The organism is Nocardia sp. SYP-A9097 (genome assembly GCF_009649815.1).
In the GTDB taxonomy this organism is placed as follows: domain Bacteria; phylum Actinomycetota; class Actinomycetes; order Mycobacteriales; family Mycobacteriaceae; genus Nocardia.
The window spans coordinates 173,015-229,543 of record NZ_WJIC01000005.1 but is presented as its reverse complement, the minus strand read 5'-3'; the positions used below and the strand labels follow the sequence as shown (position 1 = coordinate 229,543).

Genomic DNA, 56,529 nt, shown 5'->3' with positions numbered 1-56,529 from the left:
TCGACGCGGCGCAGGATGTCCTCCCCCAGTTTGCGCACGTCATCCGGCCAGCCCTTGCACGCGTATTCGGTGAGGTGCTCCTCCGCGGCCTCTCGCAGCTCGATATCGAGGCTGCCCAGCAGGCGTTCCATGGCCTGCATGATCCGAGTGACATGGTCGGCCGAAATCGCACCCGTACGTTGCGCTTCGGCGACGATGGGCAGCTCCGGCTCCAACACCTGCCCCGGCATGCGACGGACCGCGAGCTTCTCGGCGACCCTGACCCTCCTGCACGCATCAGCGCGGGACAACCGCAACGACTGTTCCAGGTAGAGCGCCGGGGACTTCATATCCGCCTTGCCATGCAAATCGCGACGCCGAGTTTCGTCGACGAATCCGATTTTCGCGGCATCCAATTGCCGCACAACCTTTTCGGTTTCCCGCATCACATCCGCGAACTCATCATCCGACAGCGGAATGGGCGACGCCCCGAGCAGGGCATCCGCCGCAGCCCGCAGCGCCTGAACGGCGACTACGATTGCGGCTTCTCCCCCGGATTCCATAGCTTTATTCTACCGAGATAATCCTATCCCCGCCAGATGAATTCCCTTGTGACACAAAGCTATTCAGACTCTTGTTCTTTTCATCTTCGTCTTTTTCTTGTCTTCTTTTCTTCTTGTCCGGGCGTCTTTATCTTTTTGTTCTTTTATTCTCTTGACCTTTTCCCCCACTCCCGCCCGAAAACCCCTACCGTGGAGACATGCGAACCTCGGTACACCTACTGCTCTTCGCCAGCGCCATAGCGATAGCAGTCGGCACCTTCGGCCCCCTCCTGGACCACCTGAAACCCCAGCACATCAGCTTCGACAACCTCAGGAACGGCTTCCCGGACGGCCAATCCCTCGACCAATTGGGCCATCAATCCGTCACCCTGTGGGTGTCGCTGGCCATCGGCTTCCTGGCCGTAGCCGCCGCCATTCTGCTTGCCGCCCTGGTCGGCTCACGCACGCTGGGCACGCTCGGCGTCCTGGTAGGTCTCGCCGGTCTCGGCGTACTCACCTGGCGACTCGACCAGAACTTCGACGACCAACTCCGCCACGACTACAGCGACCTGCTCAACGGCAGCTGGGGCCTATACCTGGTGGGCGGCGGCCTTATCGTCGCACTGCTGTGCGTCCTGGCACCGCGCGAGCGCAAACGAGTCGGTGTATGAGCCGGGCGGCAGTCCGCGCCGTCCGATTGTCCACGTCCAACCCGGGATTGAGCTCGGCGACATCCACCGCCACCAGCTTCCCGCCGGCCGCCACCCGATCACACACCCGCTGAATGGTCTCCAGCGGAACGCCATACGCGGCAGGCGCACTCACCCCCGGCGCGACCGCTGCCGGGAGCACATCGAGGTCGATGGTCAGATAGAGCATGTCGACCGCATCCAGGAGGTCCGCGACGAACGCGTCGACCATCGCGTAATCGGTTGGGCCGCAGCGATCGTCGAGTAGATAGTGCACGTCCAGACGATCCGCGGTATCGAACAACGCGCGGGTATTGCTCGGCTGACTGATACCGAGCACGTCATACCGAACCGAGGTGCCCGCCGCCCGCTCGGCTTCGAGGATCTGCCGGAAGGGCGTACCGGAACTCGGCACCGCCTCATCCCGCAGATCGAAATGTGCGTCCAGATTGAGGATTCCGAGACGCGGGCGAGCCTGTCGCGCCTGTGCGGCCGCCACACCGAGGTAGGTGCCGTACGCGACCTCATGCCCGCCACCGAGAACCACGGGCAGTCGTCCCGAATCAATGGCCACGGCAACGGCATTCCCCAGCCGCTCCTGTCCGCCCTCCAAATTCGAATCGGTCACCGCGACGGTTCCGGCGTCCTCCAGCAGGACGGGCTCCGACAGCGCCATCGATGCCAAGGCGGCCCGCAGGGCAGCCGGACCCGCCGCCGCACCCTGCCGGCCCTTGTTGCGTCGCACGCCCTCGTCACTGGCGAAACCTATGAGCACACCACGACTCTCGGAGGCTTCGGGGTCATACGGCCGAACAGCCTGATGCCACCGCAGATGTTCGGGCGCATCGCCGTCGTTGCGCCCGGTCCAAGGTGCGGGCGGGATATCGACCCGAATCTCGGCGCTCATACGGCGACTCCCGGGGTGACCAGCACGCCGTCCTTGAACACTTCACGCACCAGGGCGACACCCGGCCGGTAGGCCAGGTGCAGGTACGAAGGTGCGTCCAGGGCAATGGCATCGGCCCGCGCCCCCACACCCAGCCAGCCGATGTCATTGCGCCGCAATGCCTTCGCACCACCCAGGGTCGCCGACCACACGGCTTCCGCCGGCGTCATATGCATTTCGCGGACAGCGAGTGCGATACAGAACGGCAGGCTGGTGGTGTAGCAGGTACCGGGATTGCAATCCGCGCCCAATGCCACCGTGACCCCGGCATCCAACAGCGCCCGCGCATCCGGATAGGCGTTCCGCGTGCAGAAATCCGCACCCGGCAGCAGTGTCGCCACCGTGGAACCGCTTGCCAGCGCGTCGATATCGCCGGAGTTCACATACGTGACGTGATCCACCGATGCCGCGCCCATCTCCACGGCCAGCCGCACGCCCGGCCCCTGCCCGAGCTGATTGCCGTGCACGCGCGGGATGAGCCCATGCGCCACACCGGCTTTCAGCACCGCTCGCGACTGCTCCTCGTCGAATGCCCCGCGTTCACAGAACACGTCGATCCATTTGGCGTGCGGCGCACAGGCTGCGATCATCTCGTCACACACCATGGCCACATAGTCGTCCGCGCGCCCGGCGTACTCGGGCGGCGGCACATGCGCCGCCAAGAGCGTGACCTCATCGGTGAACCGTCCCGCGACCTGCGCACTGCGCAGCTCATCGCGGGTGCTCTGCCCATACCCGGTCTTGCACTCCACCGTAGTGCTGCCGGAGCGCAGTGCCTCGGCGAGCAGTCGCCGCACATTGGCTTCGAGCTGCCCCTCATCGGCGGCTCGGGTGGCCTCGATAGTCGTGCGGATTCCGCCTGCGGTGTAAGGGGTTCCGGTCATACGTGCCGCGAATTCCTCGGCCCGCTCTCCGGCGAACACCAGGTGCGAGTGGCTCTCCACGAATCCGGGCAGTAGTGCCCGGCCGCCGAGGTCGGCTCCGCGGTCGGCGGCGGGCGCATCCGCGCTGTCGCCGACCCACGCCACCCGCCCGTCGGCGAAGGCGATGCCGGCGTTCCGGCGCACTCCGAGCTGTCCCTCGCCGAGCTGCGGATCATTGGTGACGAGGGTTCCGATATTCGTGATGACCAGGCTGGTCACGATCGAATTCCTTTCAGGCTCGGGCCATTTCGGTGTCCGGCGGGTAGATCATGTGTTCCGGCGGATTCGCGGTGCGCTTGGCGATCGGGTAGTACAGCCCGGCCGTCACCACAATGCCGACGATCCACGAGATATCCGCGCCGCCGAGCATGTCGGTAATCGGTCCGGTGTAGAGCTTGGTCGCCAGGAAGGGAATCTGCACCAGTACACCGGTGAAGTAGCACGCCAGGGCGGGCACATTCCACGCGCCATACCGTCCATTGGCGTCGTAGAGCGCGGGAATGTCGATGCGCTCCTTGGAGATCAGGTAGTAGTCGATCAGATTGATCGCACTCCACGGCGTGAAAACCATGAGCAACGCGAGCACGAAATTCTTGAAATTGGCCAGGAAGTCCGCGCTGGCGGCAATGGCGATCAGCGTGGCGACGGTGGTGAAGCCGATAATGTAGAGGCTGCGCGCCAAGGTCGAAATGCGCGAGCGCCCTTCGAAAGCCGTCACCGTGGTGAGGATCGACATGAAACCACCGTACGCATTGAGCACATTCACAGTCAGCTTTCCGGTGACGATCACCAGATAGATGAGCACCGCGACCGCCGCCGGACCGGCGAGATCACCGATGAATCCGACCTGATCCTTCATGAACGATTTGCTCGCCACCGCCGCGATGAGCGCACCGAAGGTCATGGACCACTGCGAGCCGATCACGGTGCCGGCGAAGGTGGACCAGAAGGTCGCCCGGTCACTGGTGGAACGCGGCAGGTAGCGCGAGTAATCGGCCACATACGGTCCGAAGGTCAGCTGCCAGCTCGCACCGAGCGCGACCGCCAGCAGGAAGGTAGCGGTCTCGAAACCCTTGACCCCGAGTTGCGCGGTCACATCGTATTCGGCGAACAAACGGATTGCCAGATAACTGAATCCGATAATGCCGACCACGGTCGCGATCCGGCCCACAATATGAATGAGCTTGTACCCGGTGACCGCGATCAATGCGGTGAGCGCCCCGAAAATGACCATGCCCAATTCGGGATTGTCTATATGCAGCACCTTGGCCACAGCTTGTCCGGCCAGCACCGTACCGGTCGCCGCGAATCCCAGATACATGAGAATCGCGAGCAACAGCGGCAGTACCGCACCGCGCACACCGAATTGCGCACGACTGGAAATCATCTGCGGCAGACCCAGTTTCGGGCCCTGCGCGGAGTGCAGCGCCATGACCGCGCCACCGGCCACATTGCCGATGAGCAGGCCGATAATGGCCCACAGCGCGTCGGCTCCGAAAATAACCGCCAGCGCGCCGTCGACAATCGCGGTGATCTGCATATTCGCACCGAACCACAGCGTGAACTGGCTGCGCGGGCTACCGTGCCGTTCCGAATCCGGAATGACATCGATGGTGTGGCGTTCGGGGGTGAGTACTACCTCGGCGGGACCGTCGTGCGTCATGGTCTCGGCCTTCCTGCTTGTAGACCGCGGTGGATCGGTTACTGATTCTCGGACATGGGAATACGGACTCCGCGGGTGGAAGCCGTCTCGATGGCGTGCTCGTATCCGGCATCGGCGTGCCGAATGACACCCATGCCCGGATCGTTGGTCAGCACCGCCTCGATCTTGCGGGCCGCGAGTTCGGTGCCGTCGGCGATGACGACCTGGCCGGCATGGATGGACCGGCCCATACCGACACCGCCGCCGTGGTGCAGCGATACCCAGGACGCACCGGAGGCGGTATTGAGCAGGGCGTTCAGCAGCGGCCAGTCGGCAATCGCGTCGGAGCCGTCGCGCATGGATTCGGTCTCGCGGTACGGCGAGGCCACCGAACCGGAGTCCAGGTGATCGCGGCCGATGGCGACGGGCGCGGAAAGTTCACCGCTGGCGACCATTTCATTGAATTTGAGTCCGGCCAGGTGCCGTTCGCCGTAGCCGAGCCAGCAGATGCGTGCGGGCAGACCCTCGAAGGCGACCTTCTCCCCCGCCAAGGTGATCCAGCGCTTCAAATGCTCGTTGTCCGGGAACAATTCGAGGATCGCCTTGTCGGTGGCGGCGATATCGGCCGGATCACCGGACAGCGCGGCCCAGCGGAACGGGCCCAGGCCCTCCTCGAAGAGCGGGCGAATGTACGCCGGTACGAAGCCGGGGAAGTCGAAGGCGCGGTCGTAGCCGCCCTTGCGGGCCTCATCGCGAATGGAGTTGCCGTAGTCGAAGACCTCGACGCCGCGATCCAGGAACCCGACCATGGCCTTCACATGCGCGGCCATGGACAGCTGGGCCTGCTCGGTGAACCACACCGGGTCCTTCTCGGACATGGTCTTCATATCGCCGAAGTCGACGCCGAGGGGCAGGTAGGCGAGGGGATCGTGCGCGGAGGTCTGGTCGGTGACGATATCGATGGGCACTTCGCGCTCGAGCAGCGCCGGAAACACCTCGGCCGCATTGCCTTCCACGCCGATGGACAGCGGACGCTTCGCATCGCGGGCCGCGATCGCCAACTCCAGAGCGTGATCGAGGTTGTCGGCCTTCACATCCAGGTACTTGTGCTTGATCCGCCGATCGATACGCGTGACATCGCAGTCGACGCAGATGGCCACACCCTCGTTCATGGTGACCGCCAGTGGCTGCGCACCACCCATTCCGCCGAGACCCGCTGTGAGAGTGATGGTTCCGGCAAGAGTCCCGCCGAATCGCTTGCGCGCCACCGCACCGAAGGTCTCATAGGTGCCCTGCAGAATGCCCTGGGTACCGATGTAGATCCACGATCCGGCGGTCATCTGCCCGTACATGGTGAGCCCGAGCTCCTCCAGGCGGCGGAATTCCTCCCAGTTCGCCCAGTCGCCAACGAGATTGGAGTTGGCGATGAGGACGCGGGGAGCCCACTCGTTGGTGCGGAAGACGCCGACCGGCTTACCGGACTGCACCAGCATGGTCTCGTCGTTCTTCAATGTCTTCAGGGTCGCGACCATGGCGTCGAAGGCGGCCCAGGAGCGCGCGGCCCGACCGGTGCCGCCGTAGACGACCAAGGCGTCCGGATGCTCGGCGACCTCGGGATCGAGATTGTTCATGAGCATGCGCAGCGCGCCCTCCTGCTGCCAGCCGAGCGTGGTCAGCTCGGGGCCGCGCGGGGCGCGCACCGGTCGGGCCTCGTGCCCGGGTGAAGTGATGTCCATGGGTACCTCCGTGACTCCGTTCGCGCTCAGCAGTGAATGTGTGCTGGATCGCATTCTGCAACAGTTGTATAGTCCTGTCTATACAACTGTCAAAATGAGCCCATCCGGGCCGGTAGGCTGCAGGCTCGGAACGATGGACTCGGTAGGGAGTACGGCGGGGATGGCAACGGTCGCGGGATCGAACAGCTCGGGCGAGACCTCTCTCGCGGCACTGTTCGCCGAGGCGGGGGGCGATTCGGTACCCGCGTACGAACGGGTCAAGCAGTTGGTCATCGCGCAGGTGCGTTCAGGGCGCTGGACCGAAGGCGATCAACTGCCGTCCGAGCATCAGTTCGTGGCCGCGCTCGGACTCTCCCGCATGACCATCAATCGGGCGTTGCGCGAGCTCACCGCCGAGGGTCTGATCGTGCGCATGATGGGCGTGGGCACCTTCGTGGCCGCCACCAAGGGCTCGTCGCCGCTGTTCGAGGTGCGCAATATCGCCGATGAGATCCAGCAGCGCGGGCACCGGCATCGCACCGAGGTGATTCTGGTGCGCGACGAGAAGATCGACGGCACCCAGCCGTTCCTACGCGATTCCATCGGCACCAAGGCTTTTCATTCGGTGCTGGTGCATTTCGAGGACGACACCCCGATCCAGGTCGAGGACCGGTATGTGAATCCCGCCGAGGCCCCGGGCTATTTGGAGCAGGACTTCGTAACCACCACGCCCAATGACTATTTGAGCCGGGTCGCGCCGCTGGTGCGGGGCGAGCACATGGTGGAGGCGGTGCTCGGCAGCACCGACGAGTGCCGCCTGCTCGGGATCGACCGCGGGGAACCGTGCCTGCTCATTCGCCGCCGCACCTGGTCCGAGCACGGCCTGGTCAGCGTGGCCCGGCTGGTGCATCCGGGCTCACGCAATCGCCTCGAAGGTGTCTTCGGGCGCTGAAAGCCCTACTGCCCGCTGGTGATTCGTGCCGATTCACCGGCGCGTTCGAAGCGCATGGCCGGGTCGACGATCTTGCCGTAGCGCAGCATGGGCAGGTCGCGCAGATAGTTCTGACGCAGTCGCCACGGTGCGCGATCGCCCTGTTTGGGGAGCCGGTCCAGGGCGCGCAGCACATAGCCGGGCTGGAAGTCCAGGAAGGGCGCGGTGCCCACGGAGGGATCGCGGACGGGTGTGGCCTTGGCGTAGCCGTTCGAATCCATATGCCGCAGTAGGCGAACCACGTACTCGCACACCAGGTCTGCCTTGAGCGTCCAAGAGGCATTGGTATAGCCGATGATGAACGCGAAGTTCGGCACCTCCGAGAGCATCATGGCCTTGTACGCCATGGCATTCGGGAGTTCGACCTTCTCACCGTCCACGGTCAGTTCCAGTCCACCGAAGGCAATCAGGTTCAATCCCGTTGCGGTGATGATGATGTCGGCGTCGAGCTCGCCCCCGGACTCCAATTTCAGACCGGATTCGGTGAAGGTCTCGATCCGATCCGTGACCATCTCCAGTTTGTCCTGGCGGATGGCGCGGAACAGATCACCGTTGGGCACCAGGCACAGCCGCTGATCCCAGGGCTTGTAGCTGGGATTGAAATGCGTCTGAATATCGTAACCCGCAGGCAGCCAACGCTTCTGGAGCTCGAATATCCATGCGCGCATCCGCTTGGGGTAGCGCTGCGAGATCTGATACATGGCGGTGCTCAGCCCGACATTCTTGGCGCGGGCCAGCGCATAGGCGGCCTTGGTGGGCAGAATGCGCCGCGCCCGGTCCGCGAAGGCATCGCGGGCGGGCATGGAAATAATGTAGGAGGGTGAGCGCTGCAACATGACCACGTGCGCGCCCTGATCCGCCAGCGCCGGACCGAGAGTTACCGCGGTCGCGCCCGAACCGATGATGACGACCCGCTTGCCCGCCACATCCAGTTGTTCGGGCCATTGCTGCGGATGCACGATCGGCCCCGAGAAGCGATCCGTCCCAGCGAATTCCGGCGTGTATCCCTCGTCGTACCGGTAGTAGCCCGAGCAGCTGAACAGGAAGTTGGCGGTAATGCTCACCGTCTCACCGTCGTGTTCGGCGGTCACCGTCCAGCGCTCGTCCGCGGTCGACCACTCCGCACGTAGCACCCGATGCCGATACCGAATGTGCTTGTCGATCCCCGCCTCCGCGGCGGTATCGCGGACATATTCCAGAATCGAACCCCCGTCGGCAAGGGCCTTGTCCCCCAGCCACGGCCGGAAGCGGTAGCCGAGGGTGAACATATCGGAGTCGGAGCGAATCCCCGGGTAGCGGAACAGATCCCAGGTGCCGCCGATACCATCGCGCATCTCCAGGATCGCGTACGTGCGCCATGGGAACGCGGTCTGCAGATGATGGGCGGCCCCGATACCGGACAGACCCGCGCCGACAATGAGCACATCGACGTGCTCGGGCGTGCTGCTCATCGACACTCCTCCCATTCACGAGATATATGCCCCAGCGTATCCAGCGCGGCACCCGCGCAGGGCCGAAGCGGGCTACGAACGCGAGAAGAATTCGCCGATGATTCCGGCGACGAGTTCGGGCGCCTGCTTGTCTATACCGAAGTGATCGAGACCCGGGACGGTGTGGCGTTCGCAGTGCGGCAGGGTTTTCGCCAATTGGGTGTGGTCGGGGTCGGTGCGGTGCTGACGGTCCTTGTCGCCGTCCATGAGCAGCACCTGCGCGGTGATGCCGGCGTAATTGGGGTAGGTGTCGTCGAGGCGGATGATCTCGCGGTGTTCGCGCAGGTTCTCGGCGAGCTGACTGACGACCATGTCGCGTTCGGGAGCGTCCATGAACATGGGCATCATGCGGCGGAACATCCAGCGCGGCACCTTCTGCATGCCCTCCGGCCCCATGGCGCGAACGAATTCGATGAAGGCGTCGAAGGGTTTTCCCTGGTCGAGGTATTTCTCATAGGGTCGCATCCAGTCCGAGGGCACCGAACCGGCAATCGACACACCCGGTTCATACAGCGCCAGCTTGCGGATATCCGGGTTGGTGCGTGCCGCCTCCAGCGCGATCAGACCGCCGTAGCTGTGCCCCACGATCAACGCGGCCCCGGTTTTGCGCTGGAGCGCGCGAATATCCGCGCAGTCCTCGGTGATCCGATACTCCGACCCCTGTGGACCGCTCGCACCGCGCCCGCGCCGCTCCATGGTGTGCACGGTGAAGTCCTTGCCCAGCGCCGCGGCGAAGCGCGCGAAGCCGCTCGCCACCGACAGCGCTCCGGGTACGACGAGCACCGGCGGGCCCTGTCCCACAGTCAGATACGCGATCCGCGTGCCATCCGCGGACAGGACGGAATCCGCGGAGTGTTCGAACTCGGCATCAGCTGTAGCCATAACCCCTCCGGGTCATCATGTTAACTGATTCCCTTAATTATCCTAAGCGATGTTATAGTTTCTGGGTGGAATTTCTTCGCCTGTCGAAGGCTGCTCAGCGCTTGGGCGTTCACCCGGTGACGCTGCGGTTGTGGGCGGATTCGGGGAAGATTCCGGTGACATGGGTCGGGCGGGAGCGTCGATTCTCCTCGGTCGATGTGGAGGCGATGAAGGTATCCAGCGTGGGTGGGGATCGGATTCGGTTGGAGGGCTTGTACGTTCGCGTGTCCGGCTCGACCGGCCAGGAGTCGTCATTGCAGGCGCAGGAGGCCGAGCTACGTGCCACCGCCACCGGTGAGGCCGTGAAAGTGTTCCGGGATCGAGGCTCGGGGTTGCGGGAGGACCGGCCCGGTTTGAACCGGTTGTTGCAGGCCGTGACGGAGGGATCGGTGACGGTGATTCGGGTGACCCATGAGGATCGGTTGGCGCGGTTCGGTGTGGGCTGGCTCGAGCGGCTGTTCGCGGTGCACGGGGTGGGGTTGGAGGTGCTGCATCCGAAACGGTCCGGGGGACGACAGGAACTGCTGGAGGACTTCATCTCCTTGGTGACGACATTCGCGGGCCGGTTGTATGGGATGAGGTCGCAGGAGGCCCGCCGCCGTCTTCTGATGGAGTCCGGACAGTGCCCGTCGGTCGGGGGCGATGCGTGAGCAGCAAACCTGTTCTCGCCGAAGGGGAAACCACCCGCACGGCCACTGCGCGGGTACCGATCCGCCTCGGTGTGGACGATACGACCGGCGAGATCATCGACCGCGCGGTGTTGACCGACCGGATCGGCTGGTGCGTGGATCTGGTGTCCGACATGGCCATACGACTTGTGGTCGAGCATTGGAATGCAGACGACCTTGGTCTACTGGGGTCTGGGCAGGACTCGGCGGGCGACAAGCTGCCGTCAAACGCTTGGATGGCATTGCGGCGGCTCGGGTGGACGGTGAATCCGGCGGTGAAGGTCAACGACCGGATCGTGCGGATGGCACAGGAACAGGCCGGACGCACGCTTCGGTCGGCGTGCTGGCGAGCCGCGCTCACCTCGGCGATCCTGTCCAGCTGGCCGGACGATCCCCACCATCGCACCGGTGCGGAGTGGGACGCGGTCCGCGCTGCCGCACCGGGCGGGAAGTATCTGCCGTCCAACGTGGTCAAGGGCCGGACCCGGCAGATCGCCCGGTTCGCAGCAGGGCACGGGCGGCGGCCAGTAGATGTGTTCGAGCTCGAACCCGCACCCCGGACGGCGCGGATGCTGTTGCTGTCGGCGGTGGACCAGCAACAGGCCAGCATCGAACGATCGGCGATCGAGCCGGACAAGGCCGGGCTACGGCTGCAACTGCCGTTGCGCCCAGACCCCCGCACCTATAAAGACTGGGCGTGGGTGGCGTTACCGATCATCCTGCCCGCCACGGTCCCGGCGCACGCGATCCTGCACCTGCCCACTCTCCGGCTGGTGAACGGGACGGTCCGGGCGGACCTGTCGTTTACCCAGACCGTGCCGATCGCGCATCGCAGCGGCCACACCGTGGCATTGGGTGTGGACTGGGGGCTGAACACGCTGCTGTCCGCCGGAGCGGTCCGGCTCGACGACAAAGGTGTGATCACAGCGCTCGGGGCTGGTGGGCAGTACCGGGCCGCCGGAATCCTGGCCAAACAACACCGCCTCCGCCGTCTGGGGGAGACCTTGCACACCAAACACGACCACTACACCCGGTTGATCGCGGGGCGCGCCGACCATCCCCTCGCCGTCAAACAAGCGACGCTGGCCGCTGAGATCGGCCATGTCGCCAACCGGCGATCGAACCTCAACGGCGCCCTGGCGGCCTCGGCCGCTCGATGGACGGTGGATCAGGCCATCGCCACCAGCGCAACCGTCATCTATCTCGAGGATCTCCGGTCGCTCGAAGCCACCGGGATGGGGCGAACCCTCAACACCCTTCTGTCGCAACAGGTTCGGGGCGCGATCGGTAACCATATCCGGCACCTCGCCGCCGAGGTCGGGATCGCGGTCGTCACCGTCCCGGCCCGCGGCACCTCCAAACACTGCCCCCTTTGCCTGACCCCGCTGCGGCACAGCAAAGCCCCGGACCGGCCCACCGTGGCAGGGTGGAAGTGGGCGCTGTGTCCCAACCCCGACTGCCGATGGCAGGGTGACCGTGACCAAGGAGCCTGGCGGCGGATCGCCGCCCGCGGTCTGGCACATCAGAGCAAAACCGTCACCGACCGCGCCACCGGTGCCATGACCATCCGCGCCATCGACGCCGCCATGGAAGCCACCGCGATCCTCACCACCCCAACCACAGCGGTGGACCGTTCCAAAACCGGACCCACCGTGTCCCGATCCTCATGCCCCGCGCCCAGGCGACGCGGGGCACCCTCTCCCGCCCGACCCCACGGTCGGACGGGCCAGCGTCCGGAGGGACACGCCCCCACGGGCCGGACGCTGCCCCGTGCAGCACACCGGAACCAGGACGTGAGCACGATCAGCACCCCCACCGACCGGCACACGCCACGCGGAGCCGCACTGGGCGCGGGATTCCACCTGCACACCCATGCGACCCCGCCACGATGGGAACCGATCCCACCAATCCCACACCCACGGGATCACACAGGATCACTCAACTGATCAGAGACGCTACGCGCGCAAACCGCTCGCTCGTAGTACTCGACGGCCGATCGCCGCGCGAATCGAATCCTCGGTGCCCAGCACGCGGACATGTTTGCGGGCGCGAGTAATGGCCGTGTACAGCAACTCTCGGGTGAGCAGGGTGGATTCGGGGCCGGGCAGCACCGTGGTCACGGTGTCGTACTGGCTGCCCTGACTGCGGTGAATCGTCATAGCGTACACAGTGGTGACACCCGGGAATTGGGTTGGGTGCACCAGATACGGTTCGGTACCGCGCTGCAGAGCCGCGCGCAGGGTGCCGTCAGGCATGCGGACGATCACACCGGTATCGCCGTTGTAGATGCGCGCCTCGTGATCATTGGCGGTGACCAGCAGCGGCTGACCCGGATACCAGTGTCCCGGACCGGGATCGGTGCTGATGCCCGCCGCGGCGACCCAGCCCGCCGCCATCCGATCCCAGCGTTCGACACCGTACGGACCTTGGCGGTGCGCGCAGAGCAGGCGATGCGATTCGAGCGCGGTGAGCGCGGCGATGGCATTACCGGCCACGGCGGCGTCGGTAGCGGAGTGCGCCGCGCGCAGAACGTCCGCGCGCACCTCGCCGATATCGTCGGGGCCGTGCAGGGACAGTTCCGTTCCGCCCGCGCGCAGCAGTTCCAGGGCGGTATCGGCGTCACCCGCGCGTACCGCGACCGCGAGTTCGGCAATGCGCCCACCGAAGCGGCGGCCCCGGGTGAGGCGAACAATGCCGCCGCGCAGGCGTTCTCGCTCGCGGGCGGAGAGTGCGTCGGGATGTGCCGCGCTATCGCGCAATTCACCGCCGAGTATCTTGTCCAGGGCCGGATTCGCCTGTCCGGCAATCGGTCCCGCCACCAGATCGGCGAGTACCGCGCCCGCGTCGACCGAGGCCAGCTGATCCGGGTCACCGACCAGCACCAGGCGCGCGTCCGGACGTACGGCCGGGAGCAGACGGCTCATCATGGTCAGCGACACCATGGAGGTCTCGTCCACCACGATGACGTCATAGGGCAGCCGGTTGAATTCGTGATGCTTGAACCGGCTCGCGCCACCGCGCTGCCAGCCGAGCAGCCGGTGCAGTGTGGCGGCGGTGAGCTCGGGCAGGCCGATGTCCCCGGCCTGTTCACGCACCGATTCCTGCAGGCGCGCAGCGGCTTTGCCGGTGGGCGCGGCGAGCGCAATGCGCAGGGCGGGCGCACCCGGAATGGCTTGCTGATGCGCTACCAGCAGCGCCAGTACGCGGGCGATGGTGTGCGTCTTACCGGTACCTGGTCCACCAGCGACGACGGTGGTCCACTGGGTGGCGGCCAGCGCCACCGCGAGGCGCTGCCGATCCGGTGGCTCCCCCGGCCCGCCCTCGCCGGGAAAAAGCCGATCCAGTTCTCGCCGAACAAGTTCCGCGTCCACCATGGGCTGGGTGGTGGATCGCTCGGTGAGCGCCTGCCGGATGGTCTCCTCCTGCCGGTAGTACCGGTCCAGGTAGAGCAGCGGGCCGGCTGCGGACCCCGGCGGATCGATCAACCGCAGTGGGCGCAGCGGCCCGGCCGGGCTCCCGCACACCAGCGGGCTCTTGCGCAGCGCGGCGATCACCTCGTCCACCTCCGGCCACGGCAGGGTCGAGGGATCGATCGAAGACTCTTCCGTCCCTTCGGCATCCACGCCGATCTCATCCATGCGCCGCACCTCCAGGCACACCGAACCGGACCGCACCGCGCGCACCGCGAGGGCCGTGGCGAAGAGCACCAGGGGCGAGTTCTCCTGCCCCAGCCGCCCGAGCCGCAGCGCCACATGCACATCCGCTGCCGAGAGCACGCCCGCCACATTGAAGATCTGCAGCGGCCCGGTACCGCGCTGCGCCAATTGGATCGAGGTCATCGGGCGGCCTCCACGTCGATCGGTTCTCCCGCGAGCAGCAGGGACAGGTCCGTCACCAGGGCGGGCGGTGGCATCCAGTCGAATACGCCGCAGCCGTCCGGTGTTTCGGGCCCGATCATGCCGCGGACGAACAGGTAGCGGATACCGCCGAGGTGCTGGGCGGGATCGTAATTCGGCAGCCGCCAGCGCAGATAGCGGTGCAGGGCAACCGAATACAGGATTGCCTGCAACGGATAGTGCGAGCGCATCATCTCGGCGGCCATGCGTTCGTGCGTGTAGTGCGCGACGGTGAGATCGCCGGTGCCGAGGCGGTTGGTCTTGTAGTCGACCACCACGAATCGTGGTCCGCCGGTACGTAATACGGCGTCGATACTGCCGGTGAGATAGCCGCGCAGCGGAGTGTCGTCCAGGTGTGCGAGCTGGTCGGCGTATGGCAGGAAGACATCATCGGCCGGCAGGTGACGGCGCAGCAGTCCGGCGATCCGTGGCACCGTCACCCGGGTGGCGGTGGGGGTGTCACCACCTGCCAGGGGCATATCGAAGTCGAGTTCGCTGAGCCGGTCGCGGGCGGAAATATCCGCGAGAGCACCGAATCCGATCGGCGTGCGCATCACCGCCATGAGCGCGATGGCGAGCACCTCCGGATCGGCGTCGAACATCTGCTCGGCGACAGCATGCGTACAGCGTGCGCGCATCTCGGCGGCCAGATCCGGGGCGTCGGTATCGACGTACTCCAGGATCTCGTGCACCAGGGTGCCGAACTCCGCGCCGTAGGGCAGCGTATTCATGAGTGACGGTGCGGCCGTGGCGAATACATCCACCTCGTCGACCAGCGCACTGGGCGTCGCGGGCTCATCGACCACGCCACCCCCGTCAGGCTGATCACCGGCAGGCATGGCGTCGTGCGCCCCGGCGGTGAGCGCCGAGTACGAGGTGCGCCGCCAATCCTGATCCAGGTGCCGATCGAAGCGTGCCACCGCGAGCACCTCGGCGGCCATGGCGGTGTGGTCACGCGGCAACCGGGCACGCCGGATCTCATGCACCGGCTCGACCGCGATGACACCGGGCTCTGCCGTCGAGGCCCACTCCGAAATACGGTTCAGCACAACCGAATCGGCCGGCACCGGGACCTTGTCGGCCACCGCCGGACTGCCGGGTTCGCGACCCAGGATCATGCGGTGCAGGGGTGCGGTCTGGGTATCGAAGGCCGGCGCCCACCAGGCCACCACCTGCGCGCCCGCACGGGTCAGCGCCACATACAGCAGGCGCAGTTCCTCCGCCGCCTCCTCGGCCTCCGCGCGCGGCTTGCGGGTGTTGTAGCCGGAGGCTTCGGGACCACCCACATCCAGGACGCGACGGCCCTGTTCATCATGGAAGAGCAGGGTCGGCGGATTGCGCATCTTGGCGGCATCCCACGCGAAAGGCAGGTAGACGACCGGGAATTCGAGACCCTTACTGGCGTGCACGGTGGCGATCTGCACGGCCGCGGCATCGCGGTCCAGGCGACGGCTGCGATCGGCCACACTCCCCGAGGCCGGGTCACGGACGCGATCGGCGAGCCAGCGGGTGAGGGCGCTCAGGCCCAAACCCTCACGCAGCGCGGCATCATCGAGGAGCTGGGCGATCTGACGCAGATCGGTGAGCTGGCGTTCACCGCCCTCGAGCGCGAGCAGGCGCGGCGCGAGTTTCGTTTCGGCGCTCATCTTCTCGAAGACGGCGGCGAATCCGGCGCGCGCGAAAAGCCGGGCCGAGTCGCGCAGTTCCGCGCTCAGCCGCCCCACCAGATCCGCACCGCCGGAATCGATTTCCGCGGCGGCGAGGCCGAGCAGTGCCGTCCCGGCCGCCAAGCGCACCCGATCGGCGCGGTGCGGCTGCTCCAGAGCGTGCAGCACCCACAGCCACTGGGTGGCCGAGGGCGTGCCGAAAACACTCGCACCACCCGCGAGCACCGAGGCCACGCCCGCGAGTTCCAGTTCCTTGCGCACCATGTCGAGTTGCGCGCGATTGCGCACCAGCACCGCGATATCGCCTGGGCTGAGCGGTCTTTCACCACCCGCGTCGATGGTCGTACCCGATTCCAGCAGTCGCACGATATCGGCCGCCACATCGGTGGCGACGCGCTCGCGCTGCCGTCCGACCGTCGGATAGCCGGAGCGGTTCAGCGGTCCGGCGCCGGTGCGCGGTAAACACCTGAGCCGGAACGGAATCACCGCCTCGGGCGCACCCGAGAGCCGGGAGAACGGCCGGGTGGCCGCCACCGTGTGCACGGTGATCTCCTTGTGCCCCAAGGCCGCTCCGCCATGAATATGCTCCAGCGCGGCCAGCAGCCCGGCATCACTGCGCCGGTTGGTGGTGAGCTCACGACGGGAATCCGCGTGCGCGACCGCATCCAGATAGCTGAGCACCTCCGCGCCGCGGAAAGCGTAGATCGCCTGTTTCGGGTCCCCGACCAGCACGAGTGTGGTGTGCCCGTGGAACGCCCGCCGAAGAATGTCCCACTGCAGTGGATCGGTGTCCTGGAACTCATCCACCAGCGCCACCCGGAACCGGGACCGAATCCGCTGGCAGGCGCGCGGCCCGTGCTCGGCATCGGCCAGCACATCGTGCAGCAGCACCAGCAGATCGTCGAAGTCCCGCAGTCCCGAAAGCTGTTTGCGCCGAGCGGTTTCCGCGCGCGCTGCCGCGGCGAAGGCGACCCGTTCCCCCGCCGGATCATCCTCGGATTCGGCCTCGGGCACCAGCATCGCCGCACTGTCCCCCACCGCGGCCGCGGCCAGGCGCTGCGCATCGGCCGGGCTGAACGGTGGGATCTCGCGCGCGTACCGGCTCAGATACAGATCGTCGGCGACCGTGGAGACCACATCATCGACGTTCTCCACCAACCGCACAGCCGGGTCCTGCTCCCCCGCCAGCCCCAGCTCGTCCAGCATGCGCTGACAGAAGCTGTGCGTGGTGGCGATGGTGCCCGCGTCGAAGTCCGACAGCGCGGCCAGCAGCCGCTCCCGCCGCGCCGCCACCTCCCCCGGATTCGCCTGTGCCAGATGCCGAATCAGCTCATCCCCGGTGGTCTGCGCCCGCTCGGGATCCGCCAGCGCCGCCGCCACCGAGACGAACCGATCCCGCGTCCGCTCCCGCAACTCCTGCGTCGCCGCCCGGCTGAACGTCACCAGCAGCAGCTCGGAGATATCCACCCCGGCCTCGGCCACGAACCGCACCGCCAACCCGACAATGGCATAGGTCTTGCCGGTCCCGGCACTGGCCTCCAGCACCGTCGTCCCCACCGGCAACGGCCCGGTCAGCGCGAAACCGCTTCCCGAGTCGCCTTGGCCGCCAGCGATATTCGGCTCCGGGGCAGCGGTTCCGCCCGGCCGTTCCTCGGCAGCCCACAGTCCCTCGGTATCCGGCAGTGCGGACCCGGTCGGCCCCTTTTCTCGCGCGTCCGGCCCGGTACCGGCGACGGCCGCCGAATCGGCCTCGCCGGGGCGACTTCCGGAGTTCTCCTGGCCCAGGCCGAACAGGTCGCCACCGTCGTCGCCCACCGGACCAGGATGCGATTCGCCGCCCGCGCCGTCGCTGCGGCGGTGGGCGCGGCCGGCCGGGCGGAGGGTGAGGTCCGGGTCGGTGAGCGAGAACAGGTCGTCGGTCATCCGCGCCTTTCGCATTCGGGGCCGGACCGGTGGGTCGGGTGCGGGGTGATCATGGCTGGCCTTGATTCTCGTTGCTGAGCAAGGGATTCCACAGGCGGCGCGCCAGTTCACCGAAGCGGGTGGGTTCGGCTTCCATGACGGTCGGTGTGGTGGTGCGAGTTTCGGTGAGCTGATGGAAGCGCGGGGCGGGGCCGAGCACATAGCGCAGGTAGCGGTCGGTGTGTTCGCCGTACCGGCCGGGACCGTCCTTACCGCCGTCGAATTCGTGCTCCGCGGCCAGCAGCGCGTCCTCGGCGGAGGATCCCTGACAGCGGCGCTCGGCATAGGCCGCGGACGCGGCGGGGGTAATGGGAAGCGCCTCGGCCAGGCCCTCATCGCGCAGATTCGCCAGATCGCGCAGCAGCAGTGTCGCCGCGTGCGCATTCGGGGCGGTCAGGGTGGATTGCCATGCGGGCCTGGACATTTTGCCGCGCCCGATGGTGATCGCCCGCCAGCTCTGATGATTACCGGTGGCCGCGAGCGCCAGCAGCCGAACCCACGCGGCGATCCGGTGTTTCGGCGCCAGCCGGGAGAATGTGGTGCGCAGCAGCGCATCGTCGTGCACATCGGGAACGGTCCCGGTGAGACGGCGCCCATCACCCAGATCGACCGCGATATCAACTGTGCGGGACGGGATCTCATGCAGCGGCTGTGCCACCCGGACCAGCCTGTCGACGGTGGTCTCCACCTCGTCGAGGACCGCCGCGCCGAGTGCGAACGGCGGCAGCGAACCCCGTCGCCATTCGGCCGCGCGCAAGGCATTGGGGTCGACGCCGGTGAGACGCGCGTTCAGCATGCGCTCGCCCATACCCCATTTGGTGAGTCCGTCCAGCTCGATCGGCAGCCGGTCGGCGATCTCCTCCTCGCTCTCGGGAACGCGAATCCCCAAGCGCTGCCACAGGAATGCGCGAATCGGATGTTCAGCGAAGGCCACCAGATCGGCCAGCTCCACATCCCCGCGTTCGGTACCGGGCAGTGCGGCGGCCAGGAACGGCGGGCGCGGCGCGGGCGCACGCTGAGCCGCCAGCGCGCCCTCCAGGGCGACACTGTCGAAGCTGAACGGCTTCTCGGCATTGAAATTGCGACGATCGAAGGGCTGCAACGGATGTCGCTTCACAACCTGGTCCATGGCCGCACCGCCGACATGCGCCCGCACCGTATCCAGGAGTTCGGCCAGCGGAATCGCGGGTGGCCGATGCGCACCGGTCACCGGATCGGATCCGGTGTGCAGCAGCACAAGTCGCTCCCCGGCCGCCATGATCGCGTCCAGGAGCAGCTGCCGGTCCTCACTGCGCGGATCGCGATCGCCCGGGCAGCGGTGCCGGGCCAGCACATCGTCACCGTCGACGCCGCCGGTGCGCGGGAAGACCTCGTCATCGAGTCCGAGCAACACGACCACCCGATGCGGCACCGACCGCATCGGCACCATGGTGCAGACGGTCAGCTCGCCGGTGCGGAAGTTGGCGCGCGAGGGCCGTCCCGCCAGCCGCGCGGCCAACAGCGCGGCAATATCGGTGAGCCGCAAGGGAATCTGCCCGGCGTGCTCGGTGGCGGCCGCGAGTTCGCGCCGCGCCTGCACCCCCTGCCAGCCCTGGGTGATCGGCACATCGGTGAGCAGATCCAGCGCCCGACCGAGCACCGCAGCCCATTCGGAGGCGGGCCGCGCCGAGCCCGCCGGTTCCGCCAGGGTCGGCCCGCGCAGATCCCGCAGGCAGACCGCCAGCCGGTCCACATACTCCGCGAACCGCCCGGCCAGATCGATGTCATTGCTGTCCACATCGTCCAGCGGCAGTACCAGATCCAGCCAGTCCTCGGTGGATTCGCCCGCCGCCACCCCGAGCAGTACGCGATCCACGGCGGCGTTCAATGTGTTCTGCGCGAAATCGCCCAGTCCGAACGCCTGTCGCTGCCGCTGCCCGATTCCCCAGCGCGCCCCGGTCTCGGCGGCCCAGTCGCGCAGCCGCTCGATATCGTCCTCGTCGAAGCCGCAGCGCAGCCGAACCGGTTCCGCCGCGGCCAGATCCAGCACCTCGGTAACCGTGACGCGGCCGTCGGCGAGCTCGAGCAGGATGGCGATCACATCCAGCAGCGGGTTCACCGCGCGCTGCGCCCGGTCCGCCAACCGCACCCGCAACCCATGGGCCGGATGCCCCGGTGCGGCCCCGTCCAGGGACCACTGCCCGAACGCGGCCCGCACCAGCGGCGCGTAGCTCTCCACATCCGGGCAGAGCACGATCACCTCGCGCGGCTCCAGAGTCGGGTCCGCGACGAACAATCCGAGCAGCGCGTCCCGCAGCACCTCGACCTGCCGGGCCGGACCGTGGCAGGAGTGCACCATGACGCTGCTGTCGGCGAGTGCGGGATCGGGCAGGAGCGACCATCGGTCCTGCCGGATGGCGGCCTGCAATTCGGTGAGCAGGGTGCGCGCCCCGCCCGACTCGGGCCGCAGGTGATAGGTGTCGATATGGTCGTAGCCCGACAACCGCTCCTGCAACTCACGCACATCCCGGCCGAGCGCGGCGAGCAGCGGATGCCTTACGCGCACACCGGAATTCGGTATCACCTCGGCATCGGCCAGCTTGGTCCACAGCGCCGGGCTGGGATGCACCAGCCACAGGTGCACCTGCCGCCCTGCCGAGAGCGCCGACAGCACCTCCAACTGATCGGTGGTCAGCCGCGTCACCCCGAAGAGCGAAATCCGTTCCGGCAGCGACACCACACCGGGTTCGGCCCGCAAGCGCGCGCACGCGTCCGAAAGCCGTTCGGCCGGACTGGGTTCCCCCACCGCGGCCCGCAACTGCCGCCACAGCCGCGGCTGCCACACCAGATCCTCCGGGAGCGCGTGCCCGGCCCCATCGGTATCGGTACCGGCCGCCCAGTCCGTGATCATGCCGGGGCGCTGCATGGCGTATCCGGCGAACAGCTCGGCGATCCGCGCCGCGGTCGCATACCTCCGGCCCACCTTGTGCCCGCCCGCATCACCATTGCCGAGGTGCCGTGCCAGTACCGCACTCCAGGGCTCGGTCAGGGCCGCATCGAGTACGGGCAGCAGCGTCCACACCACGCGCTCGCCCGCCCACGGATCTTCCTCGGGCACCCAGCCGGTAGCCTCCGCCAAAATCCGGGCGACCAGTCCGGCCGGATCGGCGAAGTCGATATTCGCGGCGACCCCGTCCGCGTGCGCGGCACTGCCGAGCACCGTGCCCAGCCGCTGCTGCAGCCAGCGCTCGATGCCCTTGGCGGGGACCGCGATCACTTCCGGGGTGAACGGATCGCCGAGCGGATCCGCGAGCAGCTCGGCAAGCGCGTCCACGAGCGTGTCCGCACGCTCGGCACGATGAATGTGCACGACCTGTGTTTATACAGTCAGCGAACGACATGCAATCACCCGGCACTCCAGCGCGCCGGTGACACCCGCCACATGCCGAAGATTAGCTAGGGCGCGTCACCTCGAATTTCGAGTGTGGTATGCGACAGTGCATTTCGGGTGAGGTCGGCAGTTCGGCAAGGAAAGGCTGGTTGCGTCATGTCTGCGTCGGTGATTCCCATGATCCCCAGGCGCGGGTTCACTGTCCGGCGCGTCGGCGAGCGCTGGGAGCTGGTGAATTCCCGTTCCTACGGACGCGGCGTAGTACTGGCGTCCTGGCCCCGGGATCAGCACACCGAAGCCTTCGAGCACTGCTACCGCCTCAACGGCCGATCTGCCGCGCCCGGGCGAAATTCGAAACACGCTGCGACAGCGGCGTTTCCATAACCCACCAGGCAAATCCGCGCAAGACGTGCGCATCGGGCATTGTGATGTCTATTGTGTTCCACCGTGCGTTCTCCCATGGCCCGGCGCTCCCGCGTGGCCGCCTCCGCTTGCGTTATTGCCGCCGCTGCCGTGATTCCCACCGCGACGGTATTCATCCCAACCGCCGGGGCTCGCCCGGTACTCATGCAGGGCTGCCTGCCCGGCTTCGACTGCGATCTGAGCAATCGGATCGCCGCGGTCGACAGCTACCTGGCGTCCCGTCCGGGCGTCACCGGATATGTGGTCCGCGACCGCGTCTCCGGCGGCATCTACCGAAATGCCAACTCGGACAACATGTTCTGGACCGCCTCCACCATCAAACTGGCGATCGCCGAGGATCTGCTGAACCGCGCGCGCATCGGCGCCATCACCCTGGACCCGGGCGACCGCGGCCTGATGGAGTCCATGCTGGCAACCTCCAACGACAATGCCGCCGACATCCTGTGGAACAAATTCGCGGGCATCGACCGGATGGCGTTCAACAACGCCTTCCGCGCCAACGGCATGGCCGGACTGATCCCGCTGCAGCCCACCACCTCGCTGGAGCAGATCAAGCTCTTCCCCGACTGGGGCTTCCAGCAGTGCACGCCCAATGACCTCGATCGACTGATGGACAACGTGCTCACCCGCATGCACCCGGACGATCGCGCCTACCTGGTGGACCGCATGCGCCGGGTCGACACCAATCAGCACTGGGGCGTCTGGGGCGCGGGCGCGGCCATGCAACCCGGCCTGAAGAACGGCTGGTCCGACGAGCAGGGCGGCTGGGTGGTCAATTCCGTCGGCTTCGCCGGCCCCGGCGAGCGGTACACCCTGGCCATCATGACCGAACAGGGTCCGGACGGTAGCTACACCGACGGCTCGGCGACCACCACACGGGTCGCCCAACTGCTGTTCGCGGGTCGCTGAGCTGAACCATCGACCATCCCACTACCCTTGACGTGAGAAGTGACGTAGTTTCACCGTCTGGCTAGGAGCAGGGACTAGATGAACGCCGATAATTCCGTCGCACAGCGCCACCGCGTGGTGGTGATCGGGTCCGGGTTCGGCGGCCTCTTCGCTTGCAAGCACCTGCGGAAAGCCGACGTCGACATCACGCTCATCTCCAAGACCTCCACCCACCTGTTCCAGCCGCTGCTGTACCAGGTGGCCACCGGCATCCTGTCCGTCGGCGAAATCGCCCCCGCCACCCGCATCGTGCTGCGTAAACAGCAGAACGTGCGGGTGATCATGGGCGAGGTCGACGATATCGACGTCGAGGGCGGCACCGTCACCTCACGACTGCTGAACCAGGACACCATCACCCCGTTCGACAGCCTCATCGTCGCCGCCGGTGCGCAGCAGTCCTACTTCGGCAACGACCACTTCGCCACCTATGCCCCGGGTATGAAGACCATCGATGACGCGCTCGAACTGCGGGCGCGCATCCTGGGCTCCTTCGAGGAGGCCGAACTCGCCACCGATCAGGAGACCCGCGAACGGTTCATGACCTTCGTGGTCGTCGGCGCGGGACCCACGGGCGTCGAATTGGCCGGGCAGATCGCCGAACTCGCGGACCGGACCCTGGACGGCACCTTCCGCAATATCGACACCCGCGACGCGCGCGTCATCCTGGTCGAGGGCGCGGGCGCGGTGCTCGCACCCATGGGTCCCAAGCTCGGCGGCAAGGCGCATCAGCGGCTGGAGAAGATGGGCGTCGAGATCCAGCTCAATGCCATCGTCACCAATGTGGACGCGCGCGGGGTCACCATCAAGGACGGCGACGGCACCCGGCGCATCGAATCCGCCTGCAAGGTGTGGTCGGCCGGCGTGCAGGCCAGCGGACTCGGCAAGATCCTGTCCGAGCACTCCAAGGGCACCGAGGTGGACCGGGCCGGGCGCGTCATCGTCGAACCCGATCTGACCATCAAGGGCTACCCGAACGTCTTCGTGGTCGGCGACCTCATGTCGGTACCGGGCGTACCCGGACAGGCACAGGGCGCGATCCAGGGCGGCACCTACGCGGCCAAGGCCATCAAGGCCGAGGTCGAGGGCAAGCAGCAGCCGCAGGAGCGCAAGCCCTTCAAGTACTTCGACAAGGGCTCCATGGCCACCGTGTCGCGCTTCAGCGCGGTGTGCCAGATCGGCAAGCTGGAGTTCAGCGGTTTCATCGCGTGGCTGGCCTGGCTCGCCCTGCACCTGTACTATCTGGTCGGTTTCCGCAGCCGGTTCGTCACCGTGCTGCAGTGGTTCACCTCCTTCCTGGGCCGCCATCGCGGGCAGATGGCCGCCACCGAGCAGTGGGTGTTCGCCCGCCTCGCGCTGGAGGCCCTGGACAATCCCGAGGACGCGCGCGAACTCGCGAAACAGATCGGCGGCGAATCCGCTTCGGAGAACGGCAAATCCGTAGCGAACGCCAAAGCCGCCGAAGCCTCGTAACGACACGCAGAACTGCGGCGATGGCGGCGCGGCACGCGGATCAGCCCTGAGTGGGACCAATCCGGCACACCAGCCGGATCCGAATGTTCGACATCTGTCGATATTCGTTGAGAAAGGTCATTCATGGGCAAACGCCAACCAGCTGATCATATTTCGCCACGCCGCCTCCGCATCGGCTCCCTCGCCCTCGCTGGAGCGCTGCCGCTGATCGCCGCCCTGGCACACACCGGAACCGCTGTGGCGGAACCGGTGACCACCGAGGACAACCAGTCCACGGTGGTGGAGAATCAGCCCGGGCACGACGCACAACCCGGTCTCGTACTCGACTCCTCCTTCGGGCAGCTCTCGGTTCCGGTGCCGCCGTTGGTCTCCGAGGGGCTGCGATCCGAAACCGCGCCCACCGCAGCCGGATCGGGCTCCTCCGCCGAGGCCGCACCGGTCATCGACACCGCCGAACCCGCCGCCGAGAGCGTGGAACCGGTTGCCGCCGAACCCGTTCCGGTGGTGCGGGTCGGACGCAACTCCTCCATCGGGGTGCGCGATATCCCGCGCGGTCCCATCGCCGAGGTGAATGTGCAACAGCTGCGCATGCCGAATCCGGCGGTCGCCGCCGATGTCGCTCCCATCGCGGCGCCGGAGGGCATGCTGCGTTTCGGTGATACCCAGATCGGTATTCCGGGATTCCTCTCGCCCGAACAGGCGGCTCAGGTCAATGGGTTCGCGGCGGGCGTCGAGGCGAATCTCGCGCGCACCCTCGACTCGGCCGGGTTCGAGCCCAGCCGTTCGGATCGTATCGCCGCCAGCACCGTCGGCGACGCCGCCGTGGGTGCGGTGGTGGGTGTCGGCGTAGCCGCACCCCTCGAGGTTGTCGGCGGGGTCATGGGCGGAGTGATCGGGGCGGTGGTGGGTACGCCGTTCGCACCGGCCGGTTGGGTCGTCGGCCCGACCCTCGGCGCGACCGCGGCGGTCACCCTGATCGCGGTACCCGCGGCCACCATCGGCGCCGGCCTCGGTGCGGCGGTGGGCGCGGCGAACGGCGTGCTCGCACCCGCGACGGGTCCGGCCACCACTGTCGACGAGCCCGTTGTCGCGGCCGATGATGCCGCGGCAGCTATCGCCGAGTGATAGGCGACGTATCGAGGACGGAATCCATCAACTGGGATTCCGGCCCCGTTCTCGTCCGAACCCGAGCGGTTGGGAAACTTTCAGCAATCCGAACAAATCACCCGACTCCGGGTTTCGACCAATCCGGTTGACCGAGGGGTCCGAATGCTGTGCGTCGATGTTCCCCGGACGAAAGGTCGTGATGGCCGCAGGCAAGCACAGAGCCCTCAACCCGCATCGAAGCAAGGTCGGCAACGTGGTGGCAGCGGGTGCGGTTCCGCTAGTCATGGCGATCGTCGGAACCGGAGCGGCCAATGCCACACCGGTGCAATCTGATTCGGTCGCGCAGCTCGACGGCGCGGCACCTCAGTGGCCCGCCGCCGATGCGCCCAATGTCATGCCTTATGAGGGCCTGCAAATCCCCGGTGACACCAAGAGCTCCCTCCAGTGGTCGCGTCAGGCCCAGGACAAGAGCTATCTGGCACCCGTCGGCACACTGCACGCGCCGATTCCGGTGCCCGCGGTACCGCCGATCGCCCCGCCCGCCGGAAAGTTCCGGATCGGCGATGTGGTGGTCGACGCGCCGACCTGGATCGATAGCGAACAGGCGATCCAGATCAATGACAACTCCGCTACGGTCGAGGCGAACCTCGCCACATTCCTCGATTCGATCGGATTGGAACGCAGCCGTTCCGACCGCATTGCCGGACAGACCGTCGGCGCCGCGGCCATGGGAGCGGTAATCGGAGCAAGCGCGGCCATGCCGATCGCAATCACCTCGGCATCCGTCGGCGCGGTCGCGGGCCTCGTGGCCGGACTGCCGATGCTTCCGGTCGGTTTGGTCGCGGGTCCCGTCGTGGGCGCCGCGGTCGGCGCCGCGGTAATCACCATCCCCGCAGCCGCGGCCGGTGCCGCGGTGGGCGCGATGGTCGGCGCGGTGAACGGGTTCATTGCTCCACCGCGCGTCGTCGGCAACTGAGTCAGATTTGCCGATAAGCGAGCACGCGGTAAGCACCCGCGCGACGCGGCGGGAACCGGGGGTGAGGTCCGGTTCCCGCCGTGCAATACCCCGCGCGGTGAATTCCCTAGACGCGCAACAGATTTGCGGTGCGGGTGAACAGCGTCCCGCCCGCGGCCAGCGGTAGCAGCGCCGCATCCAGACCCGTGGTTTCGGCCCGGGCCGCATCCGGATAGGTCAAAATACTTTCCAGCGCACGGGGTCCCGACAGCGCGTCATCGGTGAGGGCGTCCGCGCCCAGATCCAGGCGGTGCCGCAGTAGCGGCAAGTCACCGATATCGGCATTCAGCTCGCCGGACCAGTAGCCGTGATCCTCACCGGTCCGCCCGACCTGCACCCGCTCCCGAAGTCGCAGGCGCGCACCGGGTTCCAAGCACACGGTGGTGAGCGTCTCATGCTCCGCACCGCCCGCGACCACGGTCGGTTCCGGATCGAAATCCAGCTCACCACCCGCGGCCACCTCGAAATGCCAGTGCGCGAACGACTTCCGCGTCTGCCGCCCCGGCAGGGCGATGGTGGCCGCCACCGAGCGCACCAGCAGTCGTGCGCCCGCACCCACCGCGATCCGGATATCCAGCTCATCACCGCCCAAAGGCGTTGCGGCCGTACCGATCACATGTACGGTGTCGAGTCCGGTCCGCCGCGCGGCCAGGCCACCGACGGCGTGGATCCGCGGTAGCGCCCCGGCGACGGCGTCGATGCGCAGCTCAGTGCGCACCGTAAACCTCAATGCGTGTGTGCCGCACCGGCCGTCGCATCCTGCTCCGCCGCCAGGCGCAGCTGTTCGCGCACCCAGTTCAGCACCGGGGTGGCGGCCGGATCCTCGGTCAGCGAGGTGAAGACGAAGGGGCGACCCTCGCGTACGCTGGTCGAATCCCGGTCCATCACAGCCAGATCCGCGCCCACCATGGGCGCGAGGTCGGTTTTGTTGATGACCAGCAGATCGGACCAGGTCACGCCCGGTCCACCCTTGCGCGGCACCTTATCGCCGCCGGCGACATCGACCACGAAGATCTGCGCGTCGATCAGACCCGAGGAGAAGGTGGCCGTGAGATTGTCGCCGCCGGACTCCACCAGGATCAGATCCAGTGGCGGATTGGCCTCGATCAGATCGTCGATGGCATCCAGATTCGCGGTGATGTCATCGCGAATCGCGGTGTGCGGGCAGCCGCCGGTCTGCACCGCGGTAATCCGCTCATCGGCCAGCACCGCATTGCGGCGCAGGAAGTCGGCGTCCTCGGTGGTGTAGATGTCATTGGTCAGCACCGCGAGGGACAGCTCATCGCGCAGTTCCCGGCACAATGCCGCCACGAGCGCGGTCTTACCCGAACCGACCGGTCCGCCGACACCGATCCGCACCGGCTCCCCCGGCGTGCGCGCCCGCTTGGGTCGATCGAGGTGCTCGTGCGGTTCCCCGTCGATGAAGTGAGGTGGCATATGCGTGCTCCTTTCCCCGCTCATCCTGACCGACGCACGTAAAGCGCTTGTTACCCGGCCCATCCCTCCAGGTCAGGAGGCGAACAGTGGCATATCCCGGGCAATATGCCGTTCCGCGAGAACATCCTGCAGCGGATCGGAGAGCGCGGCCAGCCCCTTGGTCGCCTCCTGCGCGGTAAGGTCGCACACCTCCGCGAGCCGGATGGTGCAGGCCGCCACCGCGGCGGGATCCAGGGCCAGCAACCGCTGGGCGGCGGTAGCCGCACCGGTCATGGTCGTATAAACCACCACCCCGGCAATCTCCTCCGGTGACGCACCGGACACCGTGCCCACCACCCCGAACACCGTCGACAGATGCGGACGCGCCCCAAGCCGCTGCCAATCCCCCTGCGGCCAAACCTGTTTCGCCAGCCGCAACAACCCACGCCCCTGCGCCCGCGAAGCCGCCCGCGCCGCCGGCGACGGCGTCCGCGCATCAGCCTCAACTTCGGCCCGCCCCGCGTCGAGCGCCCCCGCACACACCGCCGCCGCCAACGAGGCCGCCACCACCCCGGAAGTCCGGATTCGCCGCCGCAGATACAACTCCACCGAAGCCACATCCCGCAGCAACCCCGAGGACACCGCCTCCTCCACCCCACCCGAATGCACATGCCCACCGATGGGCAGCCGCGAGTCGGCCAGGATCAACAGCATGGCCAGACTCATCGACGCACCTCCGGGGATCGCATCGCTCGATCCTAAGCCGATCGCTTTATTTGACGGTGCTCAGACGCGGGCCACCGGAGTGGGGTTTCGGTATCAGAATCGAATCCGGGTAAACCACTTCCAGCGGACGGTTACCGAGTTCGATCGACTTCGAGATGTCATCCAAGAAGCCCGCCTGCACCGGGGTACTGCCCAGCACGAACAGCAGATACCCATCTGGAATCGTCTCCTCGACGCTGATCTCCCACCTGGCCGGCAGCTGCACCCAACAGAAATCGGTAATCCCCGACGCTGTATTGAGTTGTGCCGCAGTCGTATCCGCGGGTACATGCACAACTCGATCCCAACCACCCTCAACCCATCCGGCCCGGCGGGTGAGTTCAGCCATGGTGACGGCCTCCATGCCTTCAGCCGCCTTGCTTGCCGCGCCCCACAGCCTGCGGTCCTCGCCCAGCAGCGCCGCCCCGCCTCGAAAGTCGAACGTCCGCTCGCACACAGGCAGCGCCTTCGGCACGTCCGCGGCGCAACCCGTCACCAGCATGCTCGTCGCCATGACTACCAGCGCACATACCGCCAGCCCGGTTCACACAGATACCCCCCATGGTCTCAACCGAATGCCGCGACCGTAGCACGGGCGACCGCGGGCACCGAGATCCCATGCGAGCGAGGCGATTACATCAACGGGACCAAAGCTGAAACCATCGCCTTGCCGCAGCGACGCCCTGGCCTGGGTCAGGACGCCTTGCGGTGATCGTCGTTCTCATGGTGAGCGATCACGGCCAGGAGCTCACGCACCCATGGCGGGCGCGGCTCGCCGGTTCCGGCAGTGGCGATATCGCGTTCGATCAACGAGCGGATGTATTCCGACTGCGACATACCCAGATTCGCGGCGCGGTTCTTGCACGCCTTGTCGAGCTCTCGCGTAATTTTCACCGAACGCGGGATCATGACCGGTGCAGCGTTCGGGCCGGTCTCGATCGGCACTTCGAATGGCTCATCGGTGAATACGAGACGCTCGGTCATCGCCGCGATTTCGGCGGGACTCATGTCCATGAACGGATCAGTCATTGCGGGTCGCCTCCCACTTCTCGAATTCCGCGGCCTGGTCGGCGCTCAGGTACGCGGCGCTGTATATGCGCCATCATCTGCGCGAGCGCCCAGTACCATTCGATCGCCCACCAGCAAGACTACCCCAAGGACTACCAATCCAGCAGTGCTACCGGCGTGTCCCCGGTCGAGACCGTCGCCAAAGATTGTCGCGGCGGGCGGCTCGGCCGAAGTGGATGCCCTGGACGAGGGGGCGGTGCGGTCACATCTGGAATCCGTGGTCGAGCGGGCGGGCCGGGTGGACATCTCGTTCAATGCCGTCGGCATCCCGGACACCCCGATTGTCGGTATCCCGCTGATCGATTTGGACGCGGCCAATTCGCCCTGCCGATCACCGCTTACACCTCGTCCTATTTTCTGACCGCGCGCCTGGCCGCCCGGCAGATGATCCCGAACGGTTCCGGGGTGATCATGACCGTCACCTCCCTGCCCGCCCGTATCGGCACCCGGCTCAACGGCGGTTACGGTGCCGCGCACGCCGCCAAGGAAGCCCTGACCCGCGACCTGTCCGCCGAACTCGCCCCGCACGGCCTGCGCGTCCTGGGCCTGCGCCCGCACGGTATGCCGGAGGCGGCGTCGATGCGAGAAGTGTTCGAGGCCAAGGCAACCGGTATGACCTGGGACCAATTCCGGACCTACCTCGCGAGCACCACCCACGCCCAGCGCGTCCCGACCCTGGCCGAGGTCGCGGACACCGCCGCCTTCCTCGTCTCTGATCTGGCCGCCGGCATTACCGGCACCACGGTCAACCTCACGATGGGCGCTACCGCCGACTAGCCGAATCCAGCGGTGCGGGTATCCGCCCGCGCCGCTACTCAGTGCCGGAAGCTGCGCTCCATGAATCGCTGGGCGGCACCGCGGCGCAGGTCCGACCACGCCTGCACGGGACCGGTCCACCAGGGCGAGATCTCCCGGGGACGCGAGACCACGGCGTGGCAGATGAGGTCGGCCGCCTCATCGGCGGTGAGTCCCGGAATGCCACCGAAGTCGGTGGGCGCGCTCATCCGGGTGTGCACCAGGGGCATATAGATGGAGGTGGTGGTGACATTGTCGGCGGCGATCTCCGTTGCGACCGTGCGCAACCAGACATCGAACGCCGACTTCGACGCACCGTACGCCGCCCACCGCGGAGCCGGTGGCATACGCAGACCCCAGGTGGAGACATTCACGATATGACCGTGGCGGCGCTCGCGCATGCCGGGCAGCAGCGCCAGCAACAGCCGCACCGGGCCGAGATAGTTGATATCGATGGTGCGGGTGAAATCGTGGAAGCGATCATAGGATTCGTCGATCGGACGGCGAATCGACTTGCCCGCGTTATTGATCACCACATCCACGTGCCCGTGTGCGGCGAGCAGGGCCGCACCGAGCTCGGCGGTGGCGTCCATTTCGGTGAGATCGGCCTGATAGACGTGGGCGATGCCGCCGTCCGCGCGGATTTCGGTGGCGACCTGCTCCAGATCCTCCAGCGTGCGGGCCACCAGTAGCACGGTCGCGCCGGCAGCCGCGATTTTCTTGGCGGCGGCCTTACCGATACCGTGCGATGCGCCGGTGACCAGGACCACCTGACCGGCCACGGCCTCGCGCAGCGATTTCTCGCGGGGTCGGGTGGTCGGATAGAACAGCCTGGTCGCGACGCGTTCGGCGAGCGGACGGCCATTCGGTTCAGGTTGGGGTTCGGGGTCCGGAGTCGAGTTCTCACCCACGTCTCGACTGTAACCGTCTGACCGGTTCGTCACGGTAGTTGAGTGGAAATACCCAGGGCGCGAAGCACTTTCCTGTACCAGGATGAAGGCAGTGTCGGGGAGAGGATGGGGACGATGGCGGTTCAGGGGCCGGAAGAGCGCACGCCGGAGCGGGTTTCGATCGCGGGGTGGATCGCGCGGGCAATAGCGGTCGTGATCTTCATTCCGCTGCGCCTGCTCTGGGAGGGGTGCAAGCTCTTCGGGCGTGGCGTGGTGGCGGTACTGGAGTTCATCTCCGAGAAGCTGCTCGAACCGCTGGTGAAGCTGTTCCGGTATTGGGTTGTTCGCCCCATTTGGGCGTTTTTCACCGATTTCCTGTGGGGGCTGATACTTCAGCAACTGCTGTGGGGCATGATCCTGACTCCGCTCGGAGCATTCCTACTCGACTTCCTGCTGCGGCCGCTGAAACGCGCGGTCGAGGAATGGCTGTGGCGGCGCGTACTGAAACCGAGTCTGATCTGGTTCGGACGCAAGATCATCGAGCCGATCGCGAATTGGATCGCCCGCTGGATTCTGGTCCCCATCGCCCAGGCCACCATGTACGTGCTGTATTTCATCGGCAGATGGCTGATCGCCTGGCCGCTGACCCGGCTGTGGCGCTGGGCGCTGTGGCCGATCCTGTCGGTACTGGGCGCGGCGCTGCTCTTCGGCTGGCGGGTCGCCACCACCATTGTTCGGGTCCTGGTGGTGACGCCCTGCCGCTGGTTGTATCGCACTGCGCTGCAACCACTTTTCGCGATTGTCGCGACCGTCTGGCGGGCCACCGTGGTCCGCCCGGTCCGGTTCGTCTACCTACGCGTACTCACGCCCATGAACAAGGCCGCGGCCGAGCTCATGACTTCGCTTTTCGGCCACTGACCACGGCGATCACCGCCATGACCGCCAGCAGGATCGCACCCGCCGTGGTGGCAACGTGCATACCGTGCACGAATGAGTCACGCGCGGAATCGATCAGCGCGGAATCGCCCCCGGCATGGGTGAGGGTCTCCCCCAGCGTCGACCCGAAGTCGCCGCCGGAGCGGAAGACCAGGGCCGCAAGCGAACCCAGCAGTGCCAGGCCCAAACCATTGCCGAGTTCGAAACTGGTCTCGGAGATTCCGACCGCGGAACCGGCCCGCTCGGGCGGCACCGAGGCCACCGCCACCTCCGATACCAGGGTGAACGCCATACCGAAACCGGCTCCGGCAACCACGGTTCCGGCGATGTACCAGCCGATTCCGCTGTTCACCCCGACACCGAGCAGCATGAAATTGCCTGCCGCCGCCATACTCAGCGCGAGCACGAAAGCGGTCCGGGTGCCGAGTTTGCGGCCGACCCGCGCACCGCTCACCGAGCAGACGAAGACCACCACCGCCATCGGAATGCCAAGCAGTGCCGCGCCGAGCGCGTCACGTCCGGTCACCGATTGCAGATACACGCTGGTCAGGTAGCTCATGCCAGCGAGTGCCAACATACCGACGGTGCTGGAACCGATTGCCACCGAGAACAATCCATTGCGGAACAGGCTCAGATCCAATAGCGGTTCGGTCAGCTGCCGCTGCCTTCGGACGAACGCGATCAGCAGCAGTACACCGAGCAATCCGATACCGATGACCGGCAGGTCGAAGCCCTCGGCCGCGAAATGCTTGACCGCGTACACGATCGGCAGAATGCCGCCGATGGACAGCGCCACACTCGGCAGATCCAGGGGTGCGAGCCCCGCCGAACGATGCTCCGGCAACAGCAGCGGCCCGAAGACCAGCAGCACCACCAGCACCGGCGTATTGATCAAAAAGACCGAACCCCACCAGAAGTGGTGCAGCAGTACGCCACCGATAATCGGCCCGACCGCCGACCCGCCCGCGAAGAACGCGGTCCAGACGCCGATGGCGGTGGCGCGGGCCCGCGCCTCGGGGAACATGGTGGAGATCAAGGCCAGGCTGGACGGCAGCAGCGTCGCACCACCGACACCCATGAGCGCCCGCGCGGCGATCAGTACCGAGGCGCTCGGCGCGAAAGCGGCCAGCACCGAAGCCAATCCGAAGACGGTCGCGCCGACGAGCAGGATATTGCGCCGCCCGATGCGATCACCGAGATTGCCCATGGTGATGAGCAGACCGGCGATCATGAAGCCGTAGATATCCAGAATCCAGAGCTGCTGGGTGGCCGACGGGTCGAGGTGCTCGGTCAGGGTGGGCATGGCCAGGTACAGCACCGACATGTCCATCGACACCAGCAGTACCGGCAGCAGCAGTACGGCCAGGCCGAGCCAGGCGCGGCGCGGAGTCTGCGCGACGGGACGCGCGAGAATGCTGGTCATCACCTATCCTCCGAGCTGTTTCAGGGGTTTACACACGGTGTCTACACACGGTGTCTACACAAAACAGGCGCGTACGGCGTACGCGCGGCCGGAGTACAGTGTACGCAGACCCGCGCCGGAAAGGAAAGAATTCATCCGATGACCGAGGCCAAGCTCACCCGGGCCGGCATTGTCGACGCCGCCATCACCCTGGCCGACGAGTCCGGAATCGATGCCCTCTCCATGCGCCGCATAGCCGAGCGCATGGGCGCGGGCGCGATGTCGCTGTACCGGCACGTGCCGAACAAGGACACCCTCCTGGCGGCCATGACCGATGAGGTCTCCCGCCGCAATCCGTATCCCACACCCGAGGGCGAGGGCTGGACCTGGCGCGATCGGGTACGCATTGCCGCCGAGGTGGATTGGCAGCTCTACCAGGAACATCCATGGGTGCTGTTCACCTTCGCGGTTCCGCGCTACAACTTCGGTGAGAACAGCCTGGTCGTATTGGGCTGGCTGGTAGAGGGATTCACCGAACTCGGTGTCAGCACCCGTGAGGCCACCCGCATGTCACTGTCGGTGTGGAGCTATATCGCGGGCGTGGCGCTGCAGTATGTCAGCGCCCGACTGCTCATCGACCGTGACAGCGATAGCGAGGAACGCTCCGGCCTCACCGCGCTCCTGGAGGGCACACCCCGCTGGCCCACCCCGCCCGCCCTCGCCGATCTGATCGGCACCGGCGAATCGGATCTACTCGACCCTCAGCAGCTACTCGACTCCGGACTGGCCGCGCTCTGCGACGGCTTCGAAGCCAGGGCGCGGAAATAGCGTCCGCGCGCACTCTTGCATCGACTGCAATTCCGCACGAAGCGCACCACTCCCCCGTCAGTCCCCGACCACTCCGTCGAGATAGACCCAAGCCCCGCCATCGCGGCGAAAGCGACTGTTCTCGTGCATATTCCCCGCCTCGCCCCCGGATCGATAATGCGCGCTGAACTCCACCGTCGCCTCGGTATGAAATGGCCCGCCCCCGGTCGAGCCGAGAATTTCCAGCCGCTCCCACCGCATTCCGAGATCGAAGTCGACATCGGCGGGCCGCGTCGACGGATCCCAGCTCCGCAATAGATACCCCTCATCCCCCACCGCGAACGCGCTGAAGCGCGAGCGCATCAATTGCTCGGCGGTCGTCGCCGCGGCCTCGCCCCGATGCAGTCGCCCGCAGCAGTCCACATAGTTCGCTGGCAGCCCGCACGGACACTGCACCGGGACCGGGACCGGGCGGACTTTGCGACGCTTCTTCATGCGGACATTGTGTCATTGACGTCCTCCCCGTCCTTGAAAGGCGGGGATTCTCTGCCATGCAGCTCACGCTACATCTGGGTGGGTTCCTGCTTCGCTGACCGGAGCCAGCGGAGCTGGTCTTACCTGGTCTCCACAAGCGTTTAGCCTCTCCGCCCGTCCGGCGGCGAGGATGTTCTTCGCGGCGTTCAAATCCCGGTCATGCCTCATACCGCACGGGCACGTCCATTCCCGCACCGACAACGGTTTCGGGCCATCCACCCGGCATCGTGCACGGACTTCGCCAGTCGTGACCGCGCCAACCCCTTGACACACAAGTCCTCGACATACACCGCTTGGTTGTCACGGATAATCGCCGAGGAGTGCTTGTGCGCCCAATCAGCACGGGTATCACGAACTTTCGCGTGCGCACGAGCCACCCTCGCCCTGGCCTTAGCGCGATTACTCGAACCTTTCTGCTTCCTGGAAAGTGCTTGCTGCGCTTTGCGGAGCCGACGTTCGGCGCGACGGAAGAACCTCGGTGACTCGATAACCTTGCCTCGCTGAGCACAGCGAACGTCGTCAACCCGAGGTCGACACCAACTTCGGCGTCCCGCTCGGGCAACGGCCGATCATCAACCCGGACAACGAAACTGGCGAAATACCGTCCCGCCGCATCCTTGATGATGGTGACCGACGACGGGTCCGTCGGCAGTTCACGCGACCAGCGCACCAGTACGGCACCGATCTTCGGCAGACGCAGTTTCCCGGCCTCGGTCACAGCGAAACCGGCGTTACGGGTGAACCTTATCGATTGCCGGCTATCTTTCCGGGCCCGGGACCGGGACCGGAACCGGGGCGGGGCCACCTTCGCCCCCTTGCGCTTTCCGGTCACCGAGTCGAAGAAGTTCCGGTAGCCACAGTCCAGATCGGCAAGTGCCTGTTGCAACACCACTGACGACACCTCAGCGAGCCACGCTCGTTCAGGGGTCTTCTTCGCCTCGGTCAGCGCCTTGGAAACAGCGGCGGCAGTGAGGTAGGGCAGCCCGTTGTCGTGCGCATGTTGTCGCGCGGCCAGAGCGTCGTTGAATACGACACGAGCGCACCCGAACGCCTTGGACAGCGCCATCCGCTGACCCGGTGTCGGGTAGAGCCGGTACTGATACCGCAACTGCACACCACAGACGGTACTTAGTTGGGTTATAGACACGCCAGTAGGTATTCGCACAGGTCGGCACTGCATTTTGCGCTCTATGTACCTTTTGGTGCGGCGGACAGAGCATCATCACAAATCGGTAGCGGATGCACTCAGTCCTGATCGACTACCACGGCGTAGGCGAACCCGTCCCAGCCCTTACCGCCGACGGTCTGCAATACCGTGCCGTCGAGTCGCGGTTCGGCGGCGATCAATTCGATGACCTCGCGGCTGGCGCGCACCGCGGCATCACGCGAATCGGCGTCCGCGATACCGCCATTGCGGACCACATTGTCGACAATGATCACCGACCCCGGCTGGGTCAGCTTCAACGCCCACTGCACATAGTTGGCGTTATTGACCTTGTCGGCGTCGATGAATACCAGGTCGAACGGCTCGGGCTGTTCCCCCGCCAGCACCGGCAGGCTGTCCAGCGCAGCACCGACCCGAATGTCCACGCGGTCACCGACTCCCGCGCGGTCGAGGTTCTCGCGCGCCACCTCGGCATGCTTGGGCTCGTACTCGAGGGTCACGACCTGGCCCTGTTTTCCGACGGCCCGTGCCAGCCAGGTGGTGCTGTAGCCGCCGAGCGTCCCGATCTCCAGCACGCGCCGCGCCCGCGAGGACTTGGCGATGAGATACAGGAACTTGCCCTGTGGCGGAGACACGTCGATGGCGGGCAGGCCCGCGGCCGCATTCGCGGTCAGCGTCGCCGAATCCCCCTCTCCCACCAGGGTATCCACCAGATAACGATCAACTTCGGCCCAGTCGGATGTCGTCATACCGGCAAGTCTGCCACTTACCGGTACGACGGATCAGAACAGGAAGTACCGCTGCGCCATCGGCAGTTCGGTGGCGGGCTGCTCCGCCCACACCTCACCGTCGATGCGGACCGTGAAGGTATCGGGATCCACCTCGATGCGCGGCATGGCGTCGTTGTGCGGCATATCGGCCTTGGTGCGCCTGCGAACATTGGCCACCGGCACCAGTTTTCGATTCACCCGCAGGCGCTCGGCGAGCCCGTCCTCGATGGCGGCTTCGGAGACGAAGTGCAGCGAGGTGCTCGCCGCCACCGCCGGAGCCGCGCCGAACATGGGCCGCGGCAGCACCGGCTGCGGTGCCGGAATGGAGGCATTCGCATCGCCCATGGCGGCCCAGGCGATGGTGCCGCCCTTGAGCACGGCGTGCGGCCGCACACCGAAGAAGGCCGGTTCCCACAGCACCAGATCGCCGAGCTTGCCGACCTCGATGGAGCCGATCTCATGGTCGAGGCCGTGCGCGACGGCCGGGCAGATCGTGTACTTGGCGACGTACCGCTGTACCCGATTGTTGTCCGCCGCACCATCTCCCGCGAGCGCGCCGCGCCGCTTCTTCATGACGTGCGCGGTCTGCCAGGTGCGCATGATCACCTCGCCGATGCGGCCCATGGCCTGGGAGTCACTGCCGATCATGGAGATCGCGCCCAGATCGTGCAGCAGATCCTCGGCGGCAATGGTGGAGGGGCGAATCCGGCTCTCCGCGAAGGCCAGATCCTCGGGAATCGACGGGCTCAGGTGATGGCACACCATGAGCATGTCCAGATGCTCGTCGAGAGTATTGACGGTGTGCGGCCGGGTCGGATTGGTCGAACTCGGCAGCACGTTCGAATACGAAGCGACAGTGATGATGTCGGGCGCGTGCCCGCCGCCCGCACCCTCGGTGTGATACGAGTGGATGGCCCGTCCGCGAATCGCCGCGAGGGTGTCCTCCACGAATCCGGCCTCGTTCAAGGTGTCCGTGTGCAGGGCCACCTGCACGCCCGAAGCATCGGCGACGGTGAGGCAGGCGTCGATGGCCGCCGGGGTGGTGCCCCAGTCCTCATGCAGTTTGAAACCCGCTGCGCCGCCGCGCAATTGCTCCCACATGGCCTCGGGACGCACGGTATTACCCTTGCCGAGCAGCACGATATTCATCGGCCAGCCGTCGGTGGCCTCCAGCATACGGCCCAGATGCCACGCGCCCGGGGTGACGGTCGTGGCCTTGGAGCCCTCGGCCGGTCCCGTACCGCCGCCCACGAGGGTGGTGATGCCGCTGCCGATGGCCTCGTCCAGGATCTGCGGGCAGATGAAGTGAACGTGGCAGTCGATGGCGCCGGCGGTGACGATGCGGCCATTGCCCGCGATGATCTCCGTCGACGGGCCGACCACCAAGTCCGGATGCACGCCGGTCATGGTGTCGGGATTCCCGGCCTTGCCGATGGCGCTGATGCGGCCGTCGCGAATACCGATGTCGGCCTTGATGATTCCCCAGTGATCGACGATCACCACGCCGGTGATGACGGTATCGGGGGTGCCCTCGGCGCGGGTGGCGCGCGCCTGACCCATGGATTCGCGCAGCACCTTGCCGCCACCGAAGACGGCCTCGTCACCGGCGAGTCCCGGTCCGCCACTGCGGTCTTCGGTGATCTCGATCAGCAAATCGGTGTCCGCCAGGCGAATTCGATCGCCGGTGGTGGGCCCGAACAGTTGGGCGTAGCGGGCGCGGGAGAGTTCGGCCATCAGGCGTCCAGCTTTCCGGGAGGGGTCAGGCTGATTCCGTGTACTTCGCGATTGCCGCCCAGCGGGACCAGCGAAACCCGCTGTCCCAGACCGGGTTCGAAACGCACCGCGGTACCGGCGGGAATATCGAGGCGGCGGCCGTGCGCGGCTTCGCGATCGAATTCCAGCGCCGAATTGGCCTGCGGGAAGTGCACATGACTGCCGACCTGAACCGGCCGGTCACCGGTGTTCACCACATCGACCTCGATGCGATCGGCTCCGGCATTGAGCTCGATAGTGCCTTCGGCACAAAGGTATTCGCCAGGAATCATGGGCTTAGCCGATCGGGTTATGGACGGTGACGAGCTTGGTGCCGTCCGGAAAGGTCGCCTCGACCTGCACGTCGTGAATCATCTCCGGCACGCCGTCCATGACGTCCGCGCGGGTGAGCACGCTCCGCCCGGTACTCATCAGCTCGGCGACGCTACGCCCGTCCCGCGCCCCTTCCAGCAGATGATCGACGATGAGCGCCACCGCCTCCGGATGATTCAACTTGAGTCCGCGAGCCTGCCGACGCCGGGCCAGCTCGGCCGCATAACTCAGCAGCAGGCGTTCCTGCTCATGCGGCGACAGTCGCATTCGGGCTCCTCGGCGAACGACGGGGCGGGTCGTCGGCCATTCTGACACGACCCGCGTTACCCGGATGTTTCGTTCGAGATCAGCCCCGTCGCGCCGGATTCTCAGCCCTGCGGACTCAGGTTCTGCAACCGCACCTGCCCGCGCGCCACAGTCCGATCCTGCTCATCGGTGATCACCACAACCCACAACTGCTGCGACCGCCCCCGATGCACCGGCGTGGCAACCCCGCGCAGCACACCCTCACGCACCGCCCGCAGAAAATCGGTGTTGTTATTGACCCCGACCACAGATCCGCGATCGCCGAGCCACACACTCCCCGCCACGCTGGCCAGGGTCTCGATGACGGTGCAGTACACCCCGCCATTCACAATCCCCGCGGGCTGATGCTGGGTGGGCGTCACAACCCATTCCGCCGCAACCCGATCCGGCCCCATCTCGGTGAGCTTGAGCCCGAAGGTATCGACGAAGGTCCCCTCGCTGAACTTGTTCATCAGCTCGGGCGTCACATCCGCCATGGACTTGATCGAGGAGAAGTCGTCGGTCATGAACTCACAGTGCCACGCGCCCGCGGCCGCCGACGCGCGGGGTCCGGCCCCGTCAGGAAGTCGCGCTGAGGATTACCACCAACAGAATCAAGATCACCAGCACCGCCAGGAACGCGATCACCGCAGGCCGCTGATACAGCGGCCGCCCGGGATTCATCGGCAGTCGCGGTCCGCCCGGAATCGACGGCGGCAGGGCCATCAGGGCCGAACGCGAGACGAGGTTGGTCAGCATGGTGAGCGGGTTGATGACGACGGATAGGACGCCCCACCAGCCGATCCACAGGCTCTCCTGAGTCATCTTGCGATAGATCGCCAGCCCGCAGTCCCGGCAGAATGGGCCCGGGTAGTTCACGAACTGCATGAAGATGAGGAACCTGCGGTGTCCGCGAATATCGACCGTCGCCGCCGGTGTCGAACCGCAGTAGCGGCAGTAGATCCCGTTCGCCGTCCCCATTGCGATGGTTGGTGCTGCGGCATCGACAAGGTCGAATCCCCCTGTGAGAACCTCGAATCGAAACGCGTGCCCGAGGACACGTCGCCGGGACAGTAGCGCCGCCGGCAGGTCCGGGCAATTTCTTTGCGGGGATTGCGGGCACCGGGAACGAGAGAGGCTTGAACATTAGGTAAGGCTGCCCGATGCTTAAATCGGCGTTAGGATCGAGCGAGGCCCCGAGGGCTGCGGCGGCCCCCGATTTACTGCCGGCGGTGGGTTCCATTGACGCAGACTCAGTGGAACCCACCGCCCATTTCTTCGACATTCCCCGCACCGGCACCGGGCGCGGTCGCGCTTTCCCGGCGAAGCCTGCGATTGGTGAGAAGTAGTTGCCGCTCGGTACTCGCTGCCAGGTCGTACACCTGAGCGGATGTCAGGCGGTCGCACAGCCTGCCCCAATGGACGGCGACCTGATCGCCGGTCCGCACCCGCGGCGCCGCGTCGAAGCCATCGATGCGGGCATGACGCGGCGACGGCTCCGAAAGCCGCAGCGCCTCTTGGTCCCAGACCAGGCCGCGACCCAGAATGGACAGGTCATCGCCGTCGCGACGCAGCACGGTTCCCCAACCGATGCGGCAGCTGTCCAGCACGTGTATCGGATGTTCGTCCATGCCGCGGCCGAGCAACCGCGACCACGGGTAGACGCCGAAGACATGGAAGCAGTGATTGGGCGCGGCCTCCGCCGCGAGATCCGCCGTCAGGTGCGCCCAGTAGTGTCCGGCCAGCGGGGCGATGACCGCGAGCAGCGCGGCGGTGAATTCCTCGGTATCGAGCTGTGCGCCGAGACCACCACCGAGCCAATAGGATTCGACGAGGCGATGATCCAATGGGTCGGCGATCCCGGTCATTTCGGCCATCACCCGCAAATAGGGCCAGGCCCCCGAAAAGCGCCGGGCCGCCGACCACACCTGCTCCGGCGATCCCTCGCGCAAGGCCGTCGACTCGGACGGCCCGCAGTAGCCGAGCTGATTGGGCGCATAGGCGTACCGGGCGAATATCTCGGTCCCCCGGATATCCGTCATTCGGGTCTCTTCCGATTGAGATCACGCTGCCAGCGTCCCTCGACATCGCCGATCCGCCACACCCAGTAGGCGGCCACCCAGGTGACCACGAAGAGACCGGCGACAATGAATCCCATCGCACCGAGGTCGAGGTTGCCGACCCAAGCGAGCGGGCCGGACGCGACATCGAGTTTGTCGGTGAGGATCGAAATGATCTCCTGCGCGCCGATCAGCAGAGCCACCGCCACCGACAGTCCGGTCACCACGATGTTGTAGTAGATCTTGCGGACCGGACGGGCGAAAGCCCAGCCGTAGGCATAGTTCATGAACACCCCGTCCAGCGCGTCGAACAGGGCCATCCCGGCCGAAAACAGTACCGGCAGCACGAGAATCGAGTACCAGGGCAGGTTGGTCGCGGCGGCGCCGCCCGCGATCACCAGCAAGCTCACCTCGGTCACGGTGTCGAAGCCGAGGCCGAACAGCAGCCCGACCGGATACATCTGCCAGGGCTTGCGCACCGTCCGCGTCATCGGCCCCAGGACCCGGTTGAGCGCACCGCGGGATTCGAGCTGTCGTTCCAGCTGGGCTTCGTCGTAATTGCCCCGGCGCATCCCGCGGAACACCCGCGAGATCCCGATCAGCGAGGCCAGGTTCAGCAGTCCGATAAGGATCAGGAAGGTCCCCGAGATACCGGTTCCGAACACACCGGTCCACCGGTGCAGGGCGGAGTCCTGGTTCTCGATATTCGCCGCCAGCGCTTTCACACCCGTCGCCAGCAGTGCGACGAGTACGAATACGATGGTCGAATGCCCGAGTGCGAACCAGAATCCGACCGACAGCGGTTTCCGGTTCTCCGCCAATAACTTTCGCGTGGTGTTGTCGATCGCCGCGATGTGGTCGGCGTCGAATGCGTGGCGCATGCCGAGGGTGTAGGCGGTGACGCCCAGCCCGACACCGAACACGGTGCCCCGCACCACGTAATCGCCGGGGACTACCAGTAGCAGTAGCGCGGCCCAGCCCGCGATATGCAGTACGAGGATGACGCAGCCCATCCCGGCGAGGCCGAGTCGCTGCGGCCGGTCCAGTCCCGCCCATGCCTCGCGCACCGAATCACCGCCCGGCTCAACAGATCCGCGGCAACTGCTCACCCGCGGGCAGTGCGACCACGCGGGTGCCGCCCAGTGCGGTACGGGCCACGACCATGCCGGGATGCTCCGCCACGCAGGCTCCGATGATCTCGGCGCGAGCGCCCAGCGGATGCTGCCGCATCGCGGCCAGTACGCGGTCCGCGTCCTGTGCCGAGACGAAGGCGATCAGCTTGCCCTCGTTGGCGACATACATCGGATCGAGCCCGAGCAGACCGCACGCGTCCCGCACCTCGGCGGGTACCGGTAGCTTCCTTTCATCCAGTGCGACACCGACTTTCGCGACACCGGCGATCTCGTTGAGCGTCGCCGCCACCCCGCCGCGGGTCGGATCGCGCAGCACGTGCACATCCGCGCCGGTGGCGAGCATGGCCGCGACCAGCCCGTGCAGCGGTGCGGTGTCACTGACCACCGTGGTCCCGAAATCGAGCCCCTCCCGGCAGCTCATCACCGCGACCCCGTGTACGCCGATATCACCGCTGACGATCACCACATCGCCCGGCGTGGCCCGCTGCGGGCGGATATCCACCCCGTCATCGACGAGGCCGATCCCGGCGGTATTGATGAAAATGCCGTCACCATGGCCGGAATCGACCACCTTGGTATCACCGGTGACCAGCTTGACCCCGGCTGCCAGCGCCGCGGTGCCCAGCGCCTTCGCGATATGCGCGATATCGGCGAGCGCGGTGCCCTCCTCCAGGATGAACGCGGTGGACAGCACCATCGGCCGCGCACCGGACATGGCCAGATCATTGACGGTGCCGTTCACCGCGAGCTCCCCGATGGAACCACCCGGAAATACCAGGGGCTTCACCACGAACGAGTCCGTCGAGAACGCCAGCCGAGCACCACCGAGGGTGATCACCGCGGAATCGCCCATACCCGCGTCGGCCGCCGCCCCGAAGGCGGGCAGGAACAGATGCTCGATCAATTCGCCCGACATGGCGCCCCCGCCACCGTGCCCCATGACGATATTCGGTGAATCCCGCAGCGGCGCGGGACATACCCAGTTCTCCATATCCACTGTCGCGATGGTGATCGGCAGTGCGATGTCGTCAGGCATGAGCGACCTCCGCCGGCTGATCCAGGCGCCGGTACAGGTAGTACGCGGCGCAAGCACCCTCCGAGGAAACCATGGTGGCGCCCAGCGGATTTCGCGGTGTGCACTCCTTGCCGAAGGCGGCGCATTCGTGCGGTTTGATCAGACCCTGGAGCACCTCGCCGGAACGGCAGATCGAGGATTCCTCGGTATGCATATCGCCGACCGCGAAGCGCTGTTCGGCGTCGTAGTCGCGGTAGCGTTCGGAGAGCCGCCATCCGCTCTGCGGTATGACGCCGATTCCGCGCCAGGCCCGGTCGGTCACCTCGAAGACATCGCGCAGCATCGCCTTCGCGGCGGGATTTCCGTCGGTCATCACCGCGCGCGGATAGGCGTTCTCGAGCTCATGCCTGCCCGCCTCGAGTTGAATCACGGTGCGGCGGATGCCTTCCAGAATGTCGAGCGGTTCGAAGCCGGTGACCACCATCGGCACCCGGTATTTCTCGGCCAGCGGCGGATACTCCTCGGTGCCCATCACACTGCATACGTGCCCGGCGGCCAGGAAGCCCTGCACCCGGCAGGTCGGCGATTCCATGATGGCGGCGATGGCGGGCGGCACCAGTACATGCGACACCAGGAGCGAGAAGTTCTCGATACCGAGCCTTTTCGCCTGATAGACCGTCATCGCGTTGGCGGGTGCGGTGGTTTCGAAGCCGATGCCGAAGAACACCACCTGGCGGTCCGGATTCTCGCGGGCGATATTCAGCGCGTCGAGCGGTGAGTAGACCACCCGCACATCGCCGCCCGCGCTCTTGACGTGGAACAGGTCCTGTTGGCTGCCGGGCACCCGCAGCATGTCACCGAAGGAGCAGAAGATCACCCCGGGTCGTGCGGCGATCTCCAAGGCCTTGTCGATCACTTCCAGGGGGGTCACGCAGACCGGGCAGCCCGGTCCGTGGATCATTTCGATCTGGTCCGGGAGCAATTGGTCGATACCGTGGCGGATGATCGAATGGGTCTGTCCGCCACAGACTTCCATGATCGCCCAGCGGCGCGTGGTGACGGTGCGAATCCGATCGAGCAGGTTCGCGGCCAGTTCCGGATTGCTGAATTCGTCGAGATATTTCATGGCGCCACCTCTGTCTCGGGTTGTGGCCGTACGGGTTCGGGTTGCGCGGCGGTGGGATCGGCCAGGCCCGCCTGTTTGGCGGCCAGCGCGAAACCGTCGCCGAATTCCTCTTTCAGCACACCGAGATGCTCGAATTCGGCCAGTGTGCGCAGTGCGGACTCCTCATCGAGGCGCTGAATGGCGAAGCCGACGTGCACCACCACGTAGTCGCCGACGGCAGCGTCCGGAATGTATTGCAGGCAGACATCTTTGCGGACGCCACCGAAGTCGACGACGGACATCAGGGTGCCGTCCCGCTCCTGGAGGCTCACTACCTTCCCTGGAACTGCCAGGCACATCGTTGGCTCCTTTCGCTCAGCCCGCGCTCGCGGCAAGGATCTGCCCGAATGCGAGACCACCATCGTTCGGCGGTAGCCGCCGATGGCACAGGACGTGAAATCCGTTCTCCTCCAGTAAGGTCCGTGACTGCGAGAGCAGTAGTGCGTTCTGGAGGACGCCGCCGGACAGGGCAACGGTTCGTGATTCGTTCGCGCAGGCGAATGCCAGCTCCAGCACCAGGCGTGCCACCGCACGGTGGAAGCGCGCGCCGATCACCGCAGGTGCGACGCCGCCGGTCGCGTCGGCCACGACGGCGGCGATCAGGGGTGCGGGGTTGATAACGAGAGGGTCTGCGGCACGGTCGATGTCGAAACGATAGGCGGTCACGGCCGGGTCACTCGCATCGACTCCGCGCGAGATCCCCTCCAGCTCGATCGCCGCCTGTGCTTCGTAATCCGCGGTGTGGCGCACGCCCGCGAGCGAGGACACCGCATCGAACAATCGACCCATGCTCGAGGTCGGGATGCAACCCAGTCCGGTGTCGAATTGGTGTGCCAGCACCTGTCTTTCGCGCGGCGGGCAGGCCGCCACCGAGGCGATCCCGGCCGACCATTCGAGTCCCGCGCCCCGCAGGTGGGCCAGCGCCATCCGGTAGGGCCTACGAACGCTCACATCGCCACCGGCCAGTGGGACGTAGGCCAGATGCGCCAGGCGGCGGTAGCCCTTATAGCCCGTCAGCAGTACCTCACCGCCCCATACCGCGCCGTCGGGGCCGAATCCCGTTCCGTCGAAGGCGAATCCGAGTACGGTGGCCGATTCGCCGAGTCCGTGCTCACCCATGACCGACGCGATATGGGCATGGTGATGTTGAACCATGCGCACGGGCCGATCACCGGCGTGCTGCCGCGCCCAGGCGGTGGACCGGTAGAGCGGATGCGCATCGGCCGCCAGGTGCTTCGGGCGCACCCCGGTGAGCTCCTCCAGATGCCGTTCCGCGTCATCGAAGGCGCGCAGGGTGTCCAGGTCGTCCATATCGCCGATGTGCTGGCTCAGCCAGGCGTAGCGGCCGTCGGCAACCGCGCAGGTGTTCTTGAGATCGCCGCCGACCGCGAGGGTGGGCGGTACCGGAAACGGAAGTGCCACCGGCAGTGGCGCATACCCGCGTGAGCGCCGGATGGGCAGCTCGATTCCGTCCACCATGCGGACCACCGAATCGTCGCAGGGAACGAGGATGCGGCGATTGTGCGAGAGCCAGCCGTCGGCGAGTTCGGCCAGGCGGGTGCGGGCGTCCTCGTCGTCGTAGCAGATCGGTTCGCCGCCGAGATTGCCCGAGGTCATCACCAGTACCTGCGGGCCGGGCCGATCCCCTTCGACGCCGAACAGCAGTACGTGCAAGGGCGTGTAGGCGATCATGATGCCCAGGTCCGGATTGCGCGGTGCCACAGACGAAGCGAGGGTGCGATCGCGGCGGGTGAGAAGCACGATCGGGCGCTGCGGGCCGGTCAGCACGGCGGCGCTCACCGCATCCACGTCGGCGATCGTGCGGGCGGTGGCCAGGTCGGGGACCATCACGGCAAAGGGTTTGTCGCCGCGGCGCTTTCGGCGGCGTAGCTCGGCCACCGCGGTCTCGTCGGCGGCATCGCAGGCCAGGTGATACCCGCCGATACCCTTCACGGCGAGAATACCGCCCGCGCGCAACAACTCTCGTGCCTGTCGCAAGGCGGTATCGCCGGTCGCGCCGTCCGGTCGGGGCATCTCGGCCCCGGAGAAGTACGACAGGCTCGGCCCGCAGTCCGGGCAGGCGATCGGCTGGGCGTGAAACCGCCGGTCGGACGGGTCCGCGTACTCGCCCGCGCACCGCTCGCACATGGCGAAGGCGGCCATCGAGGTGCGGTCGCGGTCGTACGGCAGACTCGCGATGATCGTGAAGCGCGGACCGCAATTGGTGCAGTTGATGAAGGGGTGCCGGTAGCGGCGATTGCCCGGATCGGCGAGTTCGCGCGCACAGTCCACGCACATGGCGACATCCGGTGAGGCCAGGGTGCGGCCGCCACCGGTGCGGGAAGTGTCGGCGATATGAAATCCGGTGCCGCCCCGGACCGGAATCACGCTCTCCCACACGGATTCGACGACCGCGAGCGGTGGCGGCCGTTCGCGCACCCGCCGGGTGAACTCCTCGAGAGCCGCCGGGGCACCCTCGACTTCGATGATCACCCCGGAGCTGTCGTTGGATACGCTGCCGGACAAGGCCAGTTCGGCCGCGGTGGTGTAGACGAAGGGCCGGAAGCCCACACCCTGCACCACGCCCGCGACCAGCAGTCGCCGCCGGACCCGTGTCATGGCTCGTCACCGCTGCCGAGCAGGCGCAGACCGGCCAGCGCCGCGGCGGCGCCCGCCTCATCGGTCTTCTCGATCACGAAGCCCATGTGGATGATCACCCAGTCGCCGGGTTGCGCCGGATCTTCTTCCAGGAGGCCGATATTGACCTTCCGCTTCTCCCCGGAGACGTCGACCAAGGCGACCTGATTGTGATAGCCGTCGAGAATCTCCAGAACGCGCCCCGGAATGCCCAGGCACATGGCTCACTCCTTCACTCGGGTGGCCAGCAGGTCGGCCAGCACCCGGTCCACCGCGGCCACCGCGGTATCGACCGCGGCCGCGACCGGTGCGGACAGGCCGATGCGCTCGTCTACGGATTCGATCTGGCAGCCGACGACCACGGTGCGCGGCAGTTCGCCGCCCAGTGCGCGGACACCGGCGAAAACGGCCTCCGGATTCATGGCGTGGGCGTCGAGCTGCGCGGCGCCCGCCGTCCCGGGCTCCGGGGTGAAGACCGTGACCTCCCCCGGCGCACCGTGATTCGGTATCGCATCGATGAGCACCAGCGCGGCCCACGATTCCAGCAGGTCGTAGGCCAGGTGCATACCGCGAATCCCGTAGTCGACCACGCGCACCGCGGTCTCCGGCGGCTGCGGCAGGCGCCGCACCACCTCCGGTCCGAATCCGTCGTCGCCGAGGAAGATATTGCCGATCCCGGCCACCAGCACCCGAGCGGTCATCTCACATGTGGCGAATCTTCAAGTAGCGCCGCACATCCGGTATCGACCGGACGCCGACGTACAGGCCTGCCACCACGACCACTCCGAAGACGACGGTCGCGATCACTCCCACTGCTTCCATGACGAGAACTTCCCTTCATTCCTCTGGGCTGGCCACGGGTTCGATTTCGTCCGGCGCGAAATACAGGTAGCGGCCGTACCATTCGTGCAGATCCGCGGCCGGATCGTCCTCGATGACGACACCGACGTGGGCATGGCCGTCGACGTCCTCGTGCACCGAGGTGACGCGGGCGAGCTGGCCGGCGAAGAACAGATCCTGCGCATCGGCGCGACGGGACGGATGCAGGCGCACCCGGCTGCCCTTGCTGATCCGAATGCCATTGACCGACACCGCATCCGAGTCCGGCGCGACGGCATTGTCCGCGAGCGGATCCCACCAGTCGATGCCGTCCGGAACCTCCGGAATCAGGCGCGGTGCACCGAGGTGGGGATCGCGGAGCGCACCGTGCAGCTCCCGCATCGACTCCGGCGTCATGGCGTCGCAGCGGTCGATGATCTGTGCCGCACGGGGATCGGTGGCGCGGGCCTGCGCCTTCTCCTCATCGGTCATGGTCATGACGCGCAGGGTCAGGATCTCGTCGATCTCGGTGGAGTCGAACAGCGCTCCCCGGCTCTCCTCGGCGATCTCGGGGTAGTCGTACAGGATGATCGGGGAGATCAACAGCGTGCCGCGGTCACCGGGCGCACCCGCCAGGACCGGGAAGCAGCGGTGCTGTACGCAGCGCGCCACGGCGGCAGCGGCGTCCGGTTCCGGTTCGAGCAGCGAAATGAACTGCGCACCTTCGAGTTCCGCGATGACGTGCGCGACGATGAACGAGCGTGCGATGGCATCGCGGGTATCGGCGGCGGGCTGGCCGATATTGCGAATCCGCACCGTCAACCGCATATGGGCCCCGTCGGCTTCGGTGACCAGGGTCAGCTCACCGGTCAAACCTCGGCGAGTGCGCATCAGTCGTCCGGCCGGGTTTCCCTCGGCATCGCCGATCTCCTCGACCTCGGCTCCGCCCGGAACATCCAGCGGCAGTGTCACATTCGTCATCGGCAGCGGCCCGAGGGCGATCTCGCCTTCGACAGCCTCGTCCCAGGTGATCCACGAGCGCGCGCCGACGGTCAGCTCACCGATCGGCGTCCCCGCCGGGTCCTGTGCCTCGCGGCGCTGCAGGTGCAGGAAGCGGACCGCCAGCCGGATCGATGCCCCGGCACCCGCGTCGATCAGGCATTGCGCCGAAATCTCCGAATCCTCGCCGAGCCCGGACCGCGCCGCATCCCGGGGGCCGAGCACCCCGAACTGCCAGCGGGACTGGTTCTTTCGCGAACTCGCCCGATACGGATACAGCAGATACCCCTCGTACAGCACCGCGTCCGCCACGGCGCGTACGGCGGCCGAGCCCGGCCCGGTCATAACGCCTCCTCGGCGGCACGGGCCAGCAGTGCGGTCACCGCATCGTCGAATCCGAGCATGCCGTGACTCGATTTGTAGGCGGCCAGCGCCGCGAGGGTCTCCCCGGTCAGGCGGACGTATCCGGAGTTCGGGAAGTGTGCCGCGACCAGGTCGTGCCAGACCGAGATCGGCATATCGAACTTGTCCTCGCGATCCCACGGAATCTGCTGAATCGCGAAACCGGTTGCGCCACGAAAGAATACGGTGCCGCTGAACAGGAAGATCAACGGCACCGTGCCCTCACGCAGCGCGTGCAGGTACTTGGATCCGGTCACCTCGAAGTCGTAGGTGACCGGCATCGGCAGATCGACCTCCGCGCCCCCGGTGAAGCCGGGAATCATGGTGGCGCAATGCATCCAGAGGAAGGACCGCTGGGTGTCCCGCCACCGCTCGCGCGGCCCGAACAGGTCGACCAGGCCCAGGCTCTCCGCCTCGGTGTAGGAGCGGCGATAGGGTTCGATCCGCACCTGGGCCCGCAATGCGATCGCGTGCACCGGCTCCTCACCGAGCGCGGCGATCCCGACGCGTGCGGATAGGATCGGCGCCACCGCATACGGTTCCGGCGCGATGTCCAGGACCGCGAAGGTGGTGGAGTAGACCGGGCTCATCGCACACCGCCGGGCCGCGCGCGGGCGAATACCGTGGTGAAGAAGTCGTCCAGATAGCGGTGCACGTCCTGCCCGCCGTCGAAACCGCGCCACAGCGTTCGCATCCGGCCGACGAATTCGTAACAGGCGTCGATGGGCAGCAGCAGGCACGCGGCCTCGGCGGTGCCGCGTACGGGCACCCGGATCAGCAGCGCTTCGACATCGGGGGCGAGCACGTCCAGCTCCGGATGCCGTTCGCGGACCGCACGCCATTCCGCCAGGGGCAGTTCGGATTCCGTCGCACCGGCCGGGCCCGGATAGAACGCTACGGTGCGGTCGAGCGCGGAGTTATGGAAGAAGAAGGCCAGGCCGACCGGAATATCCAGCGCGTCCCACTCCCCCTGGCTGATGGTGAAATCCGGGAACGACAGATACCGGTCCGGCACGGCCCGGTAGCGCAGCGTGGCATTGCCGTCGATGAACAGCAGATAGCAGGCGCGGCATACGCACATGAGCTGCCGGCCTTCGACATTCACCACGTGCTGATGCTCATCGGCGATCGTCGCGGCGCACATCTCACACCGCTCGCCCGCCGGAACCGCGGGCTTTCTCTCGGCGGTGATGCGGCGCAGCACCTCGAACGGCGAACTCACCCGCTCACCCCCACCGGGACCGCCACCGACAGCTCACCGGCGCGCACCAGCACCGGCAAGGGTTCGAGGTGGCCGTCACCGTCGACCCGTGCGCCGGCGTGCACGGCGTCGAAATGCGCACGGCACGAAGGGCACCGCAGCACCGCGTCGCCGACCGGGAATCCGGCCCTGCGGTGCAGCACCGCACCGGCGAGCGATCGATCGCACGCCGGACAGTGATCTCGGTAGGCGAACAGCTCCTCGCCGACGCGGCAGGCCAGGATGGTCATTCCAGCGACAGCGAACCCGCCGACCTCACCCGGCTGCAATTGCGCCAGCTCCGGTGCGGCGATCCAGCTGCCCGCCGACCGGCCTTCGGCGTGCACGCGCGAGAACAGTGAATCGGCCGCGATCAATCCGCTCGCCGATTCCGATTTCGCCGCAACCACTTCGATGGACTCGATCTCCGGGGCCGCGGCACGGACGGCATCCTCGACCGCCAGCTCCAGCGTCACCGATGACGACGGGCAGGTGCGGCAACTGCCCGAAAGCTCCAGCCGCACCATCCCTTTCGCGACACCGAGCAGTGTCACATCACCGCCGTGCGATCCGAGATAGGGCCGCACACTGTCCAGAGCCGTCTGCACCCTGCGGTGCACATCATGCGGGTGCAGGCCGTGCACGAGCAGCAGACTCGCCACCAGATCGTCCGCGGCCAGCCGGTCCACGGTGCGCGCGTCGACCATGCGCACCACGCGGTCCAGCGCGGCCCCGTACAGATCCGCGACCTCGCGCACCAGCTGTTCGGCCCGTTCCCGGGCGACGGCGCCGCCCGCCGAACTCGCGTCCAGCAGCGTCTCTATCCGCTCACCGGCCGCGCGCCAATGGTTCTCGTCGAAGCGGCCGTCCTCCGGGCGATTGTCCACGTCAACTCTCCTGTCGCCCGGCCCCGTTCACTCGGCGGTGAGCGTCTGTGTCGGTGAGTGCAATTTCTCCAGGGTCTTGCCCTCACCGAGATACATGTGCACACCGCAGGGCAGACAGGGATCGAAACTGCGCACGGTGCGCATGATGTCGATGCCCTTGAAATCCTCGCGATCGTTCTCCTCGAAGACCGGCTGACCCTGCACCGCATCCTCGTACGGTCCCGGCGTGCCGAAACTGTCGCGCGGGCTGGCATTCCACGGTGTGGGCGGATAAGGGTGATAGTTCGCGATCTTGCCGTCCCGGATCACCATGTGATGCGACAGCACCCCGCGCACGGCCTCGGTGAAACCGCAGCCGATGGCCTCATCGGGCACCTCGAACTTCTCCCAGGTCTTGGTGCGCCCGGCCCGGATCTCGATCAGCGCCTGCTCGGCGAAGTGCAGGGCGCTCGCCGCCGCATAGGCCTGGAAGTAGGTGCGCGCGCGATTGCGCTCGAGGGTATTGCTGCCGAAAACCGGTATCTGCCATTCGAAGCTGACCGGACCCGCGAGCGCGGTCTTGGGCAGATTGATCTGCACACTGTGCCCGGTGGCCTTCACATAGCCGATATCGACCAGACCCGCCAGGGCCGTCGACCACAGCCTGGCCAATGGACCGCCGCCGGTATCGAGGGCTAGATGATCCTGTCCGTGGTACCAGCGCGGTGACATCACCCAGCTGTACTTGTCGTCCGTATCCCGCTTCTGCGGCTTCGGGTTCGTGTGCTGGTTCCACGGGTGCCGCCGGTCCACCGGATTACCCAGCGGATCGGTCTCGACGAACATCTCCTGATCGGTCCAGTCGTCGTAATACGAACTACCCAAAAGGATTCGGATACCGAGGTTGATATCGACCAGGGAGGTGGTGACGAGCTTGCCGTCCACCACGACGCCCGGCGTCACGAACATCCGGTTGCCCCAGTTCTCCATATCCTTGTACGCGAAATTGCAGACCTCGGGATCCTGGAACGAACCCCAGCAGCCGAGCAGGGTGCGGCGCAGGCCCACCTGGTCGTAGCCGGGCAGCGCCTCGTAGAAGAAGTCGAACAGATCGTCGTGCATGGGCACGACCTTCTTCATGAACTCGACATAGCGCATCAGCCGGGACACGTAGTCGGTCATCAGCTGGATCGTCGCGACCGTGCCCACACCGCCGGGATATAACGTCGAGGGATGCACGTGCCTGCCTTCCATGAGGCAGAACATCTCTCGGGTATACCGGCTGACCTGGAGCGCCTCCCGATAGAACTCACCGGTGAACGGGTTGAGCGCGCGCATGATGTCGGCGATCTTGCGGTAGCCATGCTCACCCGCATGCGGTGCGTCGGTGTTCTCGGCCTTGGCCAGCACACCGGGATTGGTCTCGGCGACCATCCGCTCGCAGAAATCCACACCGACCAGGTTTTCCTGGAAGATATTGTGATCGAACATGTACTCGGCGGCCTCGCCGAGATTCACGATCCATTCACCCAGCGCCGGCGGCTTCACCCCGTATGCCATGTTCTGGCAATAGCAGGAGCAGGTCGCGTGATTGTCACCGCAGATACCGCAGATACGGCTGGTGATGAAGTGCGCGTCCCGAGGATCCTTGCCGCGCATGAAGATCGAGTAACCGCGGAAGATCGACGAGGTGCTGTGACACTCGACCACCTCACGATTCTCGAAATCGATTTTCGTGTAAATGCCCAGGCTGCCGACGATTCGAGTGATCGGATCCCACGCCATTTCGACGAGACTGTCGGGGTCGATCTTTCGGTGCGACGGCTCCGGAATGATCTGTGTCATGGAGCTTCTCCTACCAGGTGCGCGACGCGCCGGTTTCCAGCTTCTCGCCCTTATGCCGCCACTGCGGCTCTTTATCGACCGTGCGGCCGGTGATATGCCGCAAATTGCGGATCACCGATCCATAGAGTCCGGATGCCGTGGACGAGAGCTTGCCGCCGGGCGGTTCATCCATGAAAGGCATGAATTTATCCGGGAATCCGGGCATTGTGCAGCCGATGCAGATACCGCCCACATTGGGGCAGCCGCCGACGCCGTTGATCCAACCGCGTTTGGGCACATTGCATTTCACCACCGGACCCCAACAGCCCAGTTTCACAATGCATTTCGGCGAACCATACTCGGTGGCGAATTCGCCCTGCTCGTAGTAGCCCGCCCGGTCGCAGCCCTCGTGCACCGTCGCACCGAACAGCCACTTGGGCCGCAGCGCCTCGTCGAGTGGGATCATCGGCGCCTGACCCGTCGCCATGTACAGCAGGTAGGTCAGGGTTTCGGACAGATTGTCCGGCTGGATCGGGCAGCCGGGCACGCAGACGATCGGGATGCCTGCCTTGCTCTTCCAGTCCCAGCCGAGATAGTCCGGAACGCCCATGGCGCCGGTGGGATTACCGGCCATCGCGTGGATGCCACCGTAGGTCGCGCAGGTGCCGACCGCGACAATCGCGGTGGCCTTCGGCGCGAGGCGATCGAGCCATTCGCTGGTGGTCATGGGCTGACCGGTGGCCGGATCATTTCCGAATCCGCACCAGTAGCCCTCGTCGTGTAATTTCTCATTCGGTATAGAGCCCTCAACAACGAGGACGAACGGCTCCAGTTCACCGCGATCGGCTTTGAAGAACCATTCCAGGAAGTCGTCGGCGCCGCCGGTCGGGCCGCATTCGAAATCGATGAGCGGCCAGTGCACCGCAATTTTCGGTAATCCCGGGAGCGCGCCGAGCGCGATCTCCTCGATGCTCGGTTGCGTGGCGGCAGTCAACGCCACGGAGTCACCGTCACAACTGAGGCCGGCGTTGATCCAGAGAACGTGAATCAGCGTTTCTTCGGCTTTGACTGCTTCCTGAGTAGGCACGGAATTCACCCTTCATGGAGCATGAACACGCGGGGTTACGGTCTCTCCTTCGTCGAAGATCGTCAACCGGACGTGACCCCGATCACATGAGTCTATGCCCGCCCGTCAAGGTGATCAAGGCTGGTCGGAGGCAACTAATTCGCACTCCTTCGCCAGCCACGCATACCAGGCCGATATTCCGTCGCCCGTGGTCACCGACATCGGCAGAATTTCTACGACCGGGTTCACCGAATGCGCGTACTCGCGGCATTTATCCAGGTCGAAGTCCACATATGGAAGTAAATCAGTCTTGTTTACGATGACCAGTCCGGCGGCTGCGAACATGTGCGGATATTTGAGTGGTTTGTCGGTTCCCTCGGTCACCGAGATGACCACGACTTTGCTCTTCTCCCCCAGATCGAACAGGGCGGGGCAGACCAGGTTCCCGACATTCTCGATGAACAGCAGGGTGCCCGCCGCCGGATCCAGGGTGTCGAGGGCACGGTGCATCATCTCGGCGTCCAGGTGGCAGCCCGCGCCGGTATTGATCTGCACCACCGGGCAGCCGGTCGCCCGGATCCGCTCGGCATCGAGCAGGGTCTCCTGATCGCCTTCGATCACGGCCATCGGCACGCGGCCGAGCTCGCGGATTGTGCGTTCCAGCAGGGAGGTCTTGCCCGCACCCGGTGAGCTGGTCATATTTAACGCCACGATCTTTCGCCGCGCGAGCCATTCCCGATTGCGCTCGGCCAGGACATCGTTCTTCGCCAGGATCTTCTGCTCGAGAGTGATCGTCTCGGTCACCGGGAGGTGGACATGATCCGCCCCGTGCTCGTGGCTGTGCCCGGCACCGTGCTCATGACCGTGTTCATGCTCATGCCCGTGTTCGTGCGGGATGGTGATTACGGCCGCGCTGTCGTTGCCGCATCCGCAGGTTGCGCACATTCTTCGCTCACTTCCATCGACCGGATTCTGAGTTCCCGCCCGGAGGTCACAACTAGATCGGCACTTCCACAGGGGCACAACAGGATCAGGTCGACCAGTGTGAATTCGATGCCGCAGGACCGGCAGTGCGCCCTCCCCGGCACCGGCTCGATCTCGAGCCGGGCCCCGGCGGCGACGGTGTCCTCGGTGGCGAGCTCGAAACAGAACCGCATCGCATCGGGAAGGACGGCGCAGAGCGCACCCACCGAGACGGTGACGCTGTACACCGTCCGGCCCGCCGCGTGCTCGCACACGGCGGCTACGACACTCTGGACAATCGCCATCTCGTGCATCGCCGGCCTCGTCGCATAGAAGGACCAACTTCGAGGCTACCGCCGCCCGCCCCCGTGGAGAACCGGCAATAATCATCCGACTCCGAGAAGATCGGCAAATTCATGCGTAGAGCAGAGTGTTTCGCGATGGCGGTCCTGGTGGTACTGCTCGGATCGAGCGCCTGTTCAGCACATGACGACAGCACGCCACCCGACAACCGAGGCGAGATCGTATCCACGACCCCGATCGCGCAGATGTCGGCGCAGGACGTCACCGGCTATCTCACCAAGGGGAATATCGATACACCGGTGCGCAATGGCGTGGACGGCTATCGCGTTGTGTATCGAACCATCGCGGCCCGACGGCTCGGCGACCACAGCGAGCGGCCTGGTTGTCTTGCAGCGCACAGATTCTCGACGGCTGCGGGATCGCGGTCTACTACTTCGCGTACTGGGTCACCGCGATGAATCGCTGACAGACCTGGGCAATATCGATCACAACGGGACCGTCCGCGTGGCGCTGCCGCAGATCCTCACCTGGTTCCAGCAGACGCTTCCGGCGACCTGACCGAATTACTATGTCCGGCCGGACATTTCATGGAATCCGGTCGGCGTCTCGATATGGCTCGGATCGCGCGAGCCGTTTGCGCTCACCCGTCCGGCACCCACCGCCAGCGGCGGCGCGAAGCGGATCTCCGCCTGCCGTCCGGCGGTCACCACGGTGGCCTCGCGTTCGCGGCCGCGCCCCTCGCAGATCCACAGTTT

The 56,529-nt window shown here is 66.3% G+C and carries 57 protein-coding genes and 1 pseudogene (2 of these 58 only partly in view); 13 read left to right on the top strand and 45 right to left on the bottom strand.

The window, feature by feature from the left end; all coding sequences use genetic code 11:
* A protein-coding gene (locus GFY24_RS13495) for an HNH endonuclease signature motif containing protein (protein ID WP_153805367.1) crosses the window boundary here: on the bottom strand, positions 1-542 show its start. Its footprint begins 943 nt before the window's first position; the window shows 542 of its 1,485 coding nt (coding positions 1-542); the start codon lies at positions 540-542; its stop codon lies beyond the left edge, outside the window.
* A 197-nt stretch (positions 543-739) separates the two neighbouring features.
* Here GFY24_RS13495 and GFY24_RS13490 point away from each other — a divergent pair, with 197 nt between their 5' ends.
* The gene (locus GFY24_RS13490; protein WP_153805366.1) at positions 740-1,192 is read left to right on the top strand and encodes a hypothetical protein; all 453 of its coding nucleotides are present in this window, start codon (positions 740-742) and stop codon (positions 1,190-1,192) included.
* Here the strand turns inward: GFY24_RS13490 and hutG are convergent.
* From hutG to hutU, 4 genes are read right to left on the bottom strand one after another with little or no spacing between them, the layout of a single operon-like run.
* Positions 1,134-2,117, bottom strand: coding sequence for a formimidoylglutamase (hutG, locus tag GFY24_RS13485; RefSeq protein ID WP_153805365.1), 984 nt, complete (start codon positions 2,115-2,117; stop codon positions 1,134-1,136). The genes GFY24_RS13490 and hutG overlap by 59 nt on opposite strands.
* Positions 2,114-3,298: an imidazolonepropionase gene (gene hutI, locus GFY24_RS13480; RefSeq protein WP_309230810.1), complete on the bottom strand. Its 1,185-nt coding sequence runs from the start codon at positions 3,296-3,298 to the stop codon at positions 2,114-2,116. The genes hutG and hutI overlap by 4 nt, the downstream gene beginning before the upstream one ends.
* A 13-nt stretch (positions 3,299-3,311) precedes the next feature.
* On the bottom strand, positions 3,312-4,742 hold the full coding sequence (locus tag GFY24_RS13475; protein WP_153805364.1) for a cytosine permease: 1,431 nt from the start codon (positions 4,740-4,742) through the stop codon (positions 3,312-3,314).
* A gap of 38 nt (positions 4,743-4,780) precedes the next feature.
* A complete protein-coding gene (hutU, locus tag GFY24_RS13470; RefSeq protein ID WP_153805363.1) occupies positions 4,781-6,457 on the bottom strand; it encodes a urocanate hydratase in 1,677 nt (558 codons plus the stop codon).
* A gap of 160 nt (positions 6,458-6,617) precedes the next feature.
* On the opposite strand from hutU, the gene hutC reads away from it, so the two are divergent.
* A complete protein-coding gene (hutC, locus tag GFY24_RS13465) occupies positions 6,618-7,388 on the top strand; it encodes a histidine utilization repressor (protein ID WP_153805538.1) in 771 nt (256 codons plus the stop codon).
* A gap of 5 nt (positions 7,389-7,393) precedes the next feature.
* On the opposite strand, the gene GFY24_RS13460 is transcribed toward hutC, so the two are convergent.
* Together GFY24_RS13460 and GFY24_RS13455 are read right to left on the bottom strand one after the other, a co-directional pair.
* Positions 7,394-8,878 carry an NAD(P)/FAD-dependent oxidoreductase gene (locus GFY24_RS13460; RefSeq protein WP_194852853.1) on the bottom strand — a complete coding sequence of 495 codons (1,485 nt, stop codon included), beginning with the start codon at positions 8,876-8,878 and terminating at the stop codon, positions 7,394-7,396.
* 72 nt (positions 8,879-8,950) lie between these two features.
* Entirely contained in the window at positions 8,951-9,799 is an 849-nt protein-coding gene (locus tag GFY24_RS13455; protein WP_153805361.1) for an alpha/beta fold hydrolase, read from the bottom strand.
* 65 nt (positions 9,800-9,864) lie between these two features.
* Here GFY24_RS13455 and GFY24_RS13450 point away from each other — a divergent pair, with 65 nt between their 5' ends.
* A complete protein-coding gene (locus tag GFY24_RS13450; protein ID WP_194852852.1) occupies positions 9,865-10,488 on the top strand; it encodes an IS607 family transposase in 624 nt (207 codons plus the stop codon).
* The gene (locus GFY24_RS13445; RefSeq protein WP_228566268.1) at positions 10,485-12,452 is read left to right on the top strand and encodes a hypothetical protein; all 1,968 of its coding nucleotides are present in this window, start codon (positions 10,485-10,487) and stop codon (positions 12,450-12,452) included. The genes GFY24_RS13450 and GFY24_RS13445 overlap by 4 nt, the downstream gene beginning before the upstream one ends.
* A gap of 9 nt (positions 12,453-12,461) precedes the next feature.
* Here GFY24_RS13445 and recD read toward each other — a convergent pair whose 3' ends face one another.
* Genes recD through recC form a run of 3 tightly spaced genes read right to left on the bottom strand, consistent with a single transcriptional unit; the run spans position 12,462 to position 21,380 of the window.
* Positions 12,462-14,345 (bottom strand): exodeoxyribonuclease V subunit alpha, encoded by a 1,884-nt coding sequence (recD, locus tag GFY24_RS13440; RefSeq protein ID WP_153805359.1) that lies wholly within the window; start codon positions 14,343-14,345, stop codon positions 12,462-12,464.
* Complete coding sequence (locus GFY24_RS13435; RefSeq protein ID WP_153805358.1) at positions 14,342-17,992, bottom strand: UvrD-helicase domain-containing protein; 3,651 nt, start codon at positions 17,990-17,992, stop codon at positions 14,342-14,344. Before GFY24_RS13435 ends, recD begins: the two co-directional genes overlap by 4 nt.
* A 49-nt stretch (positions 17,993-18,041) precedes the next feature.
* The gene (recC, locus tag GFY24_RS13430; protein WP_309230809.1) at positions 18,042-21,380 is read right to left on the bottom strand and encodes an exodeoxyribonuclease V subunit gamma; all 3,339 of its coding nucleotides are present in this window, start codon (positions 21,378-21,380) and stop codon (positions 18,042-18,044) included.
* Between the two features lie 480 nt (positions 21,381-21,860).
* On the opposite strand from recC, the gene GFY24_RS13425 reads away from it, so the two are divergent.
* From GFY24_RS13425 to GFY24_RS13410, 4 genes are all read left to right on the top strand, one after another.
* On the top strand, positions 21,861-22,733 hold the full coding sequence (locus GFY24_RS13425) for a tat pathway signal sequence (protein WP_153805536.1): 873 nt from the start codon (positions 21,861-21,863) through the stop codon (positions 22,731-22,733).
* Positions 22,734-22,811: 78 nt separating this feature from the next.
* On the top strand, positions 22,812-24,242 hold the full coding sequence (locus tag GFY24_RS13420; protein ID WP_153805357.1) for an NAD(P)/FAD-dependent oxidoreductase: 1,431 nt from the start codon (positions 22,812-22,814) through the stop codon (positions 24,240-24,242).
* Between the two features lie 123 nt (positions 24,243-24,365).
* On the top strand, positions 24,366-25,367 hold the full coding sequence (locus tag GFY24_RS13415) for a hypothetical protein (protein WP_153805356.1): 1,002 nt from the start codon (positions 24,366-24,368) through the stop codon (positions 25,365-25,367).
* Positions 25,368-25,632: 265 nt separating this feature from the next.
* Entirely contained in the window at positions 25,633-26,325 is a 693-nt protein-coding gene (locus GFY24_RS13410; protein ID WP_153805355.1) for a hypothetical protein, read from the top strand.
* 106 nt (positions 26,326-26,431) lie between these two features.
* Here GFY24_RS13410 and GFY24_RS13405 read toward each other — a convergent pair whose 3' ends face one another.
* From GFY24_RS13405 to GFY24_RS13385, 5 genes are all read right to left on the bottom strand, one after another.
* Complete coding sequence (locus tag GFY24_RS13405; protein WP_309230808.1) at positions 26,432-27,082, bottom strand: urease accessory protein UreD; 651 nt, start codon at positions 27,080-27,082, stop codon at positions 26,432-26,434.
* Positions 27,083-27,090: 8 nt separating this feature from the next.
* Positions 27,091-27,801, bottom strand: a complete 711-nt coding sequence (gene ureG / locus GFY24_RS13400; protein ID WP_153805353.1) for an urease accessory protein UreG — start codon at positions 27,799-27,801, stop codon at positions 27,091-27,093.
* A 72-nt stretch (positions 27,802-27,873) separates the two neighbouring features.
* Positions 27,874-28,506, bottom strand: coding sequence for an urease accessory protein UreF (locus tag GFY24_RS13395; protein WP_153805352.1), 633 nt, complete (start codon positions 28,504-28,506; stop codon positions 27,874-27,876).
* Positions 28,507-28,552: 46 nt separating this feature from the next.
* On the bottom strand, positions 28,553-29,059 hold the full coding sequence (locus tag GFY24_RS13390; protein ID WP_153805351.1) for a hypothetical protein: 507 nt from the start codon (positions 29,057-29,059) through the stop codon (positions 28,553-28,555).
* Between the two features lie 179 nt (positions 29,060-29,238).
* Positions 29,239-29,574 carry a hypothetical protein gene (locus GFY24_RS13385; protein ID WP_153805350.1) on the bottom strand — a complete coding sequence of 112 codons (336 nt, stop codon included), beginning with the start codon at positions 29,572-29,574 and terminating at the stop codon, positions 29,239-29,241.
* A gap of 211 nt (positions 29,575-29,785) precedes the next feature.
* Between GFY24_RS13385 and GFY24_RS41925 the strand changes: the two genes are divergently transcribed.
* Positions 29,786-29,974: a hypothetical protein gene (locus GFY24_RS41925; RefSeq protein WP_228566331.1), complete on the top strand. Its 189-nt coding sequence runs from the start codon at positions 29,786-29,788 to the stop codon at positions 29,972-29,974.
* A complete protein-coding gene (locus GFY24_RS41920) occupies positions 29,938-30,390 on the top strand; it encodes an SDR family oxidoreductase (RefSeq protein WP_228566307.1) in 453 nt (150 codons plus the stop codon). Before GFY24_RS41925 ends, GFY24_RS41920 begins: the two co-directional genes overlap by 37 nt.
* Positions 30,391-30,428: 38 nt before the next feature.
* Here GFY24_RS41920 and GFY24_RS13375 read toward each other — a convergent pair whose 3' ends face one another.
* Positions 30,429-31,319, bottom strand: coding sequence for an SDR family NAD(P)-dependent oxidoreductase (locus GFY24_RS13375; protein WP_309230807.1), 891 nt, complete (start codon positions 31,317-31,319; stop codon positions 30,429-30,431).
* 114 nt (positions 31,320-31,433) lie between these two features.
* Here GFY24_RS13375 and GFY24_RS13370 point away from each other — a divergent pair, with 114 nt between their 5' ends.
* Positions 31,434-32,216 (top strand): hypothetical protein, encoded by a 783-nt coding sequence (locus GFY24_RS13370; RefSeq protein WP_153805349.1) that lies wholly within the window; start codon positions 31,434-31,436, stop codon positions 32,214-32,216.
* Here the strand turns inward: GFY24_RS13370 and GFY24_RS13365 are convergent.
* A complete protein-coding gene (locus GFY24_RS13365; RefSeq protein ID WP_153805348.1) occupies positions 32,191-33,657 on the bottom strand; it encodes an MFS transporter in 1,467 nt (488 codons plus the stop codon). The genes GFY24_RS13370 and GFY24_RS13365 overlap by 26 nt on opposite strands.
* A 138-nt stretch (positions 33,658-33,795) precedes the next feature.
* Here GFY24_RS13365 and GFY24_RS13360 point away from each other — a divergent pair, with 138 nt between their 5' ends.
* Complete coding sequence (locus GFY24_RS13360) at positions 33,796-34,464, top strand: TetR/AcrR family transcriptional regulator (protein WP_153805347.1); 669 nt, start codon at positions 33,796-33,798, stop codon at positions 34,462-34,464.
* Positions 34,465-34,521: 57 nt separating this feature from the next.
* On the opposite strand, the gene GFY24_RS13355 is transcribed toward GFY24_RS13360, so the two are convergent.
* From GFY24_RS13355 to GFY24_RS13240, 27 genes and pseudogenes are all read right to left on the bottom strand, one after another.
* A complete protein-coding gene (locus tag GFY24_RS13355) occupies positions 34,522-34,938 on the bottom strand; it encodes a YchJ family protein (RefSeq protein WP_153805346.1) in 417 nt (138 codons plus the stop codon).
* Between the two features lie 63 nt (positions 34,939-35,001).
* On the bottom strand, positions 35,002-35,196 hold the full coding sequence (locus tag GFY24_RS41915; protein WP_375336039.1) for a zinc ribbon domain-containing protein: 195 nt from the start codon (positions 35,194-35,196) through the stop codon (positions 35,002-35,004).
* Positions 35,142-35,465, bottom strand: a complete 324-nt coding sequence (locus GFY24_RS41910) for a transposase (RefSeq protein WP_309230842.1) — start codon at positions 35,463-35,465, stop codon at positions 35,142-35,144. Before GFY24_RS41910 ends, GFY24_RS41915 begins: the two co-directional genes overlap by 55 nt.
* 65 nt (positions 35,466-35,530) lie before the next feature.
* Positions 35,531-36,043 (bottom strand): annotated as a pseudogene (locus GFY24_RS41905) (RNA-guided endonuclease InsQ/TnpB family protein); the annotation flags it as partial.
* Positions 36,044-36,222: 179 nt separating this feature from the next.
* Positions 36,223-36,891, bottom strand: a complete 669-nt coding sequence (locus GFY24_RS13345) for an O-methyltransferase (protein WP_153805345.1) — start codon at positions 36,889-36,891, stop codon at positions 36,223-36,225.
* A gap of 33 nt (positions 36,892-36,924) precedes the next feature.
* Positions 36,925-38,646, bottom strand: coding sequence for an urease subunit alpha (locus GFY24_RS13340; protein WP_153805344.1), 1,722 nt, complete (start codon positions 38,644-38,646; stop codon positions 36,925-36,927).
* Positions 38,646-38,957, bottom strand: coding sequence for an urease subunit beta (locus GFY24_RS13335; protein WP_153805343.1), 312 nt, complete (start codon positions 38,955-38,957; stop codon positions 38,646-38,648). Before GFY24_RS13335 ends, GFY24_RS13340 begins: the two co-directional genes overlap by 1 nt.
* A gap of 4 nt (positions 38,958-38,961) precedes the next feature.
* Positions 38,962-39,264 carry an urease subunit gamma gene (locus tag GFY24_RS13330; RefSeq protein WP_153805342.1) on the bottom strand — a complete coding sequence of 101 codons (303 nt, stop codon included), beginning with the start codon at positions 39,262-39,264 and terminating at the stop codon, positions 38,962-38,964.
* A 101-nt stretch (positions 39,265-39,365) separates the two neighbouring features.
* Positions 39,366-39,755, bottom strand: a complete 390-nt coding sequence (locus tag GFY24_RS13325) for a PaaI family thioesterase (RefSeq protein ID WP_375336045.1) — start codon at positions 39,753-39,755, stop codon at positions 39,366-39,368.
* Between the two features lie 106 nt (positions 39,756-39,861).
* On the bottom strand, positions 39,862-40,263 hold the full coding sequence (locus GFY24_RS13320) for a hypothetical protein (protein ID WP_153805340.1): 402 nt from the start codon (positions 40,261-40,263) through the stop codon (positions 39,862-39,864).
* 272 nt (positions 40,264-40,535) lie between these two features.
* Entirely contained in the window at positions 40,536-41,324 is a 789-nt protein-coding gene (locus tag GFY24_RS13315) for a DUF6390 family protein (protein WP_153805339.1), read from the bottom strand.
* Positions 41,321-42,388, bottom strand: a complete 1,068-nt coding sequence (locus tag GFY24_RS13310; RefSeq protein ID WP_375336044.1) for a HoxN/HupN/NixA family nickel/cobalt transporter — start codon at positions 42,386-42,388, stop codon at positions 41,321-41,323. The genes GFY24_RS13315 and GFY24_RS13310 overlap by 4 nt, the downstream gene beginning before the upstream one ends.
* 37 nt (positions 42,389-42,425) lie before the next feature.
* Positions 42,426-43,511 carry a hydrogenase expression/formation protein HypE gene (hypE, locus tag GFY24_RS13305; RefSeq protein ID WP_153805338.1) on the bottom strand — a complete coding sequence of 362 codons (1,086 nt, stop codon included), beginning with the start codon at positions 43,509-43,511 and terminating at the stop codon, positions 42,426-42,428.
* Positions 43,504-44,616 carry a hydrogenase formation protein HypD gene (hypD, locus tag GFY24_RS13300; RefSeq protein WP_153805337.1) on the bottom strand — a complete coding sequence of 371 codons (1,113 nt, stop codon included), beginning with the start codon at positions 44,614-44,616 and terminating at the stop codon, positions 43,504-43,506. The genes hypE and hypD overlap by 8 nt, the downstream gene beginning before the upstream one ends.
* Positions 44,613-44,954, bottom strand: coding sequence for a HypC/HybG/HupF family hydrogenase formation chaperone (locus tag GFY24_RS13295; protein WP_153805336.1), 342 nt, complete (start codon positions 44,952-44,954; stop codon positions 44,613-44,615). The genes hypD and GFY24_RS13295 overlap by 4 nt, the downstream gene beginning before the upstream one ends.
* A 16-nt stretch (positions 44,955-44,970) precedes the next feature.
* Positions 44,971-47,274: a carbamoyltransferase HypF gene (gene hypF, locus GFY24_RS13290; protein WP_153805335.1), complete on the bottom strand. Its 2,304-nt coding sequence runs from the start codon at positions 47,272-47,274 to the stop codon at positions 44,971-44,973.
* The gene (locus GFY24_RS13285) at positions 47,271-47,513 is read right to left on the bottom strand and encodes a HypC/HybG/HupF family hydrogenase formation chaperone (protein WP_153805334.1); all 243 of its coding nucleotides are present in this window, start codon (positions 47,511-47,513) and stop codon (positions 47,271-47,273) included. The genes hypF and GFY24_RS13285 overlap by 4 nt, the downstream gene beginning before the upstream one ends.
* A gap of 3 nt (positions 47,514-47,516) precedes the next feature.
* The gene (locus tag GFY24_RS13280) at positions 47,517-47,993 is read right to left on the bottom strand and encodes a hydrogenase maturation protease (protein WP_153805333.1); all 477 of its coding nucleotides are present in this window, start codon (positions 47,991-47,993) and stop codon (positions 47,517-47,519) included.
* A gap of 1 nt (position 47,994) precedes the next feature.
* Complete coding sequence (locus GFY24_RS43685; protein WP_375336038.1) at positions 47,995-48,114, bottom strand: hypothetical protein; 120 nt, start codon at positions 48,112-48,114, stop codon at positions 47,995-47,997.
* A 15-nt stretch (positions 48,115-48,129) separates the two neighbouring features.
* Positions 48,130-49,455, bottom strand: a complete 1,326-nt coding sequence (locus GFY24_RS13275) for a hypothetical protein (RefSeq protein ID WP_153805332.1) — start codon at positions 49,453-49,455, stop codon at positions 48,130-48,132.
* Positions 49,452-50,102, bottom strand: a complete 651-nt coding sequence (locus GFY24_RS13270; protein ID WP_153805331.1) for a DUF6084 family protein — start codon at positions 50,100-50,102, stop codon at positions 49,452-49,454. The genes GFY24_RS13275 and GFY24_RS13270 overlap by 4 nt, the downstream gene beginning before the upstream one ends.
* On the bottom strand, positions 50,099-50,734 hold the full coding sequence (locus GFY24_RS13265) for a DUF5947 family protein (RefSeq protein ID WP_309230805.1): 636 nt from the start codon (positions 50,732-50,734) through the stop codon (positions 50,099-50,101). Before GFY24_RS13265 ends, GFY24_RS13270 begins: the two co-directional genes overlap by 4 nt.
* On the bottom strand, positions 50,731-51,639 hold the full coding sequence (locus GFY24_RS13260; RefSeq protein ID WP_309230804.1) for a NifU family protein: 909 nt from the start codon (positions 51,637-51,639) through the stop codon (positions 50,731-50,733). The genes GFY24_RS13265 and GFY24_RS13260 overlap by 4 nt, the downstream gene beginning before the upstream one ends.
* A gap of 27 nt (positions 51,640-51,666) precedes the next feature.
* Positions 51,667-53,463 carry a nickel-dependent hydrogenase large subunit gene (locus tag GFY24_RS13255; protein WP_153805330.1) on the bottom strand — a complete coding sequence of 599 codons (1,797 nt, stop codon included), beginning with the start codon at positions 53,461-53,463 and terminating at the stop codon, positions 51,667-51,669.
* Between the two features lie 10 nt (positions 53,464-53,473).
* The gene (locus GFY24_RS13250) at positions 53,474-54,529 is read right to left on the bottom strand and encodes a hydrogenase expression protein HypE (protein WP_309230803.1); all 1,056 of its coding nucleotides are present in this window, start codon (positions 54,527-54,529) and stop codon (positions 53,474-53,476) included.
* Between the two features lie 114 nt (positions 54,530-54,643).
* Positions 54,644-55,453: a hydrogenase nickel incorporation protein HypB gene (gene hypB, locus GFY24_RS13245; RefSeq protein ID WP_153805329.1), complete on the bottom strand. Its 810-nt coding sequence runs from the start codon at positions 55,451-55,453 to the stop codon at positions 54,644-54,646.
* On the bottom strand, positions 55,411-55,785 hold the full coding sequence (locus GFY24_RS13240) for a hydrogenase maturation nickel metallochaperone HypA (RefSeq protein WP_153805328.1): 375 nt from the start codon (positions 55,783-55,785) through the stop codon (positions 55,411-55,413). Before GFY24_RS13240 ends, hypB begins: the two co-directional genes overlap by 43 nt.
* Before the next feature lie 295 nt (positions 55,786-56,080).
* On the opposite strand from GFY24_RS13240, the gene GFY24_RS13235 reads away from it, so the two are divergent.
* Entirely contained in the window at positions 56,081-56,332 is a 252-nt protein-coding gene (locus GFY24_RS13235; RefSeq protein WP_153805327.1) for a hypothetical protein, read from the top strand.
* Positions 56,333-56,340: 8 nt separating this feature from the next.
* Here the strand turns inward: GFY24_RS13235 and GFY24_RS13230 are convergent, their stop codons facing one another.
* Positions 56,341-56,529, bottom strand: partial view of a hypothetical protein gene (locus tag GFY24_RS13230; protein ID WP_153805326.1) — the final stretch only. It continues 282 nt past the right edge of the window; the window shows 189 of its 471 coding nt (coding positions 283-471); its start codon lies beyond the right edge, outside the window; its stop codon occupies positions 56,341-56,343.

What these genes read in the sequence shown, in the direction of transcription:
- GFY24_RS13365 (WP_153805348.1), bottom strand. Translation starts at nt 33,657, where the DNA reads ATGACCAGCATTCTCGCGCGTCCCGTCGCGCAGACTCCGCGCCGCGCC.
- hutU (WP_153805363.1), bottom strand. Translation starts at nt 6,457, where the DNA reads ATGGACATCACTTCACCCGGGCACGAGGCCCGACCGGTGCGCGCCCCG.
- GFY24_RS13270 (WP_153805331.1), bottom strand. Translation starts at nt 50,102, where the DNA reads ATGAGCCCGGTCTACTCCACCACCTTCGCGGTCCTGGACATCGCGCCG.
- GFY24_RS13285 (WP_153805334.1), bottom strand. Translation starts at nt 47,513, where the DNA reads ATGTGCCTGGGCATTCCGGGGCGCGTTCTGGAGATTCTCGACGGCTAT.
- GFY24_RS13320 (WP_153805340.1), bottom strand. Translation starts at nt 40,263, where the DNA reads ATGGGGACGGCGAACGGGATCTACTGCCGCTACTGCGGTTCGACACCG.
- GFY24_RS13410 (WP_153805355.1), top strand. Translation starts at nt 25,633, where the DNA reads ATGGCGATCGTCGGAACCGGAGCGGCCAATGCCACACCGGTGCAATCT.
- GFY24_RS13460 (WP_194852853.1), bottom strand. Translation starts at nt 8,878, where the DNA reads ATGAGCAGCACGCCCGAGCACGTCGATGTGCTCATTGTCGGCGCGGGT.
- GFY24_RS13295 (WP_153805336.1), bottom strand. Translation starts at nt 44,954, where the DNA reads ATGTGCCTGGCAGTTCCAGGGAAGGTAGTGAGCCTCCAGGAGCGGGAC.
- GFY24_RS13315 (WP_153805339.1), bottom strand. Translation starts at nt 41,324, where the DNA reads ATGACGGATATCCGGGGGACCGAGATATTCGCCCGGTACGCCTATGCG.
- GFY24_RS13425 (WP_153805536.1), top strand. Translation starts at nt 21,861, where the DNA reads ATGGCCCGGCGCTCCCGCGTGGCCGCCTCCGCTTGCGTTATTGCCGCC.
- GFY24_RS13325 (WP_375336045.1), bottom strand. Translation starts at nt 39,755, where the DNA reads ATGAACAAGTTCAGCGAGGGGACCTTCGTCGATACCTTCGGGCTCAAG.
- GFY24_RS13360 (WP_153805347.1), top strand. Translation starts at nt 33,796, where the DNA reads ATGACCGAGGCCAAGCTCACCCGGGCCGGCATTGTCGACGCCGCCATC.
- GFY24_RS13345 (WP_153805345.1), bottom strand. Translation starts at nt 36,891, where the DNA reads ATGACGACATCCGACTGGGCCGAAGTTGATCGTTATCTGGTGGATACC.
- GFY24_RS13240 (WP_153805328.1), bottom strand. Translation starts at nt 55,785, where the DNA reads ATGCACGAGATGGCGATTGTCCAGAGTGTCGTAGCCGCCGTGTGCGAG.
- GFY24_RS13275 (WP_153805332.1), bottom strand. Translation starts at nt 49,455, where the DNA reads ATGACCGGGCCGGGCTCGGCCGCCGTACGCGCCGTGGCGGACGCGGTG.
- GFY24_RS43685 (WP_375336038.1), bottom strand. Translation starts at nt 48,114, where the DNA reads ATGGAAGCAGTGGGAGTGATCGCGACCGTCGTCTTCGGAGTGGTCGTG.
- GFY24_RS13330 (WP_153805342.1), bottom strand. Translation starts at nt 39,264, where the DNA reads ATGCGACTGTCGCCGCATGAGCAGGAACGCCTGCTGCTGAGTTATGCG.
- GFY24_RS13280 (WP_153805333.1), bottom strand. Translation starts at nt 47,993, where the DNA reads ATGACCGCTCGGGTGCTGGTGGCCGGGATCGGCAATATCTTCCTCGGC.
- GFY24_RS13415 (WP_153805356.1), top strand. Translation starts at nt 24,366, where the DNA reads ATGGGCAAACGCCAACCAGCTGATCATATTTCGCCACGCCGCCTCCGC.
- GFY24_RS13390 (WP_153805351.1), bottom strand. Translation starts at nt 29,059, where the DNA reads ATGGCGACGAGCATGCTGGTGACGGGTTGCGCCGCGGACGTGCCGAAG.
- GFY24_RS13235 (WP_153805327.1), top strand. Translation starts at nt 56,081, where the DNA reads ATGGCGTGGACGGCTATCGCGTTGTGTATCGAACCATCGCGGCCCGAC.
- GFY24_RS13370 (WP_153805349.1), top strand. Translation starts at nt 31,434, where the DNA reads ATGGCGGTTCAGGGGCCGGAAGAGCGCACGCCGGAGCGGGTTTCGATC.
- GFY24_RS13435 (WP_153805358.1), bottom strand. Translation starts at nt 17,992, where the DNA reads ATGACCGACGACCTGTTCTCGCTCACCGACCCGGACCTCACCCTCCGC.
- GFY24_RS13385 (WP_153805350.1), bottom strand. Translation starts at nt 29,574, where the DNA reads ATGACTGATCCGTTCATGGACATGAGTCCCGCCGAAATCGCGGCGATG.
- GFY24_RS13255 (WP_153805330.1), bottom strand. Translation starts at nt 53,463, where the DNA reads ATGACACAGATCATTCCGGAGCCGTCGCACCGAAAGATCGACCCCGAC.
- GFY24_RS13475 (WP_153805364.1), bottom strand. Translation starts at nt 4,742, where the DNA reads ATGACGCACGACGGTCCCGCCGAGGTAGTACTCACCCCCGAACGCCAC.
- hutC (WP_153805538.1), top strand. Translation starts at nt 6,618, where the DNA reads ATGGCAACGGTCGCGGGATCGAACAGCTCGGGCGAGACCTCTCTCGCG.
- hypB (WP_153805329.1), bottom strand. Translation starts at nt 55,453, where the DNA reads ATGTGCGCAACCTGCGGATGCGGCAACGACAGCGCGGCCGTAATCACC.
- ureG (WP_153805353.1), bottom strand. Translation starts at nt 27,801, where the DNA reads ATGCCACCTCACTTCATCGACGGGGAACCGCACGAGCACCTCGATCGA.
- hutG (WP_153805365.1), bottom strand. Translation starts at nt 2,117, where the DNA reads ATGAGCGCCGAGATTCGGGTCGATATCCCGCCCGCACCTTGGACCGGG.
- hypD (WP_153805337.1), bottom strand. Translation starts at nt 44,616, where the DNA reads ATGAAATATCTCGACGAATTCAGCAATCCGGAACTGGCCGCGAACCTG.
- hypE (WP_153805338.1), bottom strand. Translation starts at nt 43,511, where the DNA reads ATGCCTGACGACATCGCACTGCCGATCACCATCGCGACAGTGGATATG.
- GFY24_RS13340 (WP_153805344.1), bottom strand. Translation starts at nt 38,646, where the DNA reads ATGGCCGAACTCTCCCGCGCCCGCTACGCCCAACTGTTCGGGCCCACC.
- GFY24_RS13355 (WP_153805346.1), bottom strand. Translation starts at nt 34,938, where the DNA reads ATGAAGAAGCGTCGCAAAGTCCGCCCGGTCCCGGTCCCGGTGCAGTGT.
- GFY24_RS13395 (WP_153805352.1), bottom strand. Translation starts at nt 28,506, where the DNA reads ATGAGTCTGGCCATGCTGTTGATCCTGGCCGACTCGCGGCTGCCCATC.
- recD (WP_153805359.1), bottom strand. Translation starts at nt 14,345, where the DNA reads ATGACCTCGATCCAATTGGCGCAGCGCGGTACCGGGCCGCTGCAGATC.
- GFY24_RS13490 (WP_153805366.1), top strand. Translation starts at nt 740, where the DNA reads ATGCGAACCTCGGTACACCTACTGCTCTTCGCCAGCGCCATAGCGATA.
- GFY24_RS13335 (WP_153805343.1), bottom strand. Translation starts at nt 38,957, where the DNA reads ATGATTCCTGGCGAATACCTTTGTGCCGAAGGCACTATCGAGCTCAAT.
- GFY24_RS13420 (WP_153805357.1), top strand. Translation starts at nt 22,812, where the DNA reads ATGAACGCCGATAATTCCGTCGCACAGCGCCACCGCGTGGTGGTGATC.
- hypF (WP_153805335.1), bottom strand. Translation starts at nt 47,274, where the DNA reads ATGACACGGGTCCGGCGGCGACTGCTGGTCGCGGGCGTGGTGCAGGGT.
- GFY24_RS13455 (WP_153805361.1), bottom strand. Translation starts at nt 9,799, where the DNA reads ATGGCTACAGCTGATGCCGAGTTCGAACACTCCGCGGATTCCGTCCTG.